Raw genomic sequence first — 57,671 nt, forward strand, 5'->3', positions numbered from 1 at the left:
CCATTGATTCAAACGATCTTCAACCATAGCCCACTCTTCTTCATCTTCAATTTGATCTAAAGTTCCTTCAGCAGTCACTTCTGTATCAGCAATATCAGAACTAAATGCTTGGATATCAACTTCATCCTCATCTTCAGTTCCAGCTGAAATCACATAAATATAACGCTTATTGTACTTTTCAGTTTCATCAAAGGCAAAAAGAATATCAAATAATTCTTCATTACCGTTTTCATCAATTAAAGTAATCACATCTTGTTCTTCGTTCATTATCTTTCCTCCATTTATATAGAAGCTTAAGCTGCTAATCAAAAGTCATTTTAGTCCCACTCACATTTACAAGCGGTCCTTTTCGGTCAAGGTAATTTTGCAAAATTAAAGATGCAGCAAGTTTATCAATAACTTGTTTTCGCTTAACTCGTGATGTATCGGCTTCTTCAATTAACATCCGTTCTGCCTCGACAGTTGTTAAACGTTCATCTTGAAAATCAATTGGTAAATGAAAAGTATCTTCCAATAACTTTCCATATGCTTGAGCTGCTTCTGCCCGTGGCCCTATACTGTTATTCATATTTTTAGGCAAACCCAATAAAAATCCAGTTGGCTTATGCTTTAAAACTAATTCCTTCATCCGCTCAATTCCGAATTCTTCTTCATCTTCATTAATTCGAATAATTTCAAGTCCTTGCGCCGTCCAACCCATTGGATCGGAAACTGCAACTCCAACTGTTTTAGAACCAACATCTAATCCAAATATACTCATTTATTTAAATATTCCTTCACCAAAACTTCAATAATTTCATCCCGTTCATAGCGACGAATTAAATTACGAGCGTCATGATTACGGGGAATATAAGCCGGATCACCCGAAGTGATATATCCCACGATCTGATTAATTGGATTATAACCCTTTTCTTCCAACGCTGAATATACAATCTCCAACGTTTGTTGAATATCTAATTTCTTAGGTTCATTAAATTCAAATACTGTTGTTTTATCATTTACAACCATCGAGGGCCTCCCTTCTAAAAACAATCACTAACCATTAATATCATTTAATGTAATTGTACACTAAATTATTTATTTGTCAGCCAGTTTTCTGCTTCAGTAAACGCATCAGGAATTCCAGCTGGATTCTTACCACCAGCCTGAGCCATGTCAGGACGTCCGCCACCGCCACCACCAATAGATGGGGCAATTGCCTTAATCAAATCACCGGCTTTAATTCCTTGCTTAACTGCATCAGGTGCGACTGCAACTAACAAATTAACTTTCTCTCCAAGATTAGCTGCCAAAATCAAGACATCAGACGGTGTGCTTTGTTTCCAACTATCCGCCGTCTCACGCAACACATCCATAGATTCAACTTCCATTTCAGTTGTAATAATTGTCCATTTACCAATGTTTTTAACTGCACTAAAAGCATTTTCAGCCGCTTGATTAGCTAAACGTTTCTCCAATGAATTAACTTGACGTTGTGCTTCCTTCAAACCATTTTGTAAGGCCGAAATCTTATCATTTAGCTCATTGAAAGTTGGTGCCTTAACTTGAGCTGCAGCTTGTTGCAAAATAGCATCATGTTCTTTCACGTAATTCATTACACCTTGACCAGTTACAGCTACAATCCGTCGAATTCCAGCACCTGTTCCAGATTCACTGATAATCTTAAACATACCTAACTCTGCCGTTGAATTTGCATGAGTTCCTCCATCAAATTCAGCATTAAAATCACCAATTGAAACAACTCGGACCAAATCACCATACTTTTCAGTAAATACAGCTACAGCACCTAACTTTTTAGCTGACTCTATATCAGTTTCAACCCAAGAAATAGGCAAATTTTCCAAAATCTTTTGGTTAATTAGATCTTCAATTTCCTGTAACTTTTCATTTGAAACAGCCCCATTATAAGTGAAATCATAACGTAATTCATCAGCCGTTACCAATGATCCAGCCTGAGTTGCATGTTCACCTAGCAAATTACGTAATGCTTGGTCCAACATATGTGTAGCAGTATGATTCTTTGAAACGGCTACATGATAAGCATGATCTACTTGTAACTGATATTTAGCACCAGTTTGCAATGGTCCAGTAACTTCTAAAGTATGCAGATGTTGTCCATTTGGAGCAGTTTGTACGTCTGAAACAGTCGCTACAACTTCACCAGCCATATTAGTGATAGTTCCACGATCAGCAACTTGACCTCCCATTTCAGCATAGAAAGGGGTTAAATCAAAGATTGCTTGAACTTGACCTTGATCAATTGCTTCAACTAAGTGATCGTCTTGAATCAAGTCTTCCAAGACTGCTTGGTCAACTTGTTCTTCTGACCAACCAACATATTTTGAAGTAGTTTTTAAATTAGTCAAAAGTTCATTTTGAACACCCATTGAAGCTTGATTGCTTCGCGCAGCACGTGCTCGATCTTTTTGAGCTTGCATCGCTTGATCAAATCCGTCTCGATCAACTTTCAAACCAGCATCTAGCGCTGATTCTTCTGTTAGTTCGAATGGGAATCCATAAGTATCATACAACTTAAAGGCTACAGCACCGCTTATAATCCCATTATCTGCTTTAGATGATTCAATGACTTCATCCAACAAAGATAATCCATCGGCTAAGGTCTTACCAAAACGTACCTCTTCTGCATCAACAATAGAAGCAATATATTCTGAGTTAGATAATACTTCTGGGTAGTAAGACTTCATAATCTCACCCACAACTGGTACTAATTGACTTAAGAAATTAGTGTTAATCCCTAACTTACGTCCATGTAAAACAGCACGTCTCAACAAACGACGAATAATGTAGCCACGACCCTCATTAGATGGCAAAGCGCCATCTCCAATCGCAAAGGTTACGGCTCTAGCATGGTCAGCAATCACCTTGAACGAAATGTCTTTTTCTGCATCATTTCCATATTTATATTGTGGTGCTAATTTTTCAGTCATTTGAATCAATGGTAAGAACAAATCAGTTTCAAAATTAGTCTCTGCATGTTGGAAAATTGAAACAACTCGTTCAAGTCCCATACCAGTATCAATATTTTTATGTGGCAACTCTGGATAATCGGCATTATTAGTTAAGCCTGGCAAATGATTATATTGCGAAAAGACGATATTCCAAATTTCTAAATAACGTTCATTTTCACCACCAGGATAATTTTCAGCAGGCTCTGCTGCATCAAATTCTGCACCACGGTCATAGAAAATCTCAGTATCCGGACCAGAAGGTCCTTCACCAATGTCCCAGAAATTATCTGGTTCTTCATAAAGATGATCTGATGCAATACCAACTTTTTCAAGCCAAATATTTTTAGCTTCGGTATCATTAGGATAAACGGTTACGTATAATTTTTCAGCATCAAAATCAAACCATTCCGGACTAGTTAACAACTCCCATGCCCAAGGAATCACTTCTGGTTTAAAGTAATCACCAATAGAAAAATTACCCATCATTTCAAACAATGTATGGTGACGGGCTGTATGTCCAACATTTTCAATATCATTAGTTCGAATAGACTTTTGAGCATTCGTAATTCGGTGGTTATCTGGAATAACTGATCCATCAAAATATTTTTTAAGTGTTGCAACCCCTGAATTAATCCATAGAAGCGTAGGATCATCCTTTGGGATTAACGGTTGTGATGGTTCAATACTGTGTCCTTTACTTTCAAAAAAACGTAAGAACATTGATCGAACTTCTGCTGATGATAATTCTTTCATGTTTACTCTTTCCTCACCTATAATTTAATAATTAATGTTATGTAAACCTAACTAGATTTTAAAAGGCAGACCGCCTCACTACAAACTAAGGACGACTAACACGCGGTACCACCTTAGTTGCAATGAGACAATCTGCCTACATTACCACTCTAATCCTTTTAACGAAGGGATCCGGTTTATTTTCATAAACATTAATTAGGTAGCAACTTCTATCAGACTGTGTTATTTTCACCAAACATAACATCTCTACTTGCTCAAATCTACATAGAATTATTCCTGACTAAATTATATCATATTGTTTCTAGATTGCTCATTGCAAAGTGATTACATTTTTAACCGAGGGACCCGTAAATATAAAATAAACGCCCCCCACTGAACTAAGCAAATCAAAATAGCTAACGCCACATATGAGTCTGTTCCGAAAACCCCGACTAGAGGTGACATTAATCCCCCAATAGCATAGCGAGCCATCCCCAAGAGTGCAGAGGCACTACCTGCTTGGGCTTGTTTGCCACGCATAGCCAAAGCCGTTGCCATTCCTTGCACCCCGCCAATTGCCGATGTGATGATAAAGAAAGCAATTAAAATTAACCATAAATCATTAGCAAAAAATAAACTACCAGCTAATAATAAACCACCAAAAATACCATAAATAATAAATCCACCAAGAATTAAATGTTCCCCATATTTTCGTGCAAAAAAGCCTGCAAAGGAAGTGGCAATGGTAATTCCTATCCCATTAATTGCATAAACTACTCCAAACATCGGAATGCTTAGCTGAAAAATATTTTCTAACACAAATGATGAACCCGCAATATATGCAAACAAAGACGCCATCATTAAAGCTTGTATCAATAAGTACAGTGTAAAATTTTTATCATGTATTAATTCTTTATAGTTAACTGTATTACCACCTACTTGACTAATATTTTCTTTTGGTTTTCTAGTTTCAGGCAATCCCCATTTAACCCCAATCCATAAACAAAAGCCCATAACTGCCATAATTACAAAGGTCATCTGCCAATCAGCAGCCATTACAACTAATCCACCTATAATCGGTGCTAAAACTGGAAAAACCCCATTAATCGCTTGATTAATGGCAATATTTTTGGTTAATTCTTTTCCATCAAAACAATCTGTAATAATGGCTAAAGATAAGACAATTCCTACCGATCCAGATAATCCTTGAAAAAATCGTAGAACAATCATAAACCAAATATTATTAATATCGATCATTAATAGTGAAGTAATCCCAAATACTAAAGTTCCTACGAGTAATGGTACTCGACGTCCAATTCGATCAGACCAAGGCCCAATAAATAATTGACCCACTCCTAACCCCACTAACGAGGTAGTAATCGTCATTTGTGCTAATGATGCGGTCGTATGTAAATCTTTTTGCAAAGCTGGTAATCCTGGCAGATAAAAATCCATTGAAAACACAGCAAACGCACTTAAAACTCCCAAAAGGATAATTTGAAATTTATTTAATCTATCTAAACCATGCATGCTCTCTTTTGACCTCTCTTCATCCTTTTTTATCGATCAGTTATTTTCAAACCCAAACATTCAAAATCCAACTTGCAATATTAAAATAAATAATAACTGAGGTTAGGTCACTCAAAGTAGAAATAAATGGTCCTGAAGCTACCGCAGGGTCAATTTTTAAACTTTCCATCAACAAAGGTACAAAGGCTCCAGCTAAATTTGCCACCGTAATCGCCCCAGCCATAGCCAAACCAACGGCTAGACCTAATAAAAAATTAGCCTTCCAAATCCAAACCACTAATAAAATCGTACCGCCGGTAATCAGACCGATCGATAATCCAATTAATAATTCAGTTAAAAACATGATCAAAGTACCCTTTTTTTCTTTTAGGGTAATTCGACGAATTGAAACAGCCAAGGCTTGTGTTCCTGCATTTCCTGCAGTTCCAGTAATTAAACTAATAAAAACGGCTAAGACTGACATTTGTTGCACTAATTGGTCATAGTGATTAATAATAGAGGCTGTCCCAAGTCCCAAAAACACCAAAACAATTAACCATGGTAATCGTTTAAAAATGGATTGAAAAGGTGATTCCTCTAGATCTAAATTATGAACTCCCGCAAAGCGCTCATAATCCTCTGCACTTTCAGCTTCAATAACATCCAAAATATCATCGATCATAATGATCCCCAACATCTTGTTTTGTTCATTAACTACGGGAATCGCCACTAAGTCATAATCTGCCATTAAACGAGCCACAATTTCTTGATCATCACCTGGTTGAACTGTCACCAATGATTGAGTCATAACATCTTGGACTTTTTCGTGATCTGGATGAACAATCAGACTTCGTAAAGAAATTACTCCGATCAATTTTTCTTGCTCAACAACATAAATATAAGAAATTTGTTCTGATTCTTCAGCAAATTGCTTCACTAAGCTTAACGCTTCACCAATCGATGCTTGAGAACTGATGCCAACGTATTCAGGAGTCATCAAAGACCCTGCCGTTTGGTCCGCATATCCTAACAAATTTCGAATTTCTTTTGCATCTGTATCAGATAGCTGCTTCAAATAATGCTCCTGTTGTGCTTCAGGCATTTCATCCAAAACATCCACCGCATTATCGACATACATTTCGTTCAAGACATCCGCAGCATACCGTGGCGTCATTTCTGACAATAATTGATCCTCTTCGACCACTTCTGGTTCGATCAGGTCAAAAACATCTGCCAATTCCATTGGATCAATCCATTCGATTAATTGATGCCGCAATTGAGGTGGTAAAGCTTGATAGATTTGAGCTTGATCATAATTATGCAAATCAAAAAAACACAATTTAAAATCATCTTGTGCTCCATGTTTAAGATCCCTTACAATCCGTTTATAAATTGGGATAATTTCACTTCGTAATTCATCATTAACCATTGATTAATCCCCTCACATTAATTAATCATCAATGAGTTCTGGTAAAAAACCATCCATGACTTTTTTCATATCTTCTGGTACTGGGGCCGTAAAATGGCGATCAATTTGGGCAAAAGGATCAAACCATTGAATCCAATAAGCATGTAACATTTGACGAGTTGCCCCTCGATCTAATGGGCCTCCGTAAATTTCATCTCCTACAAGAGGATGACCAATCGATTTAAAATGAACACGAATTTGATGGGTTCTTCCAGTATGTAATTGAACACGGACTAAGGTTTGATTACCAAATCGCTTTAAGACCCAATATTCTGTTTGAGATGCTCTACCATCTGATCGAACCTCACGTCGTATAAAATCATCATCCATTCGACCAATTGGTGCATCAATCATACCGTAGTCCTGATCCAAGTCACCATCCACCAATGCTAAGTAACGTTTATCAACCGAATGACTTTTTAAATCCTTATCTAATAATCCATGTGCGAAACGATGTTTTGCCAATAAGGCCACACCAGACGTGAATCGATCTAATCTAGTAACCACATGTGGTACTAAGTCGGCCGCATTTTCACGTTGTAAATGTCCTTTAACACGATTAACCATCGTATTCTCACGATCAGCCTTGCCTGGTACAGATGTAACGCCCGCTTCTTTATTTACAACTAAATAATTATCATCTTCAAATAATATTTCAATTGATTGATTTGAAAAAGGCAATAAATCATTACTAACTTCCGGCGGCATAATAACCGTCACCCTTTGATCCATTTTAACTAAGTCCACCGTTTTAACTGGTCGACCATTTAAAAGAATGCGACCGCCACCACGTTTAATAATACTAAACATTCGATGAGAAACTCCGCGTTCAGCCAAAAAATTCTTAATTTTGATACTGCCTTCATCTAATTTAACCCAGCTAAACGTTGCCATTAATCTACTACCTCATCCCCAATAAAACTATTTCTTACTCTACGCCAAAAAGGTGTATGTCTATAACTAGCAAATGAAACTTGTTCATGGGCAACTCTAAATTCAACCCATGCAATTTGGTCAGTTGTTTCGTTTAAATGATCATGACTTAAAATTATTTCATTATCAGCTTTCAACGGTACAACTCGAATTACTTCTTTTGGCCCCACGACCAAAGGAGAACCAAGTGTCCTAAATACCTGATTATTAATTGAAGCAATTTCGGATAATTGAATACTAGCTAAACTAGGATTCATAACAGCTCCACCAATTGCTTTATTATAAGCTGTTGATCCCGTTGGTGTGGCAGCCGTTAAACCATCACCACGAAAACGTTCAAACAATTCACCATCAATTAAAACATCGGCCGCTAAAGTACCCGAAATCTGTTTTAAGGCCGCTTCATTCATTGAAAGAACTCGTTTTTGCGAACCATCTGAATATTGAACAATCGATTCTAATAATGGATATTTAATGGTTTGCGGTTGTAATTGCAGTAAAGAATCAACTAATTCGTCCAATTCAAATTCTTGCCAATCTGCATAAAATCCAAGATGACCCGTATGAACACCCACAAAACGAACTTGATCAATTTGATCTAAATATTTTTGAAATGCTGATAATAAAGTTCCATCGCCCCCGATACTAATCACTACTTCAGGATTAATCTCATCAAATGTAAAACGATGCTTATGTTCTGACAATAAGATTTTAAGATTATCACTTACCTTTTGCGAGCGAGCACTTTTATTCTGATAGATCGAAATTCTCATCGCTTAATGTTTCTCTTTTCGTATGATTTCTTAATGCCTGTTGTGAATCACTAATTTCTTGGTGCATCTCTTGGAACAATTCATCAACCTTGAAAGTTAATTCTGCGACTTCACGTAACTTACCCTCCATATCTTCAGGGTATTCACCTTCATATTTATAATTAATTGCATGTTCAATTGTTGCCCAAACATTCATTTGCATCGTTCGAATCTGAATTTCAACTAAAATTTTACGTTCACCATCAATGGTTTCTAGTGGATACTCCACCACAATATGATATGAGCGATAACCTGAAGGCTTAGAATTAGTGACATAGTCACGTTCTTCCAATACCACCATATCATTTCTATCACGAATTAAATCAACCACCGTATAAATATCATTGGTAAATTGAGTCATGATTCGAATTCCGGCTAGGTCCTGCATATCTTGTTCAAGACGTTCCTCGTCGACATGCCGACGAACTAGTTTTTCTTGGATTGCATCAACACTTTTTACCCGACCTGTCACAAATTCAATCGGTGTTTCTGCGCCCTTAATAATATATTCTTCCCGTAATGCTTTAAATTTAACTTTAAGTTCCGCTACGGCTTGTTCATATGGCCGTAAAAACTTTTCCCAATTATTAATCATCTTCTAACCTTTCTTCGACCATCATGGACACTAAGCCTGACCCTTGCCAGCACTGCATTGCCTACACGTTTTTTCATGGACGCTGGTTTCATTATACTAAAAATTAACGATTTATCCCATCAATTACGACAAAATAACCTCTCATTTACTTTCTTTTTCAAAATCACAATTAATTTAACCTTTATATAAATTAATCCCTAATTCAAATGATCAATCAAATTTCTTTTATAAAATTAAAAATAAAAGTCCTGAATTAATTTTAAAATTCAGGACTTTAAAAAATGAAACAAAACTCATAATTTTAGGTTTAAATAGTTTCAGTTCATTTATATTTAATTGTTATTTAGTCTCATCATGAGCAAAATTAAACTCAGCTTCAAGCTTAAATTCACGACGCAAATCATTGAAAGCTGCATTAATAACTTGATCCATATCGAAATAACGATATTGACCTAAACGACCACCAAAGAGAACTTTAGCTTCGTGTTCACGTGCTTCTTTCGCATATTGTTTATACATGTTAGTATTTTTTTCATCATTAACGGGATAATAGGCTTCTTTACTACGATCCCATGCTTGAGGATATTCGCGTGTAATAACCGTCTTACCTTCATCAGCCAAGCCATCAAAATGACGCCACTCCATAACTCGCGTGTATGGAGTTTCAGCATCTGTATAATTAATAACAGCATTTCCTTGATAGTTATCACTATCAAGTGTTTCACTTTCAAAACGTAGGGACCTATATTCCAATTCTCCATACTTATAATCGAAGAATTGATCAATCATTCCAGTGTAGACGATGCGAGGAAATTCAGCTATATATTCATCACGATGTGCAAAGAAATCAGTATCAACCTGTACATCGATTAAATCATTATCCATAATTAATCGGTCAAAGATTTGAGTGTAACCACCAACTGGGATTCCTTGGTAACGATGATTAAAGTAATTATTATCGTAAATGAAGCGAACTGGCAAGCGCTTAATAATGAAAGCAGGCAATTCCGTCGCTTTGCGGCCCCATTGCTTTTCCGTATAACCCTTGATCAACTTCTCATAAATTTCAGTTCCAATTAATGAAATAGCTTGTTCTTCTAAGTTGCGAGGCGCTTTTCCGTTCATAGCTGCAACAGCTTCTGCCTTTTGTGCATCAATTTTAGCTTTGGCTTCAGCAGGAGTTTTGGTTCCCCACATTTCATAAAATGTATTCATATTAAAAGGAAGGTTGTATAGTGATCCATTATAATTAGCTACAACTTGATTTTGAAAACCATTAAATTCTGCAAATTGACGAATATAATCCCAAACTTCTTTATTATCTGTATGGAAAATATGTGCTCCAAAGTCGTGAACCGTAATTCCGTGCTCACTGTGAGTATACATATTTCCACCAATATGCGAACGCTTTTCAATAATGAGCGAACGCTTACCGCGCTTAGCTGCTTCATGAGCAAAGATTGAACCATAAGGCCCTGCTCCAACAATTAAATAATCATAATTTTTATCGTTAAAAGTCATTCTTCTAATTCCTCTCAATTACACAATCTTCATATAAAGTTAATTAAGTTTACCATAATTAATCTTTTGGTTCAGCAAATTCAATTTCAGGTTTAAATTTATGTCCTGCTACAATCCCACTCCAAACCACTTGAAGGCGTTCTTTTCGATGATCAACTCCGGGTTTAAAAAGCACTCTTAAAAATTCTAGCGTAATTCTAAGATTGGATCTAATATGGCCCATTAACGAACGTTTAGCCCCATAATAAATTTTATTTCGATACGAATAAAAATATCGTGGTAACCGATCAAGCGAATCAGTCAAGACATCAGATCCAACATTACTCTTCATTTTATGGATAACGCGTGCTTGAGGGACAAAATATCCTGATGCTAAACGTCCTGCCCGTTCCGTATATTCAATATCATCACCCCAAATAAAGAATTCCGTAATTGGTAACCCCATTTGAGCAATAATTTCACGTGGCATTAATAAACTCACAAAAGTAGCGTTTTTTAACTTTTCAGGTGTAGTACTATCCTCTGGAATTTTACGTGCTCGATTCACGGGCGAAGGGTTATTCATCTTGGCTCGATGTCCATCTACCCAGCGTACATCCGAAGCCAAGAATCCAAACTGATCTTTTTCATCAGCAAATTTCAACAAATTCGTCAGCGTATCCGCCAGCGGAACAGTATCGTCATCCATTAACCAAACAAATTCGTCATTAGTTTTTTCCATGAAATAACGAACTCCACGGTTAAATCCTCCTGCGCCACCTAAATTTTCGCCTAATCGTACATACTCAATTTGTGATCCTAGGCTCGTTAAGTAAGCTACAGTATCATCTCTTGAATTATTATCAATCACAATAATATGATCCACTTTTGTTGTGGAATTTTGCAATGCTGCAATAACTTCCTTCAACATCGGCAACCGATTAAAGGTCACAACTACTGCACTCGTTGTCATGCTAGATCTCCTTTAAAAATGTGTTTTAGCCTGGTGCTTTAATCCAAAATGGCGTAATAAGAAATGCCAACCTTTAGTAATCCAATTTATTTTTTCAATTGATACCATTGGAAACTCTTGATATGTCGAATTGGTTTTTATTAACCAAACGTCTAGCATGCGTTCTCCTAAGAAGCCCAATGCACGTTGATCTTGGTCATGTAATTTAGTAAAATCAAGCTCTTTTTCAACGGCTGATAATACATCAAATAAAAAATCAGTATAAGCTTGAAATTCAGTTTGTTTCATTATGCTCATATTAAATAAATGCGCTTTTTTAGAAGCACTGACTTGCTTAAAAGCTTGTTGATAATCAGAAAATTGCTCAGCAATTACTTTTTGTAAAATTTGCCAAGGCTCATGGGAATGCGCGTTCAAATAATGTTGTTCTTGATTTTCAATCCAATAATTTCTAGCCTTGGGTACTAATACATCAAAATTTTCTAAAGCTTGATTAACTTCATATTCAGTTAATATATCTTGATATTGATGACTTGCTTTATGCCCCAGAAAACGCCGATAATGAGCTAACCCAATAATCTTTTGATCCTGTAAATTGTACTTTGCCCAATAAAGCGCCGTTAATTCATTATAATAAGGATTTTTAATCGAAATATTATCTCCAGTTGCATCACTTAAAAAATTATTAATCTTTTTTTTATGTAGAGCTGATCCAACATAAATCGGTTGATAAAATTTATCACTAGGCATCGCATAATCTTTATGGGTTGCTACTAAAATAGGCATGATTTTAGTCATCCTTTCAAAAAACATTTATTAAATAAAAAAGATGAGATTAAAACCCCATCCCCTGTTAAATTTATTAAGCTTTAACTAGCTTAATTAAAGATTAATCGAAGTGCTTCTCGTCTGGATCAACGATAATATTTCCAGCTTCAATTTCTTCCAAAGCTTGTCCTACTGGTTTAACAGAATCAAAGTGTGAAAGTGTTGGTAAACTACCTTGTTCTAATTCATGTGCCCGCTTTGAGCTCAATGCAATCAACTTATAACGTGAATTAACTTTTTCTAACAATTTATCTACTGATGGATATAAGATCATTTTTCTAACTCCTCAATCATGGCTATATATTCTGGTAAAATACGATTAACTCTTAAACGTTCGACCTTAACAATATCTTTAATTCGTTGTACTGCTAACTGAACTTCATCATTGACCACAGCGTAGTCATATTTTGACATCATCCGAATTTCAGATGATGCCGCCGCCACTCGTCGGTCAATAATTTCTGGATCATCAGTTCCACGACCAACTAAACGTTCTTTTAAGGCCTGTAAATCTGGTGGGGTCAAAAAGATGTATGCCCCTTCAGGCATTTTTTCTTTAACTTGCAAAGCCCCTTGAACATCAATTTCCAAGAAAACATCATGTCCCGACGCAAGAGTATTGTCAATAAAACTTTTTGGTGTTCCATAATAATTGCCAACATACTCGGCATACTCTAGCATATTCCCAGCGGTAATATTTTCTTCAAATTCATTACGGTTCACAAAGAAGTAATCTTCCCCATCTACTTCACCATTGCGTGGTTGACGAGTAGTCATTGAAATAGAATATGTAAAATCAATATCTGGTTCTTCAAATAAGGCTTTACGAACTGTTCCCTTACCTACTCCTGATGGTCCTGATAATACAATTAAAACCCCACGTTTCATGGTCAATGCTCCCCTTTAATCCTTCTAATTAATAACCTTAATCTTACCTTTTTTATTAAATTTATTCAAGCAAAATAAATATCGTCCTATCTACTTTATAGAAATAAGGACTCATGAATTTGCTTTAGTCAACAGATCCCGTGCATTAGCACGTGCCGCATCCGTCAATTGATCACCGGATAACATACGAGCTAATTCATCAATCCGCTCATTTTCATTCAAATGTTTAACCGTTGTAACAGTGCGCTGCTTAATGATATTTTTCTCAATATAAAGATGATGATCTGCTACCGCAGCCACTTGTGGCAAATGCGTAATAGTAAGCACTTGTGAATAACTAGCAATTTTAGCAATTTTATTTGCAATTGACTGTGCTACCCGTCCTGATACACCAGTATCAACTTCATCAAAAATAATTGATGTTACCCCTTGATCTCGTGCAAAAATAGTTTTCATCGCTAACATCATTCGACTCAATTCACCACCTGAAGCAATTTTAGCTAATGGTTTAGCAGATTCACCTGGATTAGTTTGAATATAAAATTCAATTTGGTCTTGCCCTCTGACCTGCAAATTTTTCGTAGCCGTCAGATGCACAGAAAATACCGCCTTTTCCATGTACAAATCGGCCAATTGTTGATGAATAGCTGTGGCTAATTTAACCGATGCCGCCTGACGCAAATTGGTTAATTGATCGGCTAACTGCTGAGCATTTTTTTTAGCAGCTATAGCCTGTTCCTTTAAATCACTTAACTGTAAGCCATTACCAGTCATTTCTGCTAATTCCGCTTCAATCGTTGCTTGATACTTCAATATTTCCGAAATATCAGTACCGTATTTATTTTCCAAGGTATTAATTAAATTCAAACGATCCGTAACTTCAGTTAATCGTTCAGCATCAAATTCAAGATTATCCCTAATTGATAGCGCCTCAGATGTTGCTTCTTGCAGCTCAAAATATGCTCCTCTAACGGTCTCTGTTAACTTTTGATACCGAGGACTTAATTCCTCGATTCTTTCTAAAGTATCAACGGACCGACTAACAACATCTAATCCATTACCTTCCCAATCACCTGCCAATACTTCATAAGCGGTCGAAAGCGCCTCTAGAACATCCTGAAAATTAGATAGTTCTTGATATTCATGATTTAATTGTTCTTCTTCACCCACGATTAAATGTGCTTCCTGCAGCTCATTTACTTGAAAGTTTAACATGTCTAATCTCTGAGCAAAGGCTTGTTCATCTGCTCGACGTTGTTGATACAATTTGAAATATTTTCTGTATTCAGAATAAGCGGATTGATACTTTTTCAATACAGGACCAACTTCCTTTTGCGCAAATTGATCTAATAAATATTCATGCCGATCAACCTTCATAAGTTCCTGATGCTCATTTTGGCCATGAATATCTACTAGGTACTGTCCTATTTTACGCAGACCAGCACCATTGACCATTACCCCATTAATTCGAATAACGTTCCGACCGCTTCTATGAATTTCTCGACTAATCAGTACCTGATTATCATCTAATTCAATCCCGTATTCTTCCAAAGCCGGCAAAACGTTTGCATTAGTTTCAACAGAAAAAAGGCCCTGTAAGGTCGCTTTTTTAGTTCCTTCTCTAATATAATCTACAGAACTACGACCACCCGCTAACAGACCAACGGCATCAATAATAATTGACTTCCCTGCTCCCGTCTCACCCGTTAAAACCGTCATTCCATTTTCAAAACTCAAATCCAGAGTTGGGATAATTGCAAAATCTTTAATTGAAAGTTCTTGTAACAAAATTTTGCCTCCTATCGCTAAGATAATTGTAATAATTGATATAACAACTGTTTACCTGTATACCCTTCTTTGACAATCACCAATACAGTGGAATCATCCCCTAATACCCCAAAAACTTCTGGTAAATCCATGGTTTCTAACGAAATTTTCAACACAGGACCCGTTCCAGGACGAACTTGAATTAAAACCATATTATTTTGCGCTTTTATCTTTGTCTGATCTTCATTTAAAATTGCCCGTACTTGCACTAGATAGTCCGCTCCATGCATGATGTCATATGCAAAGCCACCACGTGCTAACGGAACTTTGACCAGCTGCATACTAGCTATATCTCGTGAAACCGTTGCTTGTGTAACGTTCCAACCACGTTCATTCAAAATTTGCACCAATTCATCTTGCTTTTGTACTTTTTGTTGCGTAATAATTTTTTTTATTTCAGCCTGTCGTTCTTTTTTATTACTAACCATCTCTGTTACTCCCGGTGAGCATTTAATTGTTCATGCGCCGCTGTGACTACGGATTGGCGTTGCGTTTCATCTAATGTTTCATCCCCACCATCTAACTTCAAATGTGCAATAAATTCAATATTACCAGACCCACCTTTAATAGGGGAAAAATCAAGATTAACAATACTAAATCCAGCTAATTTAGCATATTCGCTAACTTTATTAATAACAGACAAGTGTGTCTTAGCATCCTTGACAATTCCATGCTTTCCAACTGCTTCACGTCCTGCTTCAAACTGTGGCTTAATCAAAGTTGCTACTGACCCACCTTCAACTAAAATTTTAGATAAGGGTCCTAAAATTAAATTTAATGATATAAATGAGACATCAATGGTCGCCATTTGAGGTTGACCTGCATCAAAATCAGCTAGTTCACTGTACCTAAAATTAGTATTTTCCATAACGATGACTCGTTCATCTGAACGTAATTTCCAGGCAAGTTGATTAGTTCCAACATCCAACGCATAAACTTGTTTCGCCCCACTTTGCAATGAAACATCCGTAAACCCACCCGTCGATGAACCAATATCTAAAACAATTTTATCCTTAAAATCTAAATTAAAAACATCTCGCATTTTTTCTAGTTTAAATCCGCCACGAGAAACATATGGCATTGGTGTCCCTTTTAAATGCAATTCAGTGGTAACCGGAATTTTTTCGCCTGCTTTATCCATTCGTTGCTCATTAATACCTAAAATTTCACCAGCCATAATGGCACGTTTTGCTTGCTCCCTTGACGTAAATAGTCCTTGTTGGACCGCCAATACGTCCACTCGTTCTTTTATTATTCCTGTCATTTAATTTTCCACCATATCATCAAAATAATGCAAACAATCATTTAAAAGTTCTGTTTCATGATTAGTTGCTACTTGTATTTTTTTTAAACTATCTTGGGCTTGTTTTAATTGTTTAATTAATTTATTTTTTGCACCATCAATTCCTAACAAATAAGGATATGACTGTTTATTTTCTGTATCATCCTGTTTTAAATCTAATAAATCGTCTTTAATCTGAAAAGCTAATCCAAATGCAAGACCAAATTCAGCCAACTCCGTCTGTACTTCAGACGATAAATCAGTAATAATCCCTCCAGCTACAAATGAATAAGCTAATAATGCCCCTGTTTTACCACGATGAACTTTTGCTAATTCATTGACTGAAATATCTGGTTTATTAGTCGCTTCCACATCAGCAAATTGACCGCCAACCATACCATAAGCTCCAGCAGCCTGCGCTAAATTATGTACCAATTTAACTTGTTGCAAACTTGTTAACACTGGATTAATCAACCATTCAAAGGCAGTTGCTTGAAGGGCATCACCTGCTAAAATGGCAACATCCTCTCCATATTGACGATGTACTGTTGGCTGTCCCCGCCTCAAATCATCATCATCCATAGCTGGTAAATCATCATGAATTAGACTATATGTATGAATTAATTCAACAGCATTGGCTACCTTCAAATATTGTTTAGGATCTTTTCCAAAGGTTTCAATGACTGCTAAAGTTAGAAGGGGTCTTAAACGCTTTCCGCCATTTAAAGCTGCATAGCGCATAGATTGTATTAACGTATTATTATCCGTTGAAGTTCCCAAATTATGCTCTATATTTTGTTCAACTAATGCCTGATATTGCTTTATAAATTCATTAAAAGACATTACTTACCCTCAACATCAAAAGGTACTTCTGACCCATCATCTTGAACCATCTTAGTTAAGTTTTGCTCAGCTGACTGTAATTCAGCCTGTAATTCTTTTACTAATTTTGTCCCATCTGTAAAAGATTCCATGGCTGTCCCTAGAGGAACCTCACCTTGTTCTAATTGGGCCACAATCTTTTCTAAAGTATTTAATTTTTCTTCAAATGTTGTTTCACTCATCTTACTTCTCCACTCCTTGTACTTCTGTCAAAATCGTCCCATCACTAACCTTAATCTTTAATTTAGCACCTTGTTCAACTTGATCAACCCGTTTAATAACTGTTTCTTCTTTCGTTGTTACACTGTACCCTCGAGCTAACACTGCTAATGGGCTAACCAAATTCAAACCATTAACAAGTTGCTGGTAACGATTTTGCTTTTGTTGAAATTGTCGTTGCATTGCTGGGGTTAAGCGTTGTTCTAGCAAATTAAATTGATGTTGTTTTTGTTGAAGCAAATTTTCAAAATTATTCTGTAAATTTTGAGTTGCATGGTCTAAGCGCTGATTGACACCCTCATATAAACGTGTGGGTTCGTTTAGAACTCGACTTTGCCGTACCCGATCAAACCGTTCTCTTAAATATTGAAGTTTTTGTTCTAAAGCATGATTCATTTGAACCTGAATATTTAGAAGACCATTTAACACATCCGTTAATAAAATTGGTGTTGCAATTTCCGCAGCAGCAGTCGGCGTGGCTGCTCGTTGATCTGCAACGTAATCTGCAATAGTTGTATCTGTTTCATGTCCGACAGAACTAATGACTGGGATAGAGCTCTGTACTAACTGTAATGCCAAACGTTCATCATTAAAGGCCCATAGATCTTCCATGGATCCTCCACCACGACCAATAATCAAAACATCAAAATCATTTTTATTATCAACAGCTTGCAACTGTTTTAATAAACTCGGCACTGCATTTTCACCTTGGACCACAGCCGGATAAAGCGTAATTTGCGCAATAGGATAACGTCGTTGCACTGTCGTCATAATATCTCTGATGACTGCCCCACTAGGCGAAGTTATCACTGCAATTTTTTTAGGAAACCTGGGGATCATTCTTTTATTTCTATCAAAGAGGCCTGCTTGTTGTAATTTCTTTTTTAATTGTTCAAATTGAACCGCCAGCGCACCAATTCCATCCGGTTCAATTTTTTCCACAATAATAGAATAGCTTCCGCTTGGTGCATATAAATCTAAGTGTCCAACTATATTAACTTTCATCCCACTTTCTAGTTCAAAAGGCAATTTATTATAAACCCCTTGAAACATAGTGGCATTAATCACCGACTTTTCATCTTTAATCGAAAAATATTGGTGTTTCGGCCGAGGTCGAAAATTAGAAATTTCGCCCGTTAAATATACTTTTTGCAAGTAAGGATCAGCCGTAAATTTCCGCTTTAAATACTGCGTTAAAGCACTAACGGTTAAGTAATCATCCATTTTTATAACTCCATTTGATGGTGCTGTACTGCTAATTCAACAGTAGTTTGTAGCAAAGTAGCGATCGTCATAGGCCCGACTCCCCCTGGGACCGGTGTAATTGCTGATGCTACCTCCTGAGCTGTTGTAAAATCAACATCCCCCGTTAAATGTCCATCGGGCAAACGTGTTATTCCAACATCAATCACAACAGCACCAGCTTTTAAATCTACTCCCTGAACTAAACCTGGTACTCCTGTTGCTGCAATTACAACATCAGCCTGTTGTAAAAGGTTATGTCGTAATTCATCTGGCGTATAACGATGTAATAGTGCTACCGTCGCATTCTGCGCTTCCAATAAAGCAAACAATGGACGACCCACTAAAATAGAGCGTCCTAAAATTACGATGAATTTACCGGACAATTCAACTTGTGTTTCTGCTAGTAGCCTCATTATTCCCTTCGGTGTATTAGCAATAGGATAATATCCAGCTCGGTTAGCAAATAATTTTCCAATATTTAATGGATTAAAACCATCCACATCCTTACTAGGATCAATGGCCGACTGCATTTTTTGTTCATCAATTTGTTTTGGTACTGGGCTTTGTAATAAAATTGCGTCAATTGTATCATCTTGATTTAATTCTTGAATTTTATTCAACACATCTTCTTCAACTACATCAGCAGGAAATGAAATCGTTTGGCCGTTAATGCCAGCCTTAGCCGCTGCCTTTTCTTTATTTCGAACATAAATTTGACTTGCTGGATCATCACCCACAATAATCACTGCAAGTCCTGGAATAATTCCTTGATCGGCTAATTGTTGAACTTGATTCGTTACTTCGTTACGAACTTGTTGTGCAATTTCTTTTCCATTAATAATATTTGCCATTGATGCCTCGCCTTCCTTCACTACGTCCCATGAATTTATGCATTCTTTTGCATATTTTACCACAAATCACACAATTTAACTGATGATTCAACTTGTAAATTTTTACAAAAAAAGCTAATGATCGTTTTTTAATCGATCATTAGCTTTGAAATTTTAATTAGTTTCTTTTATCTTTTGCTTATGTTTCGGCTTACCCTTATCTTTTTGGTTACGCCGTTTAGACTTCTTTGCTTTTTCAAAACGTTCCGTTCGACTCACAACTTCTGTTTCAGCAGAACGCGTTGATTCCACAAATTCTGACTTTTTAGTAGAATTAACATCCGTTATTATTTTATCAGCCTTGACTTTAGGTTTTGCGACTTTAACCGTTTGTTTCTTTTTTAAATCATGCCGCTTTTTATTAGCATCTTTAGATGCAACTGGTTTCGTCACTTTCGCACTACCTGATTTAATCCCTAAGTGGCTAACAAAACTGGTCCAAGGTAAAATTTCAAATTCAACTTGAACTAATCGTTTCAAATCACGTGCATCATGATCATTACCCAAAGTAATCACAAGTCCTGATTTACCCATTCGACCAGTTCGACCAGCTCGATGTGTATAGGTTTCCCCATCCCGTGGTAAATCAAAATTAATGATAGCTGGTAAATCAATGATATCCAAACCACGAGCTGCCACATCTGTTGTTAACAAAAATTTAGCTTTACCTTTTCGGAAATTTTCCAATGCAGTAGCCCGAGTATTACTAGAATCACCTCGAACTAAAGTAGACATTGCTACGTGTTCATGGGATAAAAAGCTAGCCGTTGTTTTCAATGCCTTGGTTGTGTTGAAAAAAATCATTGCTTGAAAATGATTTTGACTAGCAAATTGGCGAATCCGTTTTTGCTTTTGATCATTCGCCGTTGGAATCATTATATGTTGCAAGCTTGTGGGCATTGGAACATCACGTTGATCAATCCGTTGAAATGAACGTTCAAAGAGTTTAGCTGGAATAGTTGGATCAACCGCAGTAGCTCCAAATAAGGCAACTTGAATTGTTTCGTCTCCATAAACATCCCAAATGTTTTTCAATTGTTCAGCCGTTTCTTCTTGAAGCAAAATATCAGCTTCATCTAAAATTAAAGTCCGCAACCGTTGAAGTTTTAATTTTTTATTGTTAACTAATTCGGCCACTCGACCTGGCGTTCCAACTAAAATTTCAGGATGTTTCTTCAAACGATCTAATTGATGTTTCACATTCGCTCCACCAGTCAATGCAAGTGTTTTTAATCCAAAAATATTAGCCCACTCTCGCATCACCCGTGTTGTTTGCATTGCTAATTCTTGCGAAGGAGCCATCACCAATAATTGTTCTCCATCACCCACTTGAATCTTTGGTAATAGGGGCCAAGTAAAGGCTAACGTCTTACCTGTTCCCGTTGGTGCTAATCCATCAATCGACTCACCAGCTGCCAAAGATGTTTCTACTGCTTCTTGAATTGGTGTCATAGCTAAGAATCCAGCCTGTTGTAACTGCTCTTTAATTTTTACGTCCATACTTTCCCCGTTCTAGTATTCCTGATCACTTGGGAATTTAATTCCCGCTGATTGTCGCAACTTAGTCAAAACTAAATTAACTTTTTGACTTAATATAGCTGCCTCTTCGTATTCATTAGTTGTTAAATTATCTTGTAATCCATTAGCAAAGAACATTGCCTCTTGTACCATTGGATTTTTCGGTGCTGGTTGACTAATGACCGTTAGATTTCCTTGACCATCATCATATTTAACCTCACCTAACTCTGCAATATTATCAATCACAATCGTATCTCGACGACCATGGACTTCAGATAATTCATAAGAATTAGTACTCTTCCCAAAGATTAATGTTACATCAAAGTTTGGATAGCGTAAGATAGCGGTCCCCCGACCATCTGCCCCATTATCTAATAATGTTGCAAAATAGTATTGATTTTCAGGTAATCCAAACAATTTAATCGCCGCATAAAGTGGATAAACGCCCAAATCAGCTAGTGCTCCAGCTGAAAATTCACGTGACAATACATTGGGATTTTTACCTGCTAAATAATCGTCAAATCGTGATGAATATTTTTCATAAACAAAAGTAGCACCTGAAATATGGTCCATTTGCTTAATTTTTTCTTCAATCACTTTAAAATTATCCTGATAAATGTGACGGGCTGCTTCAAATAATTTAACAGATGGGTTTTCTTGCAATAATGAATGTATCTTTTCATATTGCTCCGGATTATCAAATGCAGATTTTTCAACAATTACATTGACTCCGGATTTAATCGCTGATGCCGCTTGCTCAAAATGAAGACTATTTGGTGAGGCAATATAAACAACATCAATACCACTTTGTAAGAAGGCGTCCAAATCCGTCCATACGGCTTGATCCCCCGCAAAATTAGTGGCAAATTCTTGCCCTTTTTCCTCAGTTCGTGAATAAATCGCAACCAACTCATATTGATCAGTAGCTATCGCGGCCTCAATGAACATTTTTGTAATCCAATTCGTTCCAATAATTCCCAACTTAAGTGTCATCAACTCACCCTCCCTTGTATCAATTTCTATAACCCAATTATATCATTGATTACGTAAGATTAGTTTTATTCCGATGAATGATTAGTTACCAATTTAACATTGATTTTTAAATAAAAAACATCAGAGCATGTCGACTACGCCGATTGGTGCTTCTGATGTCATCATAGTTTTAAATTTAAACTCAAATATCTACGGACTTAGGCCTTAATAAAGACCGTTACCGTTTCAATATGTGTTGTTTGTGGGAACTGGTCAATTGGTTGTACTGATCCATCAATTTGATAACCATTTGCTAACAAATGCTCAGCATCTCGAGCTAATGTTGCAGGATTACATGAAATGTAAACAATCTTAGTTGGTTGCATTCCTGTTGCTGCATCAATTAATTCTGGAGTTAATCCCTTACGTGGAGGATCAACAAAGATCACATCCGGTTGAAGTTCAGCAGCTTGCCATTCAACCATCTTATCTTCAGCCTTACCCAATTCAAATTCAACGTTTTCAATTCCGTTAATTTTGGCATTACGTTTGGCATCTTCAACCGCATCTTGTACGATTTCAACCCCAACTACTCGACGAGCTTTAGCAGCAACTGATAATGAAATTGTTCCAATTCCAGAATAAGCATCAATTACTAGTTCTTCTCCTGTCAAGCCAGCTTTTTCAACGGCCATACTATATAACTTTTCCGTTGTTTGTGGGTTAACTTGGTAAAATGACATTGGTCCGATTTCAAAGGTCTTACCCCAGAGAGTGTCGGTAATATAATCAGCTCCCCAAAGAGTTTTATTCTTTGATCCCATGATCAAATTAGTCTTTTCAGAGTTAACATTTTGAATAATTGAAGTAACTTCTGGCAAAGCCTTTTTAATTCCTTCAACCAACATTTCAGCAACAGGTAACTTATTACGACGAGTCACAATGACAACCATCATTTCATGACTATAATACCCACGACGAACCATAATTGTTCGAATATCACCAGTATGCGTTTCCTCATCATATGCATCAAGTTGATAATGGCGCATTAAATCACGGACTACAATAATAGCTGCATCAATTGCTGGATCTTGAATATAATAATCTTCAATTGGTACCAATTGATGTGAATTACGTCGGTAGAAACCAGTCGTTAATTGACCACGGACCTTACGAACTGGCACTTGTGCCTTATTTCGATAACCAATTGGGTTTTCCATTCCAATTGTAGGCTCGATTGTTGCTGTTATATGCATCTTTTTAAATAATTCTTGAATTTGATTTTGCTTAAACTTTAATTGAGCATCATATGTTAAGTTTGCTAATGGTGCGATTCCAGTTGTTAAGGCTGCTTGGTTAACTTCGTGATTTCGTTCGTCAGACTCACGAATTCGCTTAATTACTCGGCCAAAGGCAAAGTTCTTTTGAACTTTAGTAACCCCTAATTTAACAACTTCACCCGGTACAGCATCGACTACGAAAATCGGATAATCTTCGACTTTTACCACACCCATTCCTTGGTATGTTAAGTCAATAACTTCACCTTCCAGTTCTTGATTTTTATAAACTGGTGCATTAATTTTTGCCATTAATTTTTTCTCCTCAAATGGTATTTGCGACAACTCATTTGTAAAACTGTCTCAAAAGACGGGACCGACCTTGCTCCTATCTAGAAACAAGGTAATAACAACTATAACATATTTCAAGTGTCAAATGTGAGCAACTTTTAATAACTAATTTACATTTATCCAATTAAATCAAAGCTTCCATTAACTTTCAGATACATCTAAAAGTTTAATTTTATCTGATTTAAATAATATGTTTTTGCGACCAAATTTGACGAACTTCTGCAACAAAATAAAGCGACCCACTAATGATAATTTTAGCTACCGGATCTTGTAACAATTCTTTATTTAATGCTATTTCCCAATCATCTTCAGCTTTGATATTTGCAATTGACAATTCATCTACTACAGTTTGTGGGTCAATTGCTGCCCTTTGATTGGGAGCAGTAAAGCTAACTACTATAACTCTAATTTGAGGTTTCTTAGCTAATTCATTCAACATTTTTAGATAATTTTTATCTGATAATACTCCAATAATAACTACCACCGGCTGTTCAAAATATCTTTGTTGAATTGTTTGAATTAAAGCTTGAATCCCCGCTAAATTATGGGCACCATCCAAGACTATTTCCGGATTTTGATTGATTTTTTCAAACCGAGCTGGCCATTCAACTTTCATCAATGCCTTTTGGATTAGTTCAAGTTGCATTGTGACATTTAGTGCTTGTAACGCTAAAGCTGCGGTTTCTAGAGCTACAGATACATTATCCAATTGATAATTACCTAACAACGCTAATTTTAAATTTTCGAACCGTCGCCCTTGTTGATCATACCAATCAAAAATCCAATCTCCGTCATCATTTTGCGTAATTTTTTTTAATTTAAATTGCATCTCCAGCTGGTATAAATGCTCAGTTTGATTCGAAATCACCGGTATAGTTAATTCAGGTAATCGTCCAACCACTGTAATTTGATTTTGGTTCTTGATGATTCCAGCTTTTTGTTTTGCAATTTCAGTAACTGTATTCCCTAGAACCTTTTGGTGATCCAAGCCAATCGTGGTAATAACTGCTACTAATTTATTTTTTATTACATTGGTTGTGTCCCAAGTACCACCAATTCCAACTTCCAACACAACCACATCCAAATTTTGTTGGGCGAAATATACAAACATTAAAGCTGTTAAAGTTTCAAATTCCGTGGGTCCTCCATCTGGTAATGTTTGATCCAATTTAATCAAAATTGGCTCCATTCTTTGCATAATACGCGTCAAATCTTGATCACTGATCGGCTTATTATTTATCTGAATTCGTTCATTAAAACGCATAATAAATGGCGAAGTAAATAAACCAACTTTTAATCCATGCTCTAATAGCAGCTGCTCCGTCATACGTGCAACTGAACCTTTACCGTTGGTTCCCGTAATATGAACATACTTTAACTGATCTTGTGGATTACCCAGAGCCTCAAGTAAATCATCAATTCGTGCAAAAGTATTTTTCTTTGCCCATTTATTACGCCCATGAATATAATTTATTGCATCATCGTAATTTTGAATCATTTTAGTATTCCTTAATTTTCTTAATCGTCTTGAACAATTCGATTAATTTTTAATGTAGCGACTAAAAAAGGTTGAGACAAAATTGTCCCAACCTCTATTATAAACATCTTCTAAAATTTATCCGTAATCAGTTTTAATAAAAACTATTTAGCAGCCTTCAATTCCATTAAACGTTCATTTGTAGTTGCAAATTTACTTTCCCAATCAGCTAGCTTTTCGCGTTCTGCCAAAACTACTTTTTCGGGTGCGGAATTTACAAATTTTTCATTTTTTAACTTACCTTGAGCTCTTTTAACTTCACCTTGGAACTTTTTAGCTTCATTTTCTAGGCGTATAATTTCGTCATCCAAATTGATTAATTCAGCCAATGGCACAATAACTTCAGCCCCAGTGATAACCTTCGTCATTGCTAACTGCGGAGCCTTTACTTCAGCAGAAACTACCAATTGCTTAGGCTTAACAAAGCGGTTAATATAATCAGAATTCGTTTTAATAATTTGCATCAATTCTTCATCAGAAGTTTGAACCATCACGTCAATCAAAGTTGACATTGGAGCATTGGCCTCTGTTCTAATATTACGAACTGCTGTAATTAAATCAACTAAGCGCTTAAAATCAGCTTCTGCTTTTTGATCATCTAATTGGTCATTAGCAGTTGGGAATTCAGCACTAGTCAATGAGTCCCCCACGTGCGGCATCGTTAACCAAATTTCTTCGGTTACAAATGGCATAATTGGGTGCAATAAACGTAGGGTTTGGTCCAAAACATACGCCAAAACTTGTTGAACATTTTGCTTGGCCTGATCATCATCCCCATTCAACGTTTCTTTCGTCATTTCAATATACCAATCGGCAAAATCATTCCAAATGAAGTTATAAAGGGTACGACCAGCTTCGCCAAATTCAAATTTATCAAAATTCTGATTAACTGTGGCAATTGTTTGGTTCAAGCGTGACAAAATCCACTTATCTGCTAAAGTTAAGTCAGTTTTAGCAGGTATTTTCACTTCTGTATCATCATCCAAATTCATGATGACATAACGTGACGCATTCCAGATCTTATTAATGAAGTTCCAAGCCGCGTCCATCTTAGTATATGAAAAGCGAACATCTAATCCAGGAGTAGATCCGTTAGCCAAGAACCAACGTAATGCATCAGCCCCATACTTTTCAATAACATCCATTGGGTCAATTCCATTTCCCAATGACTTTGACATTTTACGACCTTGTTCATCACGAATCAAACCATGAATTAAGACATTTTGGAATGGACGTCGACCTGTGAATTCCTTTGATTGGAACATCATCCGCGCAACCCAGAAGAAGATAATATCATATCCTGTAACTAAAGTATTAGTTGGGAAGTAGCGCTTGAAATCAGGTGCTTCTGTATCCGGCCAACCCATCGTTGAAAATGGCCATAAAGCAGATGAGAACCAAGTATCTAAGACGTCTGTCTCTTGTTCCCAATTTTCCAGATCACTTGGTGCATCTTCACCAACATAGATTTCACCGGTTTCTTTATGATACCAAGCTGGAATTTGATGTCCCCACCATAATTGACGTGAGATCACCCAATCATGAATATTTTCCATCCAATTAGTAAAGGTATTTTCAAACCGTGGTGGATAAAAGTCGACTCGATCTTCAGTCTTTTGCATAGCCAATGATTGTTCAGCCAATGGCTTCATTTTAACAAACCATTGAGTTGAAAGACGAGCTTCAACTGGCATACCAGTTCGTTCTGAATGTCCAACTGAATGGGTATATGGTTCTACTTTCAACATCCAACCAGCATCCGTCAAATCATTGACGATCGCCTTACGTGCATCATCACGATCCATTCCGGCATACTTGCCAGCTCGATTATTCATTGATCCATCTTCGTTCATGGTATTGATTCGTTCCAAATCATGTCGATTTCCGACTTCAAAATCATTAGGATCATGGGCTGGTGTAATTTTAACCATTCCCGTTCCAAAATCCATTTCAACATATTCATCCGCAATAACGGGAATTTCTCGATCAACTAATGGCACTTTAATCGTCTTACCAATAATATCTTGATAACGTTCATCCTTAGGATTAACCGCTACCGCAACGTCTCCAAACATAGTTTCCGGACGGGTTGTGGCAATTTCAATATAATCTTTACCATCTAAAGTTGTTCCATCCGTAAATGGATATTTAACATGATAAAAAGCCCCTTCAATATCTTTATAAATAACTTCGATATCTGATAATGCGGTCCGTGCCTTTGGATCCCAGTTAATAATATACTCACCACGATAAATTAAATCTTTTTCATACAATGTAACAAATACTTTTTTAACGGCCGCTGAAAGTCCATCATCTAAAGTAAAACGTTCACGATCATAGTCTAGGGAAAGACCAAGCTTACTCCATTGTGACTTAATGGTATCAGCATATTCATTCTTCCAGTCCCAAACTTGGTCCACAAACTTATCCCGTCCCAAATCATATCGTGAAATATTCTGTTCGGCTAAACGTTGTTCTACTTTTGCTTGTGTAGCAATTCCGGCATGATCCATCCCAGGAATCCAAACTGTATCAAATCCTTGCATCCGCTTTTGACGAATAATAATATCTTGTAAAGTAGTATCCCATGCATGGCCTAGATGCAACTTTCCAGTTACGTTAGGAGGTGGAATAACAATCGAATAAGGTCGAGCCTTTTTATTTTCGGATGGTGCAAACCGCTTGTCTTGCAGCCACTTATCATATCGCCCCGCCTCAACAGCAGTTGGATCGTACTTACCTGGCATTTCAATTTCTCGCATTGTATACTCCTTATTCTTTTTGATCGATTTAAAAAACTTTTTAAATAAAAAAAGCCCCAATGAATCAATACTGATTCATCAGGGCGAAATTAATCACGGTACCACCTGATTTAGAATAAAAGTTTTATCCTATCTCATCTGTCCTTAACGCGGAAAACGGAATTAACTACTTAAAAAGTTTCACTAATCCAGCGCCCCGACTACCTTCGTTTAAACAATATGATGGTTTCCCAGCAAATTACCACTCTCTAAGCATATCGTTTTAAACTAATCCTTCAGAACTTAACTATTCCATAATTGTACTTTGCCTTGCCAATTTTTACAAGGCTAATCTACAATTTAAACAATGCTTTCTTGAAGTAATCATATAACAATTATTTACAAAACTACGATAATAATAGTGCTTACTTCAAATCATGATTGATATGATTAAAACCTACAGCTCCATGCTTTTTCAAAAGGAAACAAATTAATTAATAAATGCTTGATATGAGATTTTAAGATTAGTTTTTGATACAATTGTATATAAATAAAATTTATGGAGGAATTTATGCGTAAACACGGGAAAAGAATTGTTATTTCAATAAGTGCCTTAGTATTGGTCATCGCAATCCTAGCCTTTACTTCATTAGCAATTAAACATCAAAATGATGTTAAACACCAGAATCAAATCACTGCCGAAGCCAAGAAAAAATCATCGATTAAAGTTAAAAAGGAGAAACAAGAAAAGCAAAAAAAGCAAGAAGATCGCGCTATCTCTGAAGCCGTAAAAGACCCTGATGCTAGCTCCATTGCTACTTCAACGTCGAAACAAACGATTCAAAAGAATAATTTTAGTAATATTTTCATCAAGCAATTAACTTCAGAAAAGTTGCCGGTTAAGGTACAAACAATCCTAATAAAGGATCAAACGGCCACTATTATTTTACAAGACAATATAAAGCAAAAAGACATCAAAACTTATTTAGATAACTATGCTAAAACTGTAGCAATCGCGCTCCAGGTAGCTGATCAAAATTCAGATAATGAAATTACAACCATTAAAATTGCTCGTCAAATCAGTCTTAAAAATGGTTCACAATTCGGAATTGCCACCCTTTGGGACGGCGACCAATTAAAAAATAACAGCAATCTAAAAGTTGAAGACACCACAGCTGACAACTTGATTCCAAATGCGTCTCGCTATGAATTCAGTGGCTCAATTTGGTCAAACTTTGACCAGAAGCAAAAAAACGTCTATACCAACCACATAACTAGTGGTAAAGCTGAAGACAATAATGAATTCAATACTTGGTTCGATAATTCAACTCACAAGCAAGATTAATGGAATTTATAAATATAAATCAAAAGACAAGCTTAAAAATTATGATTTACCAACTTTTGATATTCAATAAATTTAAAAGGTTAGAGTATTTTGCTCTGACCTTTTTTATTAATTGCAATCGTATAATTTTTAAAGACACAAAAAATAAGCAACTTTGAATCAAGATCTAAGCGATTCATAGCTACTTATCATTTTTTATTTTGAATTACTTTTGTCGAAAGAAAAGCCGTTTTAGGAATGCAATTAAGCCACCCTTTTTTTGCTTTTCCTGACTTCGTTTTGTTCGAGAATAATTAAGTTCATCACCATCAGTCTCTTGATTATTAGGAACTATAGTCTCTTTTGGCCGCGGTTCTGGAATCTTAAGATCACGTTGATAATCACCATCTCGCATGACTTCAGCGACCCCTGTAGCTGTAGCAATTTGTTCATCACCATCTACGACATTCGGATCACCGATATTTGAATTTCTATCTTCAAAATCTTCAAAATCCTCAAACTCGATATCACTTTCTGATTCAACTATTGTATCTTCATCTTCAAACTCGATATCTTCTTCTGAGTCAACTACCAATTCTTCGTCTTCGAACTTAGCATCTTGTTCTGGTTCAGGTACCAATTCTTCATCTTCGAATTTAGCATCTTTTTCTGGTTCAGGTACCGATTCTTCGTCTTCGAACTTAGCATCTTGTTCTGGTTCAGGTACCAATTCTTCATCTTCAAATTTAGCATCTTTTTCTGGTTCTACTGTCGTATCTTTAACTGAGTCGATAAAATGAGGTTGTAATACTTCAACCTGTATAGTTTGAATGGTAGTAATTAATTTATCATCAAACATTGTTGAATCTTCCATTTTAGATGACTCAAAATCAGTAGCTAGAATTGGTTCTGATTGAATCTCTTGATTCATATCAGGTTCCACTGGACTATTTATTTCTGTGGCTTGAATTTCTTCCAACTCTGCTCGAGATTGTGTATTTTCATCCGGAGAAATTGATTCTACGATTGAATTTACAAAAGATTCTGATGCAGCAGCTTTTTCCATCAAACTGTGATCATAAGCCGCTGAAGCAGCCCGACGGCCTTCAGCGGCATCAGCATAACTGTTAATCATATCATCCGTTAAAATTGGAATCGTCATTGTCTTGGTAGTAACCCCAATTTCAACGGGCACTTCCATTTGTTCACCTGTTACTGGGTTTAAAGCTGTTACCCGCAAATCTTCTGGACGAAGTGCGATTGGAATTTGTAATTCAAATTCTAATTTATCATCAATCAACACTTCAATTGGATGGGTATTTTCAGGAGTATGAACTTCAATGAATAACCCAGGCTGATTAACTGATCCCGTTAATTTTCGCGTAATCCCTTGTGTAGACAAAACTGCCGTCACAATTGGTTCAGGAGCCTGAACATGAAGAACTGTTTCATTAGTAACTTCTGGATGCTCTGGTAGCATTGCTTTAACCAAAATATCACCATGAGCTTTTTTCCAGTCAATATCGATTAAAAATGAACCATTTTCATCGACTTCTGGTCGAACGATTGATTGATCAGCCAAAGTTAATTCAATTTGAGCACGATAATCTCCGACTGATCCAATAATAGTAATACTACTGCGTTTATTTAAAACTGTTGCTGTTAATGGTAATTTCATAGTTTTCCCTCGTAGCTTGCTCAGCCTTTTCATCAAACTTTATATAAGTATATCATATGATAAATTTGGAATTTTTGCACATATATTAATGATAAATTGATACTTATTTAAACATTTCCTGCTTCATTTAATCAATACCACTAAAAAACACAGTGACAAAGCCATTTAAATCGCTAACTTATTTCTAAATATGTTTAAATTTTCATCTTATTAAATAAGTATTAATGTAAAAAAAAGGTTGAGACAAAATCATCTCAACCTCTATAAGAATGTTTCAAAATCTGCTTTTCAGCACTAATTTATATTAACAATCTTTCAGTAATATTTATTCAAACCAAGCATCAACTTCTTTTTGGTGGGCTTTAATCCACTTTTTAGCAGCTGATTGCGGTGTTGACCCACCACTAATATCCAACATTACACTTTCCATATCATCAGGTTGCCATTTGAATTTTTTCATTACTTTATAAACATCTGGCTTGCTTTCCTTCAAATCTTTACGAGTCATGGTATTCAAGCTCTCACTCTTACCCATTACACCCTTTGGATCAGCTAAATACTTAAGATCATATTTTTGCCACATCCAATGTGGTGACCAACCAGTAATTACGATTGGTTGATGTTGCTTGATAGCTTTATCTAAAGTAACTGCCATTGATCCAGTTGAAGAAGTTTGGACTTGCCAACCACTCAAATTTGGATACTCTTTTACAGCCTTTTGAGCAGCTGCAACAACACCAGCACCAGGTTCAATTCCAGTAATCGTTTGATCAGCCTCTTGTTGCAAATCATCAATACTGTCTACATCCATATAAGAAGGAACAACTAATCCTACTCGAGCGCCCTTCAAATTTGGGCCTAAAATATCTAATTGATCATGATATTTTTGATATTGAGCTTTTTGAGTATTGGGTAACCAAGCAGATACAGATGCATCAGCTTGACCATTAGCTAAAGTTTGCCACATAACTGCATTATCAAGCGGTGTTAAATTAACTTGATAACCATGTTGACGCATTGCTTCAGCTAAAACATTATTTGAAGCTACTTCAGAATCCCATTGTACATAAACTAGATCAACTGACTTCTTTGATTGCTGTTGTGTATGGAATAATCCTACTACCATGCTACCCAACAAAATAACGGCTGTAATTGCCCCAATCCATTTTTTCATAGGGCTCTTAGGTTCTTGCTTGGCAGGCTCAACATTTGTGAATTGAACAAATCGATCAATCACAATAGCTAAGATAACCAAAGCAAATCCGCTAACGAATCCACTACCAACATCCGCTTTTTGAACGGCTGCTAAAACTCCTTGACCAAGGCCAGGCGCCCCAACCATTGAGGCCATAACAACCATTGAAAGAGCTAACATAATCGATTGGTTAACTCCCGCTAAAATAGTTGATTTAGCTAATGGCAATTCAACCTTAAATAATTTTTGCCAAGCAGTTGATCCAAATGAATCAGCTGCTTCTTCCATTTCTGTTGGCACTTGTCGAATTCCCAAACTAGTAAAGCGTACTGTTGGGGGCAAAGCGAAAATCAATGAGGCGAAAATTCCTGGTACTGCCCCAATTCCAAAGAAAGCAACTGCTGGAATCAAATAAACGAAACCAGGCATAGTTTGCATCAAATCAAGTAGCGGTTGAACAATTTTATCAACAGTGTTAGATTTTGACATCCAAATTCCTAGAGGAACTCCAATAATAATAGCCAAGATACTTGATAATAATACCAAAGTCGTTGTTTGAATTAAGTCTGACCATAATCCTTGGTTCCAAACTAGAAGTAGTCCTAAAGCTGTAAAGAGTGGGAAAGTCCATTTTTTACCACTAATTAAGAGTGCAAAAATCGTTAATGCAATAATCAAAATAATTGGTTGAATCGCACCTAAGGCTGCATTAGACCAGTCCATCAAGGCTTGCCCACCGGTTTGGATAGCTCCAAAGAAACCAGTCCAGTTATCAGTCAACCAATTTACAATCTTCTCAACATATTCAGCTAATGGAATTTTAGAGGTTAGTAATAATAAATTAAGCATTTTGTCCCTCCTTATCCGCATTATTCGTTGCCGGTGCTAAAGCTTCAAGCACTCGTCCACGAATGATTACCCCTAGTAACTTACCATCTTCAACAACAGCTAAGGGGGTTGGAGCGTCATAAATAATAGGCACAATATCTGAAACTAACATGTCTTTTGATACAGTTGGCATTTCAGTCAAAACATCTGTTACTGGCAAATGATCATGTCGTGCTCGTAGAGCATTCTCTGTTGATAGGAAACCACGGAATTGACGTTTACGATCTACCGCCACCAAACCACTGACTTCTTCGGTTACCATCTTCTTAAGCGCCACATTCGGTCCATCGACATCAACATTTGTTGTGAATGGTTTAGCCATAATCTTTTCAGCAGTCAAAACCTTTGAACGATCTAAGTCTTCCGTAAACTGACGGACATAGTCATTAGCAGGATTAGTTAGAATTTCTTCTCCCGTTCCAATTTGAACAACTTCTCCATCTTTCATAATCGCAATTCGATCCCCAATTCTAAGGGCCTCATTCAAATCATGGGAAATAAAAATAATCGTTTTCTTGAAACGTTCTTGTAAATCAAGTAACTCGTCTTGCATATCCCGACGGATTAATGGGTCTAACGCTGAAAAAGCCTCATCCATTAGAAGAATTTCTGGGTCATTAGTCAATGCTCGAGCTAACCCCACTCGTTGTTGCATCCCCCCAGATAATTGACTAGGATATTGATCTTTAAATGGCATAAGATTAACATCTTCCAAGGCTTTTTCAGCTCTTTTAATTTGCTCATCTTTTTTAATGCCTTGTACTTCAAGACCATACATTGTATTTTCTAAAACTGTACGTTGTGGGAAAAGTCCAAAACTTTGAAAGACCATACTCATCTTGGTACGTCTAACCTCTAACAGTTCTTTCTTATCCATTTTTGAAACATCTCTACCATCTAAATAAATTGAACCAGACGTAGGTTCAATCAGACGATTCAACAATCGAATTAATGTTGACTTTCCTGAACCAGAAAGTCCCATAATAACGAAAATCTCACCTTCTTCAATGGTTAAGTTGGCATCGTAAACACCAACTGTAGATCCAGTTTTTGCTAAAATGTCATTCTTATCCGCATGTTTTTCAACTAACTCTAATGCGGGTTTTATTCGTTTTCCAAATATTTTCGTAAGGTGTTCAATTTTTACCTTAGGCATGCATTACCTCCTGCATTTTTTTCAATTTACGGATTAATAATTTAATCGCTTGTCTTAAATTCTAACTTAATAAAAAGAGCTATGTCAAAAGTACGCATTACAAAGTAACCGCTTTCACTCTAATTTTTTTGTTATTAAACTTTAATAAAAAACTCTTAGATGCTTTTTCTAATGAAATTCATCCTTGTCGTTTTCGACCATTAATCCGTTGTAATTCTAATGTAATATTCATTCAGTATCTTTGTAATAATTTATAATAAATTATTTAATCTAAAATATCATATGATTTTTTCATAAAAAAAACTGAGACATAAAACGTAAGGTTTCTTACTTTAACGTCATTTTCATCTTAATCCTTGGTTGGATAAGTATGGAAAAACTTTAAATCGTAACCCTTCAACGAATGTGTCTCACTTTCTTTAAAAATCTATTATTAATTAGCTCGTACAATCAAAGTGTCGACCTTGGCTGATCGAGTTACATACTCGGTAACAGATCCAATTAAGAAACGTTCAATTGTATTTAAACCAGTTGCACCCATAATCACTAAATCAATGCCATATTTTTCAACAGCTTGATGTCCAATGATATTTTTTGGAGAACCATACTCAATCGTATATTCAACCTGTTCAACTCCAGCATCCTGAGCTTGCTTCAAATAAACATCCATTGTCTTCTTTGCTGTATCAGCAATTTCTTCGACCATCGCTGTCTTAAAGTCAGCAACATTTTGAAAAGCTCGGGTATCAATAACATGCAAAATATGCAAGTCAGCATGGTTACGCTTAGCAATTTCGATCGCTTGATCTAACGCAGCCTCTGCCTCTTTTGATCCGTCAACCGGTACCAAAATATTTGTATAGTTCATCTCAAGTGCCATAATTCAACCCCCTTTTGATTAAATCGCAAATTAATTTATATTCTTATTATACCATGATTGTAACCCTTTTCATTAAATTATAATAACATTTAATGAAACATTTTTTGACTGATAATAATCCCTAATAGCATCGTAGAAAACATTGCTACAATTAAGATTCCTGTGACAGGCCAAGGTGCACTACCCCAAACAAGAATACTAATTAACACAGCTACTGCTAAAATGATCAACCAGACCCCGAATCCAACTGCCGTTTTTTTAATTGATTTCCCTTTAATACCTAATAAGTCATCCTTATTTTTCAATAAAAGGAATCCAATTCCACCAATTAATAAGGAAAATAAAATTTCAACAAAAATTACCATTATTTCTCTCCATTATTATAAAATAAAAGCCTGCCAGGCATGAGCCGTAGCAGGCGGTAAACACTTGATTGGCGCCGTTAGTTGATCCGTCATTGTTGGCTCCTAAGATAAGAAAGTGGGTACTAAGACAGCATTTGGAGCTACCTCGTGTTAAGGTATGCTCCGCCGGCTTTCCGCCATTCCCGTTTAGAAAAAGGTTGTAAAGCAACATAATGAATATAGGATCACGCGTACGTCCAAGAAATTTACTATAAATTAATTATACACCATTATTTATTTTTTTTTGAGTTAAAAAACATTTTTTAAAATTAAAGTCATTTAATATTTATATCACTACACTGTCAAAACATTATATGTGTATCCATAAGACTTAATAAACTTCATTAAATCTTCCGCTTCTAAGAAAATTGTATGTGTATTTTCATTGGGGTGAAAAGTTAATAAAGTTTCTTGATCTAGCATATCTTTATCAAAATAAATATCAACATCATGGCCTTCGCTATACATGACGCCAAACGGAGAAATAATACCAGGTTCTAAATTAAGAAGTTCTTCAACCTCATTTTCTTTAGCCAGAGAGAGACGTTTTTTACCAGATACTTCTTGAAAATGTTTAAAGTCCAAACGTTTTGAATCATCCATGATAACTAAATAAAAATTATTTTTCTTATCCCGTAAAAGCATAGATTTTGTTCGAACGCCTTTTAAATTTGCTATAAATTGATCCGCCTGTTGAATAGTTTCAGCAGGTGCGTGATGGACTAGCTTATAATCTATATTTAGGCTTGTTAATTTGACAATTAAATCCTCGTACTTCTGATGATTATCTTTAGTAACTTGATTTGAATTTTCCATAATATCTAGACCCTTTCAATTTATAATATTTAAAAAATTTCAGATACATTAAACCCACAATATTTCACTTTCATGACTTTTAAATTATTTTAAAAATCCCTTTGAATAGGATAATTAATTCATTCTTTTAGCTTCTTTCTTTCGTTCGATCTGACCACCATCGAGTCGGATAAAAAATGATTTGTAATGGTCGATATCTCAAACTAATCCAGGCGACCCACCGAGAAAGCTCCCAAGTAAAAATTAAGATTAAAAAGGTCAATAAATAAAAATTATTAATTCCTAATTTTAATAACAAAATTCTCAAAATAGAAGCTAACGGTGCATGAACTAAATAAATAATTAGTGAATTTTTACCAGCATTTAACCAATACATTTTAGTTCTTTTCAAATGTAAAACTTGAAAAAATTTAAATGCAACTATCACACTAGCTAACTTTCCTAACATGATTAATGGTGTTGGCCCATTTGTGTCATACCATTCTGTAGGAATTTGACTTTGAGCATACAAAGTCATTAATAATACTATTAAAGAACCAATTACAACACCTGATTGTAGCATTATTTTAGAATTATTTTTAATTAAATACCCCAGAAAAAAGAAGATACTCCAAACACATACATCTTGTAAAATTAACGGTCCTTGAACATGCCAACCGACAAACACTAATCCTACATATATCAATGCCTGGAACCAAATATTTATTTTAAGTGAAAATAATGCACTCATTAGCAACCAAGTTAAAAATAAAGTTTCTAAGAACCACAAATACCCGATTGGAGTAATCCCCATAGTTAATAATGATGACCATTGATGTCCTTCATGCACATCCCCACCCGCACATTGTTGTAATCCAACATAAATAACAGAGAAGATGATAGAAGGCCAAAGTAAATTCCACGCTTTTTTCTTAAATTGATCTATAAAATATTTTCGATTTTGTGGAACTTTATAAAGGTAACCTGATAATGCCAAAAAAATTGGCATAATGATCAAAAAAATTCCACTCATGGAGCATTCTAAGCCTAATTTAGCTTCAGGAAATAAGTTAGTTTTATAAATTCCTTCTAAAACATGGACCAAAACTACCAAAAAAATGGTTTGCCCTTTTGCAATGTCAATCCATTCAATTCTTTTCATCACATACTACCCTTATTTTATTTTAAGCCATTTTTTTGTGCTTGTCGTAATTGCTGATACTGTTGCTGATATGCAACTTCAACCTTGGAATTACCTTTTGGTTCCCAATACTGCTTACCTTTCAAACGATTTGGCAAATATTGTTGTGCAATCCAATCTCCTGAATAATTATGAGGATACAGGTAGTCTACCCCGTGACCTAGTTTCTCGGCTCCTGCATAATGTGAATCCTTTAAATGAGGTGGAATTTCACCAGCATTACCACTCGTTACATCCGACAAGGCCGCATCAATTGCCATCATGGCAGAGTTAGATTTTGGTGACAATGCTAGCTCAATAATAGCATTCGCCAATGGAATTCGGGCTTCAGGAAAACCTAATTTTTCCGCCGTTTCAATAGCCATAATGGCTCGTTCAACCCCTGCTGGATTAGCTATTCCAACATCCTCATAGGCAATCACTCTCAGGCGACGGGCCAAAATAACTAAATCACCAGCTTCAATTAACCGCGCAGCATAGTGCAAAGCAGCATCAGCATCACTACCACGGATTGACTTTTGTAAGGCTGAAATCACATTATAGTGAGCATCTCCATCTTTATCTGCCGTTAATGCCTTCTTTTGAACACTTTCTTCCACAACTGCTAGATTAATTTCAATCACTCCGTCAGAATTTGGATCGGTTGATTTAACCGCCAACTCCAGTCCATTTAAAGCCGATCTTAAATCACCATTAGTCGCTTGTACTAAATGTTCCTTGGCCGCTTGATCAATTTTAATCTGGTACTGTCCTAGTCCCCGACTATCATCATGAATCGCCCGTTCAATTGCAACCATCATATCAGACTGGGTTAAAGGCTTAACTTCAAAAATTTGTGTCCGAGAACGAATAGCTGGATTAATAGACAGGTATGGATTCTCCGTTGTGGCTCCAATTAAAACAATTCGTCCACTTTCAAGGTGTGGTAATAAAAAGTCTTGCTTGGTCTTATCTAGACGATGAATTTCATCTAGCAACAAAATCACAGTCCCTGACATTTTAGCCTCTTCAGCCACAATTTGAAGATCTTTTTTACTGTCAGTTGCAGCATTCAACATTCGAAAAGCATATTGTGTTGACCCCGCAATAGCGCTGGCAATACTAGTCTTTCCTGTTCCAGGTGGTCCGTATAAAATCATCGATGATAGCATTTTTGCCTTAACCATTCGCTCAATGATTTTACCAGGACCAATTAAATGTTGTTGACCGACAACTTCTGCAATTGTTTTTGGTCGCATCCGAAATGCTAATGGTTCCTGTGCCATTCCAAGCTCCTTTATGATCATTTTTAATTAAGATAAATGACCCCCTGATTAATTTTCAAACCTATTTATTTAATAATATACCATTTTCCTGCTAAGTTGTTGATTAATCGTTTCTTTAAAAAGGTCCATTCAATTTAAATAAAAAGGTTAATTATCAATGAATTTCTGATAACTAACCTCTTAAATATAATTTTTATTTTATAACTTTTGCTCCAACTTAACGTCAGGATACTTATCAGTAAACCAACGTTCAGCAAACATGTTTTCAAACAAGAAGACCGGATTTTCTGATCGATCACGTACCAACAAATTACGTGATGATGCCATCTTAGGATCCAATTCATCTTCGTTAACCCATCGAGCAATTTTAGAACCCATCGGCTCCAAAATAACTTCACTATTATATTCATTGGCCATTCGGAATTGGAAAACTTCAAACTGCAATTGACCCACAGCCCCTAAAATATAATCACCTGAATCCCATGCCGTATACATTTGAATCGTTCCTTCTTGAACCAATTGTGTCACTCCTTTATGGAATGATTTCTGCTTCAAAACATTTTTAGCTCGTACATGCATAAACAGTTCTGGTGTGAAAGTTGGCAATTCTTTAAATTCAATTGCCTTCTTTCCCTTATAAATTGTATCGCCAATTTGGAAATTACCAGTATCGTAAACCCCAATGATATCTCCAGGAACCGCATTTTCTACGTTTTCTCGTGAATCCGCCATAAATTGAGTAACATTTGATAATCGGATTTTCTTACCGGTTCTTTGAAGAACGACATCCATTCCACGTTCAAATTCACCTGATACGATCCGAACAAAGGCGATTCGATCACGATGATTTGGATTCATATTAGCTTGAATTTTAAACACAAAGCCTGAGAATTCATCTTGATCCGGTTCAACTAGTTGATCATTACTTGTTCTTTTCGCTGCTGGTGCTGGTGCGAATTTAAGATAAGTTTGTAAGAAGGTTTCCAACCCAAATCCGGCTAAAGCTGATCCAAAGAAAACTGGTGTTAATTCTCCATCCAAAACAGCATTTTCATCAAATTTATTTCCTGCATCCTTCAATAATTCAACTTCTTCTCGTGCTTCATCCCAAACAGGTGTCTGTTGGATTGGATTATCAGTAGCTAAATCTGTTCCGGCTTCATTCAATGGCAAGAAACGTTCAGCTTCATTCCCTGGTCGATAAACTTCAACTTGTTGATGATAAATATCGAATAAGCCCGACAAAACTTGTCCTGAACCAATTGGCCAGTTCATTGGATAAGTTGCAACACCTAAAGTATCCTCTAATTCATCCAACAAATCCATCGCCGGTCGACCATCACGATCTAACTTGTTAAAGAACGTAAAAATGGGGATATGTCTTTCTTTAACAATTTCAAACAACTTCCGAGTTTGAGGCTCAATTCCCTTTGCTGAATCCACAACCATAATAACCGAGTCAACGGCCATCAAGGTCCGATAAGTATCTTCTGAAAAGTCCTCGTGGCCTGGTGTATCCAAAATATTGATTCGTTTACCATCATAATCAAATTGTAATACTGATGAAGTTACCGAAATTCCACGCTTTTGTTCAATTTCCATCCAATCGGACTTAGCGAAATTACCCTTGCGTCCTTTAACGGTTCCTGCTGAACGAACTACTCCACCCAATAATAACATTTGTTCGGTAATAGTTGTTTTACCCGCATCCGGATGGGAAATGATCGCAAAAGTTCGACGTGTATCGATCTGCTCTTTTAAATTAGCCATAAAGTTATATTTTCTCTTTTTCTATATATATTTGTCTTAATTTTAGGTGCGAAACGTTTATCTTTTACTTCAAATAATTATTCATACCTAGATATCGAAAATTCTATTTAAGCATTCAAGATTAATTTTACCAAAAATAGCTTAACTTTGGATCACAAAATGATAACAAAGATTAATTATTCCAGCCTCCTGTTTGATAAGCAACCTCTAATGAAGTTTTATTTAACAAACTCACTGCCATAACCTTTTTAATATTAGTATCATCATATACATCAACATTATTGAATTTTTGTTTTAATTGATTACGAGCCGCTTTAACATCACTATCAGAAAAATCGTAGGTATTTGCTAAATCAGTATGACTTGTTCCATTAGAGCTGGCATTTTGCCAATCTGTATCAGTGGAAGATTTGGAACTAGAACTTGAATTAGTTTTTCTTTTTGAACTACTTGAACCACTAATTTGATCGTTTGACTCATCTTCAGAATTTGATTCAGATGCTAGGACAGCTTTAATTTGTTTATTAATCCTAGGCATACTTCCATCAACATGCAAAGCATCTTGATAATTTTGCTTCATTTTGTCCTTATGTCCAGCAGTTAAATCCGTATCACCTAGCACTAAATATTCCAACTGCTGTAAAGATGTCCGACTTTCTACGGAGGGCTTGGTATCTTGAATTTTTTGATAATGTTTCTGAGCTTTGACCCACTCCCGATTATCAACGGCCGATCGCGCATCTTTTAAATTACTGGATACAATAATTCCTTTATAAATTGATTTTCCGCCGAAAACAATGATAATTATTCCTAAAATAATTCCTAAAATTTTTATTTTTTGTTTCATAATTTTATAACTCCTAAATATTTTTTAAATCGGCTTTAATCTGTACTAACCAGGCTGGTAAAGTCTCTTTTAATTCTCGATATGTGACATCAAAACGTCTGGTATACCAAGGATCTTGAATTTCCTTATCGGCTTGCGATGGCAAAATTGAATAGGCTAATTTAATTTTAGCTGACGCATCATCACTAGGAGCTAATCGTTTCAAATTGCGCATATTCTGTTGATCCATTGTGATAATATAATCTGCCCATTCAAAATCTTCAGGTCGAATTTGACGAGCACGAATCCAATCAAACGGAATTTGATGTTCTTTCAAAATCTTTTGTGTTCCAGGATGTGGTGGATTACCCATTTCCTCATTGGAAGTTCCAGCTGAATCAATTTTAATTTGGTCAGTCAAACCTTCTTCAGCTACCATTTGTGTGAACAGCGCTTCAGCCATTGTTGAACGCGCAATATTACCTAAACAGACAAATAAAACATTTTTCATCACCTGAACTCCTCTCAATCCATTCCAGCTTATTATATCATTCATCAGATTTTTATTAATCTTATTACACTTAATCTTTCCATCAAAAAAGCCCGCTTATACTCAGTAGTATCTACTGCTAAACATAGGCGGACATTATAAGCCTGTCCAATAATCATTAATTTTTACTAAATCTAAGCTTTGCTCCACCATAATTTGATCAAGGCCTGACTTCCTTCATCCCCTAGTTGCTTTTCGTCCACTAACTTTTCATAAAGTGTTTCCGCCAAAGCAGTCATTGGTAAGGCCAATTTTAACTTTTCTGCTTCATCTAGAGCAATTCTTAAATCCTTTAGGAGATGCTTAGCATAAAATCCAGGCTTAAAGTCTCCAGACAAAATTCGTGGTCCATAATTTTCAAGAGACCAATTTTGAGCACTTCCGCCATTTAATGTCGTTAAGATATCTGACAAATTCAAGCCCACTCGTTTAGCATAAACTAAGGTCTCTGACATTCCAAGCATCGTACCCGCAATCATAATTTGATTAGCCATCTTAGCATGTTGACCTAATCCAGCATTACCAAAAAGATTTACTCGTCCCGCAATTGCTTCAAAGACGGGTGCTAAAGTATTAAAGGCTTGTTCGTCGCCACCTACCATTACTGTCAATGTTCCTTCTCGAGCACCAACATCCCCGCCTGAGACAGGTGCATCAAGGACAGCCACACCATGTTTAACTCCATCTTCTGCCAAAGTTTCTGCCAAAGTTGGAGTTGAAGTAGTCATATCCATGAAAATTTTACCTTCACTAGCACCAGCAAAAAGTCCATTTTCTCCGTAATATTGAGCTTTTACATCATCAGGATACCCAACCATCGTAATTACTAGATCATTTTGCATCGCCAAAGCTTTTGGCGTTCCAACCCATTGAGCACCTGAATCCAAAACTTTTTTGGCATGAGCTTTCGTTCGATTGAAAACTTCCACCTCAAAACCGGCTTTTAATAAGTTCTCAATTACTCCTGTTCCCATCACTCCCGTTCCAATAAATCCAATTTTCATTTTCCACACCCTTTCCACCATATAATATGGTCAGTCATATTACGATAAAACACTAATTTTAAACCAAAATTTAATTATGCGGATATTGGGCTCCACGTTCATATACTAATTCTGGTTCCTGGCTAATTCGTTTAAATTTATTCAAATCATCCAAGGTTTGCATATCCTCATTAGTAATTTCAAAATCAAAAACATTTATATTATCTTGTACTCGGTCTAAATGACTTGATTTTGGAATGAGCGCTGTCTGATTTTGCAAATGCCAACGAATAACAATTTGAGCTGGACTTTTATGATATTTTTCCGCTAAAGTCTGTACAACCGAATCGCTTAACTCTCCACCACGACCTAATGGAGCCCACGCTTGAGTTACAATTTGATGTTCTTTTGAAAAAATTTGTAGCGGTTTTTGCGTTAAATATGGATGTACTTCGACTTGATTCACAACTGGCATTTCCTTAGCCTTCGTGGCTAAATATTCCAAATGAATTTGACCATAATTTGAAGTCCCAATAGAACGTACAAGCCCTTCTTCCTTAGCTCGTTCAAAAGCACGCCAAGTTTCAAAAAAATGTTGGTGCAATGGCCAATGCACCAATAAAAGGTCAACATAATCTAATTGTAAAGCTTTCAATGAATTTTCTAATGAGCGCAAGGTTGCATCATATCCTTGATTCTCTTCCGCAATTTTAGTAGTAATAAATAATTCTTCGCGGCTTGCCTGACTATTTTTCAAGGATCGCCCGATCATTTCTTCATTTTTATACATTTGTGCTGTATCAAAAAGACGATATCCAGATGCATATGCTCCATCTAATAATTGATCCATGATTTTTTCATCAGTAACTTTATATAATCCCAATCCCAATTTAGGCATCTGATTTCCATCTGCTAGTTGATAGCGATCCTGGCTTGTTAATTCCATCAAATTTCACCTCATTATTATCTCAATTTTATTAGATTCATTATAACATTATCTAGCTTAGGATAAAAAAACAACTACTTAGAATAAAATTCCAAATAGCTGTTTAACTATAGATATTAAATTGTAACTAATTTATTAACGATTTGATCCTTCAGATTCAATCTCTTCCAATGTTCGACCGAATGTCTCAGGCACACGGAATTTAACGAACAATACGGCGATAATTGAAATGATTCCGAAGACTGCGAAAACCATTTCTTGTGGCATTGTAGCAGTCATAATTGGGAAAAGTAATCCAACTAAGAATGAACCAATCCAGTTAAATGATGATGCTAGACCTGAAGCTCGGCCACGGATAGCGAGTGGGAATAATTCCCCAACCAACACCCATGTCAACGGAGCCCAAGTAAATGAATAGAAAGCAACGAAGATTGATAAGAAAACAACGATCAACATTGGTGGGAAACTATCAGCACCAAAGATTAAGTTCAATACTGCAGGCATCAAAAATGATAGAGCCATCATCGATCCACCCAAGATAAGTAAGGTCTTTCGTTGGAACTTTTCAGCGATCACCATGTACAAGATGGCACCCAGTACTAAGATCACACCTTGAACAATTGGCCAAAGCAATGCTTCTGAAGCTGCTTGTCCAGTCGCCTTTTCAACAATCAAAGGAATGTAGTAGAAGATCGCATTAGCGCCCATAAATTGTTGGAACGCAGCCACACCAATTCCAGCTGTTACTAAGTAACGATATTTTCCAGAGAACAAAGTACCCAAATTAACATTTTGTGCAGCAGATGCTTCTTTTGAAACCGTAGCTTGAATTTCGTTTAATTCGGGCTGAATTTCTGCATCACTTCGAATGTATGACAAAACTTGACGTGCTTCATCCGGCTTACCCAATTTAACCAAGAATCGAGGTGATTCAGGCAACCGAAGGACACCTAAGAATAGGATAATTGCTGGAACGGCTGCTAAGCCAAGCATTAAGCGCCATGCTAATCCATGAGCTAATCCTTTCAAGATGAAGTCCATAATATATGACAACAACATTCCTGAAACAATCATCAGTTGATTCAACCCAGATAAACGTCCACGTGAACGAGCAGGGGCCATTTCTGACATATATGAAGGTACTAGTGCTGAAGCCGCTCCGACAGCTAACCCTAACAAAACTCGGGCAAACAACAGCCAAGCGACAGCATTATGAGGTGAAAGTCCCGCCATAATTGCCCCAAATGCAAAGACAAACGATGCTACCAAAATCATTTTACGTCGGCCAAATTTATCAGAGAGTTGACCCGCTAAGGCCCCTCCAAAAATCGCACCTAACATCAATGATGATGTAATCCATCCAATCACGGATGCGTTCGTTAAATTCCAGTCATGTTGCAAAAATGGTAACGCTCCCGTCATCACCCCAATATCATAACCGAATAGAATCCCACCAAACGCTCCAAAGAAGTAAATGAATCCGCTTGGAATCTTTTTTGTTTCTTTACTCATATCTCCGTACTCACAACTTTCTATTTTTTAAATATTAATTACTTAATATTGACAAATGTTAAATCAAACATGTTTGCAAGATCTGTCAATTGTTCCGTATCAACATTGAAACTCAAAGTCGTGTGGTGTCCTCCACCAACTGTTAACCAACCTTCAGCTCCAGCCTTCAATCCAGCCTTTGGTGTCCACAATTGCTTAGCAACTGGTAAGAATGGTGTTTCTGCTTCAGGCTTGTTTCCTGCTACTTCATAGCTAATTAACTTAAATTCATCACCGAAGTCGGCCATCGTAACATCAACTGCATCGCCAGCTTTTCCAGTAAAGACCAAACGTGCTGGATCATCTTTACCACCAATATCCAATGGATGTACTTCAACACGTGGCTTATCAGAAGCAATTGTTGGGTCAACTTCAAGCATATGTGATCCCAAGATAGCTTCATGACCTTTACGAAGATCCAATGTGTAATCTTCCATGAAGGCTGTTCCTTCGTTGTGAGCAACAATCTTAAGCAAACGAGTCAAGGCAGAAGTCTTCCAATCACCTTCACCGGCGAATCCATAACCATCAGCCATCAACATTTGAGCAGCCAATCCAGGCAATTGTTCCAAACCTTCAAGGTCTTCAAAGTTGGTTGTAAATCCAGAGTAACCCTTGTCATCCATGAATTGCTTAATAGCTAAGTATTCACGCAATTGATACTTAACGTTGTGTTCGTACTTTTCAGCAGAATTATCACCTTGAACAAATTCATACTTATTTTGAAGTTCTTTGTAAAGAGCATCAACATCAGCTTCGTCAATTGCGTTGACGTATGCTACCAAGTCAGCAACTCCCCAGTAATCAACGGTCCAACCCAATTTGATTTGAGCTTCAATCTTATCACCATCGGTAACGGCAACATTACGCATCTTGTCACCAAAGGTCACAATCTTAATTTTGTATGATTCGTTGTAAGCAACAGCTACATCCATCCACTTACCAATTTGAGTTTGAACTTCTTCATCTTCGTAGTGTCCAAAGACAATTTTATTCTTAATTCCCAAACGAGCATTGATGAAGGCATATTCACGGTCACCATGGGCTGATTGGTTCAAATTCATATAATCAAAGTCAATTGAATCATATGGAATCTTGTTCAACATTTGCGTTGCCAAGTGCATCAATGGCTTATTGAGCAATTGTGTCCCACGGATCCAGTTCTTTGCAGGTGAGAAAGTGTGAGCCCAAGTAATAACTCCAGCTACTTCATCATCAGCATTAGCTTCCTTCATTGTTTGAGTAATATTTTCAGCGGTTACTCCAACTGCCTTAAATTCAACAGGGTAAGCTAACTTACCTGATGCATTCAAAGATGCAACTAATTTCTTAGAATCTTCTTCAACTTGCTTCAAAACTTCAGGTCCATAAAGGAATTGTGAACCTGTAACGAACCAGAATTTGTAATTTGCAGTTTCTAACATGATATTTTCTCCTATAAAGTAATACTTAGTTTAATTAAACAACGGTAAGCAATTATTTATTTTGCCCATAATATGCATTAGCACCATGCTTGCGGTAATAATGCTTGTCGAGCAAGTATTGAGGAATACTCAAATCCGCATGTGGGTTAAGTTGCATTGCATGGTAGTCCATTTCGGCAACCACTTCTAGCACCTTAGCGTTATGCACGGCATCGTGAGCATCTTTTCCCCAAGTAAATGGTCCATGCTGACGAACCAAAACGGCAGGAACAGCCATAGGATCTAAGTTGCGCTTCTTAAACTCACGTTCAATCACAACTCCAGTATTCAATTCATATGCTGACTCTACTTCTTCTTGAGTTAAAGCTGAAGCTGCTGGTACATCACCATAGAAAGTATCAGCATGTGTTGTTCCCATTGCTGGCACATCCATTCCTGCTTGCGCATATGAAACAGCCCAAGGTGAATGTGTATGTACAACTCCACCAATTTCAGGGAAAGCATTGTACAAGTGCATATGAGTCGCAGTATCACTACTTGGATTCAACTCACCCTCGACAACGTTTCCTTTCAAGTCAACTACGACCATGTCTTCAGGACTTAATTCTTCATACTCAACTCCTGAAGGCTTAATCACGAATAATCCCTTTTCACGATCAATTTCACTAACATTTCCCCAAGTAAATGTAACTAAATCATATTTAGGTAATAACATATTAGCGTCATAAACGCGTTTCTTCATATCTTCTAACATTTTTTACCCCTCGTTTTGGTCCTTTAATGTAGCAACGGCGTGGGCTTCAATTGGCAAACCAGCCTTATAACGTTCCATAAAGCGATTAAATCCATTGACATCCTTAGCGTCCGGCTCAATCGTTGAACGTTCTTGGTCAAAGAAAACTTCTTCTTCAAGATAGCTAGCTAAGTCTTTATTAGTATCAGCGGCAGCATAAGCAGCCAAAATTGCCATACCCCATGGACCACCTTCGCCTGCTGTTTTCATTACCGTGACTGGAGCTTCCATTGCTGCAGCTAACATTTTTTGTCCAACAATCGGTGTCTTAAAGATTCCACCTTGTGCCACGATTGAATCAGTTTCAACTTCTTCATCATGCAAAATGTCCATTCCAATCTTCATCGCCCCAAAGGCTGAATACAAATTGGTACGCATCAAGTTTCCAATATTAAATTTACTATTTGGCATACGAGCTAAGACCGGACGTCCTTCACTCATTCCAGTGATATTTTCACCAGAGTAATATCCATATGACAAAATTCCAGATGTATCAGGGTCGGCATTCAAAATACTATTGAAGAGGTGACCATATAATTCGTCTGGTGCCAAATCAACACCAATCATTTGTGCGAATTCATTAAACAAACCTGCCCAAGCATTAATATCTGAACTGGAATTATTCGCGTGCACCATGGCGACCGCTGAACCATCAGGTGTGGTCACCATATCAATACTTGTATGCAACTTCTTCAATGACTTTTCTAACACGATCATGGCAAAAGCAGATGTTCCAGCAGAAACATTTCCAGTTCGTTGTTTAACAGAATTTGTTGAAACCATTCCAGTTCCAGCATCTCCTTCCGGCGGTGCCATCACAGTTCCTGGTTGTAACTTTCCAGAAACATCTAATAGTTTTGCCCCTTCGGCTGTCAAAGTTCCAGCTTGTTCTCCTGCCACCTTCACAGCTGGAAGAATTTCTGGTAATGACCAATGATATTGCTTAATAGCTTTCAAACCATTAAATTTATCCATCATGTCTTGATTATAATCATGGCTTAATTCATCAATTGGGAAGACCCCTGAAGCATCTCCAACACCTAAGACCTTTTCACCAGAAAGCTTCCAATGAACATATCCTGCAAGAGTTGTAATAAAATCAACATCTTTAACATGTGTTTCTTGATTCAAAACAGCTTGATAAAGGTGTGCAATACTCCAACGTTCTGGAATATTAAAGTTAAACAAATGTGTTAATTGCAAAGCTGCATCTTCAGTCATCGCATTTCGCCAAGTTCTAAATGGCACTAGCAAATCACCTTGTGCATTAAACGACATGTATCCATGCATCATGGCTGCGATTCCCATCGAACGGAGTTTAGTCAACTCTACTCCATACTCGTTTTTAATTTGTCCAGACAATTTGCTATATGCATCTTGAAGACCTGACCAAATATCTTCCAAAGAGTAAGTCCAAACTCCATTTTCTAATTTATTCTCCCAACCATGCGATCCTGTTGCGACAACACTGTAATCGCTAGCAATTAAAACCGCTTTAATATTTGTTGAGCCAAATTCTATTCCTAATGAAGTATTACCTGCTTGAATTTCTTCAATAATTTGTCCCTTTTCCATTTAACAGACTTCCTTTGTTTTTTATGTTTTTTTATTTTATGAAATCGTTTACATGTATTATTGTAAAATATTGTTACGTATAAATCAATAACAAATTTAAATATTTATTTGCATATGTTATTGATATCGCATGACAGCAACAAAAAAACGCCTAATTTTTTTAATTAGGCGTTAAATATTTGTCTGTAATTCTGAATATAATTACATTCGTGGAATAGTTGTTGGGTCTTTATGTTCTTTGTCCAAAAAGATAGTTGCAATGATGGTAATAACCAAAACTACAGAACCCATAATCAAATATGTGTGTTGGAATCCAATATTATCATACATTGTTCCAGCCAATGCTGAGAAAATAAAGACCGAGACTTGTTTCATAAAATTAGCCGCCAAAGCATAAACTGTCGCATATAAGCGATTATCAAATGTCAGTCCAATATATTTCATAATTGAAACTAGGACTAATGGCATTTCAAATCCAGCTAACAAACGCAAAACCACGATAAAAATCCAGTTTGGAGCTAAGGCAGTTCCGATAATACGTAGTGCCGTAATAAATCCATAAATCAACAAACCATTTCGTGCACCAATCTTATTAATGATATATGGCATTGGAATCATCAAAATCATTTCAATAAACATTTGTACAGTTACCATGTTTGAATAAACTTTCGTTGCTTGTGATACATGGTGGAAGAAAGTTTGAAAGAAAATAACAAATTGTTGATCAAAAACGTCATATAAGGCTGAAGCTCCCATATAGAAAATTCCAAGTATCCAGAAATTACGAACCTTAAAGAGGGCCATAACGTCTTTCATGTTGACTTTTTCGTTGTCAGCAGTAGTTACATCTACATTATTATCTGCAACTTTATCAAAGAATAAAAACATAATAAATGCTAACAATGCAGAAACGCTGGCTGCCCAGAAAATCGCACTTGGTTGCCACAAGAACAAACGTCCTCCTAGGAATGAAGCAACAGCTCCAGCAATTGATCCACCTATTCGTGAATGTCCAAATTCAAATTTATTAATAACTGATGCTCGTTGGATATATTGTTCAATAACAGAAACTCCACCATTCAAGACAAATGATAAATAAATTCCAGTTACAATTGCAACGACCATTGCGTTAGTTGATGCTAGCAATGGCAAGAAAACCCATTGGAAGAATGGTCCAATTAACGCTCCAGCCAATAAGATAATAAAGACTAATGTCTTTTTCATCACTAACCTGTCTGAAAAATATCCAAACATCGGTTGAAAAATCAATGACATAACCGCCATCATTGAGAAAATAATTCCAGCCTGGCTACCATTTAAATGAGCAACTTGTTCAAGCCAAAGAGTTAAATAACCGTTAACGATGGCCCAAATGAAAAAATAAGAAAAATGTGAGACCGGAAATGACCAAAACATTCCTTTCTCTTCTGTCTTCGTGTTCATAATACTTTCCATCCTTTAATTTTATAATTCTGTAAATTTAACGGGATTTCCAAAAACAGGGAATCCATTTTCATCATAATCAAATGCTTGAATCATCGTATGCCGATTAGGATCATACAATGGGTCACCTTTGATGTCAGCGTAGTTGCGGATATGATAGACAAGCAAATCAGTTTCACCATCTTCTGAAACTGTAAATGAGTTATGTCCCGGTCCCAAAAGATCATGCTTAACATCCGATGTAAAGACGGGATGATCTAACTTAGTCCAACTAGCTGGATCCAAAAGATCTGAATTTTCATCTGCGTAAAGCATCCCCATACAATAATTTTCATCAGTGGCACTTCCGGAGAAGGTCAAGAAGAATTTTCCATTTCGATGTAAGACGGCTGGCCCTTCATTTACCGCGAATATCTGAGTTTCCCAATCATATTCTGGTTTAGTCAACATAACGGGTGCCGTTTTAAGTGTCCAAGGATTTTCCATTTCAGAAATATATATATTAGTATTTCCAAAAATTTCTGGATCCTTTTGAGCCCAAACATAATACAACTTGTTTTGGTGTTCAAAAGTTGTGGCATCTAAGGCAAATGAATCGATTGGAGTTTGAACACGGCCTTTCTCGACCCAGTTATCTTCTGTTTCCATTGGATCGGGTGCCTCACACTCAATCACATACATCCGGTGTTGAAACATACCATTTTCGTCAAAATCAGTTGTATGGGATGCAGCATAATAGACATACCATTTACCATTGATGAAATGAATCTCAGGTGCCCAGATCAACTCACTTTCCTCGCCTGTTCCAGTGTCATGTTTACGCCAAATCGTTCGTGGCATCGCATGAGCCAGCCCAGCAATAGTCTTTGATCGTCGTAACTCAATCAAATTATATGCTGGAACAGAGGCACTAAAATAATAATATCCATCAGTATGCTTGTAGATATATGGGTCTGCTCTTTGAATAATTAGTGGACTATAGTTTTCCATCAGAATACCCCTCAATAAATAATTTACAATTAAAATAAGTTCAATAAACTTTGCAACCGTTTACATTTAAGTATATTAAAATATTGTTACGTATAAATCAAGAGTTTTATTTTTAATAACCATACAAATAATGAATTGAGCCTTCTTGAAATGGCTTACATAAGCGATTAATCGAAAATATATATATTAATAAAAAATTCACAATTTTTATGTTTGTTTTCTATATTTTTGTAAAAATAACTAGTTTGATAATTTATTAACATATTTTAAAAAACACATTTTTTAAATATTTATATATAAAAAGACCAGGATCAACTTTATCCTAGTCTTTTTTATAATTAAAATTTATAAATCGCATTATCACTTAATTGAATTAAGATCCCTGACACTTTCTCGTTCAATAAATTCAGGTTCATAGTTTAATGATTCAACTGATTCGCCGTTTATCGCTTGAATTAACAAACTCGCAGCATCACTACCCATCCGTTCTTTTTCGTGAGTCATAGTCGTTAACTTAGGATTTACATACTCATCCAAATGATAATCATCAAATCCCACAATTGAAATGTCTTCAGGCATTTTAAGTCCCATTTCATGAATTAAATCATAAATTTGAATGGCAATTTGATCATTGTAAGCTACAATCGCCGTAATTTCTGAATTAACTTTCAAATATTGTTCAACCTTTTCTAAAACCATATTAATTGGGTCTGAAGACCGATACATAATCGTTGATGAATTTAATGCTAGCTCTGGCTGCTGTTGATAAGCACCAATAAACCCATTCATCCGTCGAACCCCTTGTAAGTCATCAACTTGGAAAACGCCTAAAATTTTATTATGCCCTTTTTCAAATAAATATTCGACTAAATGCTTTTCTGCTATTTCATCATATTGTTTCACTACAGGATAATTCAATCCTTCATAGATAGCATTAATAAATACAATCGGTATTTTTAATTCATCAATATGTCGATAAATATCAAGATTCTCTTTATTAAATGCACTTTGTGTTGGTTCAATAATTAAACCTGCGACATTATTATCTAACATCGAAAGTAATGCTTGTCGCTCACGAATAGGATCATTATGAGTATTGGCTACCAGCATCGTATAACCTTGTTTAGACGCTGCTCGGTCGACTCCACTGATTATATTTGGGAAAATATAATGAGCAATATGGGTAGTAATCATTCCAATCAATTTGGTAGGTCCAGCCGTAGCAGTTGCATGCCAATTATCAACAAACATCCCCCCACCTTGCACTTTATAAACATAATTTTCATTTTCTAAATCAGTGATCGCCCGCCGTACCGTAAATCTAGAAACCGAAAAACGAGCCATTAATTCAGACTCAGTTGGTAATTTTTCTCCTATATGATAATCACCAGCTTCAATCTCATCTTTGATTTTATTTTTAATTAACTCGTACTTGGCCGCCATATTCTTCCTCTTTCTCATCCATCTCTTAATGCAATTATTATACCATCAACAAGAAAATAAGGCGGTCAAATTCAGATATTCCTCAATTTCTTAAATTTCTCATAAAATACCAACATATCCAGCTCTAGGCTAGATAACTCACTGAATTTTAATGTAATCCACCACCAATAGGTGTAAAATAAGTTAAATGAATTTATATTTTTTTACTCGTTTGGAGGAATATGATGCTTAATATTTTACACAACTCCATAGACATTATCAGCTTTATGCTGATGACCCTTTTAATTTCAAGTTTTTTTACAACTGGGTATGTTGGATATTTCAATCGACTCTGGAATGAAATTTTTGTCCAAAATAATGGAGGAGCCTTTCTGTGGAAACGGGCTCAAATTTTTATATTTGGTTGTGGAATTGGTTTATATATCCATTTAGCCACAATGTTTTACTTTAGCGGCCAAATTGCCATGGTTTTCCATAATATCGCGCTCTTTTTACTCGTACTGCCTTTCTTATATTTAGGTGGTTACAATCGCATAGAACGTTTTCTACAGTTACTGGCTGCTGGTTACGTATGGGTTGGGCATCATATGGGGTCTATGACGATTAATGATAATATGAACCAACCCACTGTAATCATTGCTTTAATAATTACAGTTGCCCTTTTGCTCATCAGTCAGGTGCCCTTGGTTCATGACAAAATTGTTTATAACTGGCAATGCAGTCTACTATACTTTAGCTTAATTGGAATCCTATTTTGGGGGACATTACCTTCAGTTTCGATGGGAATTACCATGGGACCTGTGATAGTAGTTGAAGCAATCGTTATCTTTGTTACCATGAATATGGTCGTAATGTATTTATGGTTTAACGGATTTAAAAATACCAATCCTGGTCAATTTGAAAAAGCTGCAGACTTAGATGCCTTAACTAAAGTGCATTCCTTCGCATTTTTCCAAAACGAATCAGAAAAACTTTTTCAAAACGCACGACATAATAATAAACCGCTTAGTATTATTGAATGGGATATCGATCGTTTCAAACAAGTTAATGATACCTTTGGTCATTCAGCCGGAAATAAAATTTTAATTGAAACATCTGGTATAGTTCAAAAAACTTTAGACGAAGAAATGCCATCCGCACAGCTCTTTAGAACTGGTGGTGAAGAGTTTACAATTATGTTCCCTAATAGTTCTATCGATGATGTCCTACCTATTGTTAAAAAAGCATGGGATAACGTGCGTACAACTAATTTCTTTTATCAAGATACACCTATTGAAGTTACGATTTCTATGGGTGGAACCAATTTAGAACCAAATGACACAAAATTCAAAACTCTTTATGATCGAGTCGACGAATATCTTTATATGAGTAAAAGAAACGGAAGAAACCAGATCACAATTGACGGTGAAAAAATTTATTCAGGTGAGCATCGTCAACAAGTAGTTGCTATGTATGCTTATTTCACCCAAAATTTGATGCAATTCACGCAACGGCGCTTTAAACAAGTTTCGGCTGAATTATTATTGCGTTCTTTCGATTATCAAACCAGTGAATGGAAAGTTCCAGAAGACCTCAATATTAACATTGAAGCCCAATTAATGTTAGTGAAAAAGCTGATTGATTCTAACAAGTTGAATCAAATTAGCATCAATCTTGAATTAGAACAATTTGCAGACCCACATGCAACTGACGCTCTTTTAAATTTTATGAATAATCAAAATGAATTAGAACAATTGAACATTTAAGTCTCAGATATTGATAAGATTCAAGATTGGGATTTCTTTGCACCAACAATCAAAAAATTGAATTCAGCTCATATTCGTGTTGTCTTTAATGACATTAATATGATTGAATTGACGCCTGATTTGAAGCAGCATCTCGTAACTATGAATGGAATCAAATTGAATTTGCGTTCAAAGCCAGTTGAGCAAGCTGATACTCTCCAAATGATGAAACCTTGGCTTAAATTCTGCCAAGACAATAATATTAGATTTACAATTGACGGAATTGAAAATAATGCTGATCTACAAATGGCTCGTTCATTTGGAGTTACATATATTCAAGGATTCTACTTTGGAATTCCAGAATTACCTGTCTTGAGTTAAAATATTATACTCTCTAAAGCCTCGAAAGTTAACATAACTTTTGAGGCTTTTTTAATACAAAAAAAGCATCTAGCTTAAACTAGATGCTTCCTTATTAGTGGACAGCCAGGGGTTCGAACCCTGGACCTACGGATTAAGAGTCCGTTGCTCTACCAGCTGAGCTAGCTGTCCATTTCTTAACAACATATAATATTATATATCTTTGCGATATATAATACAAGGGTTAATTTTTCAAAATCACATTTTTTATTCTAAAATATCAATGTTCCATATTTTAAATATTAATAACTATGTTTAAAAAAGTCCACACAATCATTTAATCAATTGTGTAGACTTATCTTAAAAATATAAATATTTTATTGTTATTTAATAACCACTAACCGCGTCGTAAGATGGTCTTTATTAATTTCAAGACCCGATATTTAACTGGTTGGATGGGCAAAACAAACTCTCCTATCAATTGAGTTGCATAACCCTCAAATTCTGTTTTGAATGCTAAGACCCCATCAGATCCATCAAATTCACCATCAATTCCTAGGAAATTATAGATTGGGAAACCTTGTTCCAAAGCCATTTTAATCATTTCATATTGAATCAAATAAGGACCATAAAAATCTTTGTATTTATCATACATCCCTGAGAAGTAATAGTCCATTTCATTTCCTTGCCCTAAGAACATGGCTCCAGAAATTAACACTGGTTCAGTAGGAACTTCTTCCATAGATCCATACATTTGAATGATTTTATCAATTCGCTTCAAATGTTGATTTTTTTGATCATTAAATTCATTAAATTGACCACGATTTCGCTTAGTTTCTTTAGCAGCCAAACGTTCTCCAAGCACTGATAATCGTTCATCTAATTTATCAATCGCCTCTTGTTCAGCGTTCAAATAGTCCATAAAGTTGATCTCAGCTATAATAAAATGAGCCTTGTCTTTATAAACATCAAAAACGGTTTGATAATATTCAATATCCTTATCATGAAAACCACGACGCTTAGCCGTATCTTCTAACATCTTTTTGAAATCACCCAATTCATCCCGTTTTAAGAAACGATATGTTACTCCAAATTGTTTATTCTTCTTTAGATAATATTTAACATCTTTATCCACATGATCTAAAAGATTGTCAGCCGTTATACCTTCCAATGATTTCTCATACTTCCAACCCATTGATCCATGATCAGTCATTCCCATTCGAACTGGTTGATGAATAGCACCAGTGGCAGTTATATTATTAACTAGATCATCACGCTTGTCAGTAATTGGCTCTCCATGATCATTAAAGTTTTGATAACTAAGATATGGTGAAAATTCAAGTTGCACTACCCCTTGTTCTTGTTCTTGGTAGTATTTTTTAATTTCCTCAAAAAATATTTTTACTAATTTTGGATCTTCATAATCAAGAATTGGTCCTTGTTCCATAAGGGCATTGTAACCACCATGAATTTTATTAATTGTCACAACCGCACCAGCCACCACTTGACCAGACTGTTTCATCCCAACAATTTTCACGTCTCGACCACGTTTTTGTAATAATTGATACTGTTCAGCCGATTGCATCACGAATCCATTTTTATGTTTTTCTTCAAATTCATTCCATTCTAATGGATCGATCTCAACAATTTGTGTCATATTCCCCTCCGACAATTACCTTTTAAATTATTGTTACATTAATTATTATTATATTACAATTATTTTCTTAAAAATACCTTTCAATCTTGCTACACATGATTTTGTGATAAAAAAAGTCAGGACATAATAGTCCCAACTTTTTTTACTTATTAAACGTATTTCAAAGATTAAAAAACTTATTTAATGTCTATTTTCTCTTTATGATTAAAACAGAAAAATAACGCTCATTAAATTAATTATCATGGAACCATTCATTGAAATAATTTGCTAAAACGCAAAGTTACATAATTCCTTGCTTTTGAGCCTCTTCAATTAAATCTAATTCTTTGGCAGCCTGGACGGGAACAATTGTTCCACCAACTGTTATGTTATCAATACCTTTTTTCATTAACAGCTTCTTTAAACGGTTTTTCTGTGACATCTTTGACACCTCCACGACTATATTGCGTCGGGTGATTGGCCCAGCGTGACGTCCTATCCTCACTATACCACTTTAAATTAAAATTGTTTAGCTAAACAAATTGGCAAAAAAGTTTTTGACTTTATTCCAAAATCCATCCGCACTTGCTCGTAGATTGGTTGCATCTTCAGAATTCAAGAAATCATTAGCTTTTGCCATCATATTTCCTGTAGATTTTTTCAAATTATCTGCTTGATTTTTTGCATTCTTAATAAAGGCTTTATTAGAAGCAATTGGCGTTTCTTGGAAATCCTGTAGAGCAGTTACAATTGGCTGACGTGCAGTAACTGAAATATTAATATTATTATTACTCAAATTATTGTTTAATGCATTTGAGATTTCAGTGCTACTCATTTCGTTTCCTTTTTGCTTAGCACTCGCAATGTCTGATGCTGTTTCTGTTACTGCTCCCGAAAGTTTACCAGCTTTATCATCACCTACC

The 57,671-nt window shown here is 36.1% G+C and carries 52 protein-coding genes, 1 tRNA gene and 1 other annotated feature (2 of these 54 cut by a window edge); of the genes, 3 read left to right on the forward strand and 50 right to left on the reverse strand.

Annotated features, from left to right (window positions below; all coding sequences use genetic code 11):
- The 26 genes from JC2156_RS06010 to JC2156_RS06135 all read right to left on the reverse strand — a co-directional run.
- Nucleotides 1-267 carry the 5' portion of a DUF1292 domain-containing protein gene (locus tag JC2156_RS06010; RefSeq protein ID WP_006845742.1) on the reverse strand. The gene continues 27 nt to the left of window position 1, outside the view, so 267 of the gene's 294 nt are visible here — the first part of the coding sequence; its start codon is at nt 265-267; its stop codon lies off the left edge, out of view.
- A gap of 34 nt (nt 268-301) precedes the next feature.
- The gene (ruvX, locus tag JC2156_RS06015; protein ID WP_006845743.1) at nt 302-760 is read right to left on the reverse strand and encodes a Holliday junction resolvase RuvX; all 459 of its coding nucleotides are present in this window, start codon (nt 758-760) and stop codon (nt 302-304) included.
- Nucleotides 757-1,008 (reverse strand): IreB family regulatory phosphoprotein, encoded by a 252-nt coding sequence (locus JC2156_RS06020; RefSeq protein WP_006845744.1) that lies wholly within the window; start codon nt 1,006-1,008, stop codon nt 757-759. The genes ruvX and JC2156_RS06020 overlap by 4 nt, the downstream gene beginning before the upstream one ends.
- A 65-nt stretch (nt 1,009-1,073) precedes the next feature.
- Nucleotides 1,074-3,722 carry an alanine--tRNA ligase gene (alaS, locus tag JC2156_RS06025; protein ID WP_006845745.1) on the reverse strand — a complete coding sequence of 883 codons (2,649 nt, stop codon included), beginning with the start codon at nt 3,720-3,722 and terminating at the stop codon, nt 1,074-1,076.
- Nucleotides 3,723-4,046: 324 nt separating this feature from the next.
- Nucleotides 4,047-5,231 (reverse strand): multidrug effflux MFS transporter, encoded by a 1,185-nt coding sequence (locus tag JC2156_RS06030; RefSeq protein ID WP_006845746.1) that lies wholly within the window; start codon nt 5,229-5,231, stop codon nt 4,047-4,049.
- 46 nt (nt 5,232-5,277) lie between these two features.
- Nucleotides 5,278-6,639, reverse strand: coding sequence for a magnesium transporter (mgtE, locus tag JC2156_RS06035; protein ID WP_006845747.1), 1,362 nt, complete (start codon nt 6,637-6,639; stop codon nt 5,278-5,280).
- 21 nt (nt 6,640-6,660) lie between these two features.
- Nucleotides 6,661-7,572, reverse strand: coding sequence for an RluA family pseudouridine synthase (locus JC2156_RS06040; RefSeq protein ID WP_006845748.1), 912 nt, complete (start codon nt 7,570-7,572; stop codon nt 6,661-6,663).
- Nucleotides 7,572-8,384 carry an NAD kinase gene (locus tag JC2156_RS06045; RefSeq protein WP_006845749.1) on the reverse strand — a complete coding sequence of 271 codons (813 nt, stop codon included), beginning with the start codon at nt 8,382-8,384 and terminating at the stop codon, nt 7,572-7,574. Before JC2156_RS06045 ends, JC2156_RS06040 begins: the two co-directional genes overlap by 1 nt.
- Nucleotides 8,359-9,018: a GTP pyrophosphokinase gene (locus tag JC2156_RS06050; RefSeq protein WP_006845750.1), complete on the reverse strand. Its 660-nt coding sequence runs from the start codon at nt 9,016-9,018 to the stop codon at nt 8,359-8,361. Before JC2156_RS06050 ends, JC2156_RS06045 begins: the two co-directional genes overlap by 26 nt.
- A gap of 339 nt (nt 9,019-9,357) precedes the next feature.
- On the reverse strand, nt 9,358-10,539 hold the full coding sequence (glf, locus tag JC2156_RS06055) for a UDP-galactopyranose mutase (protein ID WP_006845751.1): 1,182 nt from the start codon (nt 10,537-10,539) through the stop codon (nt 9,358-9,360).
- Nucleotides 10,540-10,597: 58 nt separating this feature from the next.
- Nucleotides 10,598-11,491, reverse strand: a complete 894-nt coding sequence (locus JC2156_RS06060; RefSeq protein WP_006845752.1) for a glycosyltransferase family 2 protein — start codon at nt 11,489-11,491, stop codon at nt 10,598-10,600.
- A 12-nt stretch (nt 11,492-11,503) separates the two neighbouring features.
- Nucleotides 11,504-12,277, reverse strand: a complete 774-nt coding sequence (locus JC2156_RS06065) for a DUF4422 domain-containing protein (RefSeq protein ID WP_006845753.1) — start codon at nt 12,275-12,277, stop codon at nt 11,504-11,506.
- Between the two features lie 103 nt (nt 12,278-12,380).
- Entirely contained in the window at nt 12,381-12,593 is a 213-nt protein-coding gene (rpoZ, locus tag JC2156_RS06070; protein WP_006845754.1) for a DNA-directed RNA polymerase subunit omega, read from the reverse strand.
- Nucleotides 12,590-13,207, reverse strand: coding sequence for a guanylate kinase (gene gmk, locus JC2156_RS06075; protein ID WP_006845755.1), 618 nt, complete (start codon nt 13,205-13,207; stop codon nt 12,590-12,592). The genes rpoZ and gmk overlap by 4 nt, the downstream gene beginning before the upstream one ends.
- A gap of 111 nt (nt 13,208-13,318) precedes the next feature.
- On the reverse strand, nt 13,319-14,995 hold the full coding sequence (recN, locus tag JC2156_RS06080; protein WP_006845756.1) for a DNA repair protein RecN: 1,677 nt from the start codon (nt 14,993-14,995) through the stop codon (nt 13,319-13,321).
- Nucleotides 14,996-15,012: 17 nt separating this feature from the next.
- Nucleotides 15,013-15,462, reverse strand: a complete 450-nt coding sequence (locus JC2156_RS06085; protein WP_006845757.1) for an arginine repressor — start codon at nt 15,460-15,462, stop codon at nt 15,013-15,015.
- 5 nt (nt 15,463-15,467) lie between these two features.
- Nucleotides 15,468-16,298, reverse strand: a complete 831-nt coding sequence (locus tag JC2156_RS06090; protein WP_006845758.1) for a TlyA family RNA methyltransferase — start codon at nt 16,296-16,298, stop codon at nt 15,468-15,470.
- Complete coding sequence (locus JC2156_RS06095; RefSeq protein ID WP_006845759.1) at nt 16,299-17,159, reverse strand: polyprenyl synthetase family protein; 861 nt, start codon at nt 17,157-17,159, stop codon at nt 16,299-16,301.
- On the reverse strand, nt 17,159-17,380 hold the full coding sequence (locus tag JC2156_RS06100; RefSeq protein WP_006845760.1) for an exodeoxyribonuclease VII small subunit: 222 nt from the start codon (nt 17,378-17,380) through the stop codon (nt 17,159-17,161). The genes JC2156_RS06095 and JC2156_RS06100 overlap by 1 nt, the downstream gene beginning before the upstream one ends.
- Nucleotide 17,381: 1 nt before the next feature.
- Nucleotides 17,382-18,641 (reverse strand): exodeoxyribonuclease VII large subunit, encoded by a 1,260-nt coding sequence (gene xseA / locus JC2156_RS06105; protein WP_006845761.1) that lies wholly within the window; start codon nt 18,639-18,641, stop codon nt 17,382-17,384.
- 2 nt (nt 18,642-18,643) lie between these two features.
- Nucleotides 18,644-19,513: a bifunctional 5,10-methylenetetrahydrofolate dehydrogenase/5,10-methenyltetrahydrofolate cyclohydrolase gene (locus JC2156_RS06110; RefSeq protein ID WP_006845762.1), complete on the reverse strand. Its 870-nt coding sequence runs from the start codon at nt 19,511-19,513 to the stop codon at nt 18,644-18,646.
- Nucleotides 19,514-19,666: 153 nt separating this feature from the next.
- The gene (locus JC2156_RS06115; protein WP_006845763.1) at nt 19,667-21,052 is read right to left on the reverse strand and encodes a DEAD/DEAH box helicase; all 1,386 of its coding nucleotides are present in this window, start codon (nt 21,050-21,052) and stop codon (nt 19,667-19,669) included.
- A 12-nt stretch (nt 21,053-21,064) separates the two neighbouring features.
- Complete coding sequence (locus JC2156_RS06120) at nt 21,065-22,063, reverse strand: Gfo/Idh/MocA family protein (protein WP_006845764.1); 999 nt, start codon at nt 22,061-22,063, stop codon at nt 21,065-21,067.
- Between the two features lie 197 nt (nt 22,064-22,260).
- The gene (gene rlmD / locus JC2156_RS06125; RefSeq protein WP_006845765.1) at nt 22,261-23,631 is read right to left on the reverse strand and encodes a 23S rRNA (uracil(1939)-C(5))-methyltransferase RlmD; all 1,371 of its coding nucleotides are present in this window, start codon (nt 23,629-23,631) and stop codon (nt 22,261-22,263) included.
- 220 nt (nt 23,632-23,851) lie between these two features.
- Complete coding sequence (locus JC2156_RS06130; protein ID WP_006845766.1) at nt 23,852-25,168, reverse strand: bifunctional folylpolyglutamate synthase/dihydrofolate synthase; 1,317 nt, start codon at nt 25,166-25,168, stop codon at nt 23,852-23,854.
- A gap of 143 nt (nt 25,169-25,311) precedes the next feature.
- Nucleotides 25,312-27,969, reverse strand: a complete 2,658-nt coding sequence (locus JC2156_RS06135) for a valine--tRNA ligase (RefSeq protein WP_006845767.1) — start codon at nt 27,967-27,969, stop codon at nt 25,312-25,314.
- 76 nt (nt 27,970-28,045) lie between these two features.
- Nucleotides 28,046-28,262, reverse strand: a binding site (T-box leader).
- 257 nt (nt 28,263-28,519) lie between these two features.
- Between JC2156_RS06135 and JC2156_RS06140 the strand changes: the two genes are divergently transcribed.
- On the forward strand, nt 28,520-29,293 hold the full coding sequence (locus tag JC2156_RS06140; RefSeq protein WP_006845768.1) for a hypothetical protein: 774 nt from the start codon (nt 28,520-28,522) through the stop codon (nt 29,291-29,293).
- A 205-nt stretch (nt 29,294-29,498) separates the two neighbouring features.
- Here the strand turns inward: JC2156_RS06140 and JC2156_RS06145 are convergent, their stop codons facing one another.
- From JC2156_RS06145 to JC2156_RS06240, 20 genes are all read right to left on the reverse strand, one after another.
- Complete coding sequence (locus tag JC2156_RS06145) at nt 29,499-30,950, reverse strand: hypothetical protein (protein ID WP_006845770.1); 1,452 nt, start codon at nt 30,948-30,950, stop codon at nt 29,499-29,501.
- Between the two features lie 325 nt (nt 30,951-31,275).
- Entirely contained in the window at nt 31,276-32,994 is a 1,719-nt protein-coding gene (locus JC2156_RS06150) for an ABC transporter permease/substrate binding protein (RefSeq protein WP_006845771.1), read from the reverse strand.
- Nucleotides 32,987-34,189, reverse strand: a complete 1,203-nt coding sequence (locus JC2156_RS06155) for a quaternary amine ABC transporter ATP-binding protein (protein WP_006845772.1) — start codon at nt 34,187-34,189, stop codon at nt 32,987-32,989. The genes JC2156_RS06150 and JC2156_RS06155 overlap by 8 nt, the downstream gene beginning before the upstream one ends.
- 433 nt (nt 34,190-34,622) lie before the next feature.
- A complete protein-coding gene (locus JC2156_RS06160; protein ID WP_006845773.1) occupies nt 34,623-35,069 on the reverse strand; it encodes a universal stress protein in 447 nt (148 codons plus the stop codon).
- Nucleotides 35,070-35,158: 89 nt separating this feature from the next.
- Nucleotides 35,159-35,434 carry a hypothetical protein gene (locus JC2156_RS06165; protein ID WP_006845774.1) on the reverse strand — a complete coding sequence of 92 codons (276 nt, stop codon included), beginning with the start codon at nt 35,432-35,434 and terminating at the stop codon, nt 35,159-35,161.
- A gap of 333 nt (nt 35,435-35,767) precedes the next feature.
- Complete coding sequence (locus JC2156_RS06170; RefSeq protein ID WP_006845775.1) at nt 35,768-36,289, reverse strand: prolyl-tRNA synthetase associated domain-containing protein; 522 nt, start codon at nt 36,287-36,289, stop codon at nt 35,768-35,770.
- Nucleotides 36,290-36,416: 127 nt separating this feature from the next.
- Nucleotides 36,417-37,430 carry an acyltransferase family protein gene (locus tag JC2156_RS06175; RefSeq protein ID WP_006845776.1) on the reverse strand — a complete coding sequence of 338 codons (1,014 nt, stop codon included), beginning with the start codon at nt 37,428-37,430 and terminating at the stop codon, nt 36,417-36,419.
- Between the two features lie 17 nt (nt 37,431-37,447).
- Nucleotides 37,448-38,734, reverse strand: a complete 1,287-nt coding sequence (locus tag JC2156_RS06180) for a replication-associated recombination protein A (RefSeq protein WP_006845777.1) — start codon at nt 38,732-38,734, stop codon at nt 37,448-37,450.
- Nucleotides 38,735-38,932: 198 nt separating this feature from the next.
- Nucleotides 38,933-40,504: a peptide chain release factor 3 gene (locus JC2156_RS06185; protein ID WP_006845778.1), complete on the reverse strand. Its 1,572-nt coding sequence runs from the start codon at nt 40,502-40,504 to the stop codon at nt 38,933-38,935.
- A gap of 172 nt (nt 40,505-40,676) precedes the next feature.
- Nucleotides 40,677-41,351 carry a hypothetical protein gene (locus tag JC2156_RS06190; RefSeq protein WP_006845779.1) on the reverse strand — a complete coding sequence of 225 codons (675 nt, stop codon included), beginning with the start codon at nt 41,349-41,351 and terminating at the stop codon, nt 40,677-40,679.
- A 13-nt stretch (nt 41,352-41,364) separates the two neighbouring features.
- Complete coding sequence (locus tag JC2156_RS06195) at nt 41,365-41,841, reverse strand: low molecular weight protein-tyrosine-phosphatase (RefSeq protein ID WP_006845780.1); 477 nt, start codon at nt 41,839-41,841, stop codon at nt 41,365-41,367.
- A gap of 173 nt (nt 41,842-42,014) precedes the next feature.
- Nucleotides 42,015-42,884: an NAD(P)-dependent oxidoreductase gene (locus JC2156_RS06200; protein ID WP_006845781.1), complete on the reverse strand. Its 870-nt coding sequence runs from the start codon at nt 42,882-42,884 to the stop codon at nt 42,015-42,017.
- A 70-nt stretch (nt 42,885-42,954) separates the two neighbouring features.
- Nucleotides 42,955-43,809: an aldo/keto reductase gene (locus JC2156_RS06205; RefSeq protein WP_006845782.1), complete on the reverse strand. Its 855-nt coding sequence runs from the start codon at nt 43,807-43,809 to the stop codon at nt 42,955-42,957.
- Between the two features lie 135 nt (nt 43,810-43,944).
- Nucleotides 43,945-45,321: a sugar porter family MFS transporter gene (locus JC2156_RS06210; protein WP_006845783.1), complete on the reverse strand. Its 1,377-nt coding sequence runs from the start codon at nt 45,319-45,321 to the stop codon at nt 43,945-43,947.
- A 38-nt stretch (nt 45,322-45,359) separates the two neighbouring features.
- Complete coding sequence (gene araA, locus JC2156_RS06215; RefSeq protein WP_006845784.1) at nt 45,360-46,784, reverse strand: L-arabinose isomerase; 1,425 nt, start codon at nt 46,782-46,784, stop codon at nt 45,360-45,362.
- Nucleotides 46,785-46,836: 52 nt separating this feature from the next.
- A complete protein-coding gene (locus tag JC2156_RS06220) occupies nt 46,837-47,538 on the reverse strand; it encodes an L-ribulose-5-phosphate 4-epimerase (RefSeq protein WP_006845785.1) in 702 nt (233 codons plus the stop codon).
- Between the two features lie 3 nt (nt 47,539-47,541).
- On the reverse strand, nt 47,542-49,152 hold the full coding sequence (locus tag JC2156_RS06225; protein WP_006845786.1) for a xylulokinase: 1,611 nt from the start codon (nt 49,150-49,152) through the stop codon (nt 47,542-47,544).
- Nucleotides 49,153-49,353: 201 nt separating this feature from the next.
- Nucleotides 49,354-50,595, reverse strand: a complete 1,242-nt coding sequence (locus tag JC2156_RS06230; RefSeq protein WP_006845787.1) for an oligosaccharide MFS transporter — start codon at nt 50,593-50,595, stop codon at nt 49,354-49,356.
- Between the two features lie 21 nt (nt 50,596-50,616).
- On the reverse strand, nt 50,617-51,585 hold the full coding sequence (locus JC2156_RS06235) for a glycoside hydrolase family 43 protein (protein WP_006845788.1): 969 nt from the start codon (nt 51,583-51,585) through the stop codon (nt 50,617-50,619).
- Nucleotides 51,586-51,945: 360 nt separating this feature from the next.
- The gene (locus JC2156_RS06240) at nt 51,946-53,028 is read right to left on the reverse strand and encodes a GntR family transcriptional regulator (protein ID WP_006845789.1); all 1,083 of its coding nucleotides are present in this window, start codon (nt 53,026-53,028) and stop codon (nt 51,946-51,948) included.
- Between the two features lie 272 nt (nt 53,029-53,300).
- On the opposite strand from JC2156_RS06240, the gene JC2156_RS06245 reads away from it, so the two are divergent.
- Nucleotides 53,301-54,773, forward strand: coding sequence for a GGDEF domain-containing protein (locus tag JC2156_RS06245; RefSeq protein ID WP_162097974.1), 1,473 nt, complete (start codon nt 53,301-53,303; stop codon nt 54,771-54,773).
- A 48-nt stretch (nt 54,774-54,821) separates the two neighbouring features.
- A complete protein-coding gene (locus JC2156_RS06250) occupies nt 54,822-55,133 on the forward strand; it encodes an EAL domain-containing protein (protein WP_274507365.1) in 312 nt (103 codons plus the stop codon).
- A gap of 98 nt (nt 55,134-55,231) precedes the next feature.
- Here JC2156_RS06250 and JC2156_RS06255 read toward each other — a convergent pair.
- The 4 genes from JC2156_RS06255 to JC2156_RS06265 form a co-directional block, all read right to left on the reverse strand.
- Nucleotides 55,232-55,304 (reverse strand) — tRNA-Lys (locus JC2156_RS06255).
- 205 nt (nt 55,305-55,509) lie between these two features.
- Nucleotides 55,510-56,769: a peptidoglycan bridge formation glycyltransferase FemA/FemB family protein gene (locus JC2156_RS06260; RefSeq protein ID WP_006845792.1), complete on the reverse strand. Its 1,260-nt coding sequence runs from the start codon at nt 56,767-56,769 to the stop codon at nt 55,510-55,512.
- A 280-nt stretch (nt 56,770-57,049) separates the two neighbouring features.
- The gene (locus JC2156_RS09010; RefSeq protein ID WP_006845793.1) at nt 57,050-57,190 is read right to left on the reverse strand and encodes a hypothetical protein; all 141 of its coding nucleotides are present in this window, start codon (nt 57,188-57,190) and stop codon (nt 57,050-57,052) included.
- 87 nt (nt 57,191-57,277) lie between these two features.
- A protein-coding gene (locus JC2156_RS06265) for a DUF1002 domain-containing protein (protein ID WP_006845794.1) crosses the window boundary here: on the reverse strand, nt 57,278-57,671 show its end. 554 nt of this gene lie beyond the right edge of the window; 394 of the gene's 948 nt are visible here — the last part of the coding sequence; its start codon lies beyond the right edge, outside the window; its stop codon occupies nt 57,278-57,280.

The organism is Weissella koreensis KCTC 3621 (assembly GCF_000277645.1).

Coding starts and splice junctions, on each gene's coding strand:
- ruvX (WP_006845743.1), bottom strand. CDS start 760: ATGAGTATATTTGGATTAGATGTTGGTTCTAAAACAGTTGGAGTTGCA.
- JC2156_RS06020 (WP_006845744.1), bottom strand. CDS start 1,008: ATGGTTGTAAATGATAAAACAACAGTATTTGAATTTAATGAACCTAAG.
- alaS (WP_006845745.1), bottom strand. CDS start 3,722: ATGAAAGAATTATCATCAGCAGAAGTTCGATCAATGTTCTTACGTTTT.
- JC2156_RS06030 (WP_006845746.1), bottom strand. CDS start 5,231: ATGCATGGTTTAGATAGATTAAATAAATTTCAAATTATCCTTTTGGGA.
- mgtE (WP_006845747.1), bottom strand. CDS start 6,639: ATGGTTAATGATGAATTACGAAGTGAAATTATCCCAATTTATAAACGG.
- JC2156_RS06040 (WP_006845748.1), bottom strand. CDS start 7,572: ATGGCAACGTTTAGCTGGGTTAAATTAGATGAAGGCAGTATCAAAATT.
- JC2156_RS06045 (WP_006845749.1), bottom strand. CDS start 8,384: ATGAGAATTTCGATCTATCAGAATAAAAGTGCTCGCTCGCAAAAGGTA.
- JC2156_RS06050 (WP_006845750.1), bottom strand. CDS start 9,018: ATGATTAATAATTGGGAAAAGTTTTTACGGCCATATGAACAAGCCGTA.
- glf (WP_006845751.1), bottom strand. CDS start 10,539: ATGACTTTTAACGATAAAAATTATGATTATTTAATTGTTGGAGCAGGG.
- JC2156_RS06060 (WP_006845752.1), bottom strand. CDS start 11,491: ATGACAACGAGTGCAGTAGTTGTGACCTTTAATCGGTTGCCGATGTTG.
- JC2156_RS06065 (WP_006845753.1), bottom strand. CDS start 12,277: ATGCCTATTTTAGTAGCAACCCATAAAGATTATGCGATGCCTAGTGAT.
- rpoZ (WP_006845754.1), bottom strand. CDS start 12,593: ATGATCTTATATCCATCAGTAGATAAATTGTTAGAAAAAGTTAATTCA.
- gmk (WP_006845755.1), bottom strand. CDS start 13,207: ATGAAACGTGGGGTTTTAATTGTATTATCAGGACCATCAGGAGTAGGT.
- JC2156_RS06085 (WP_006845757.1), bottom strand. CDS start 15,462: ATGGTTAGTAATAAAAAAGAACGACAGGCTGAAATAAAAAAAATTATT.
- JC2156_RS06090 (WP_006845758.1), bottom strand. CDS start 16,298: ATGACAGGAATAATAAAAGAACGAGTGGACGTATTGGCGGTCCAACAA.
- JC2156_RS06095 (WP_006845759.1), bottom strand. CDS start 17,159: ATGTCTTTTAATGAATTTATAAAGCAATATCAGGCATTAGTTGAACAA.
- JC2156_RS06100 (WP_006845760.1), bottom strand. CDS start 17,380: ATGAGTGAAACAACATTTGAAGAAAAATTAAATACTTTAGAAAAGATT.
- xseA (WP_006845761.1), bottom strand. CDS start 18,641: ATGGATGATTACTTAACCGTTAGTGCTTTAACGCAGTATTTAAAGCGG.
- JC2156_RS06110 (WP_006845762.1), bottom strand. CDS start 19,513: ATGGCAAATATTATTAATGGAAAAGAAATTGCACAACAAGTTCGTAAC.
- JC2156_RS06115 (WP_006845763.1), bottom strand. CDS start 21,052: ATGGACGTAAAAATTAAAGAGCAGTTACAACAGGCTGGATTCTTAGCT.
- JC2156_RS06120 (WP_006845764.1), bottom strand. CDS start 22,063: ATGACACTTAAGTTGGGAATTATTGGAACGAATTGGATTACAAAAATG.
- rlmD (WP_006845765.1), bottom strand. CDS start 23,631: ATGGCAAAAATTAATGCACCAGTTTATAAAAATCAAGAACTGGAAGGT.
- JC2156_RS06130 (WP_006845766.1), bottom strand. CDS start 25,168: ATGATTCAAAATTACGATGATGCAATAAATTATATTCATGGGCGTAAT.
- JC2156_RS06135 (WP_006845767.1), bottom strand. CDS start 27,969: ATGCGAGAAATTGAAATGCCAGGTAAGTACGATCCAACTGCTGTTGAG.
- JC2156_RS06140 (WP_006845768.1), top strand. CDS start 28,520: ATGCGTAAACACGGGAAAAGAATTGTTATTTCAATAAGTGCCTTAGTA.
- JC2156_RS06145 (WP_006845770.1), bottom strand. CDS start 30,950: ATGAAATTACCATTAACAGCAACAGTTTTAAATAAACGCAGTAGTATT.
- JC2156_RS06150 (WP_006845771.1), bottom strand. CDS start 32,994: ATGCTTAATTTATTATTACTAACCTCTAAAATTCCATTAGCTGAATAT.
- JC2156_RS06155 (WP_006845772.1), bottom strand. CDS start 34,189: ATGCCTAAGGTAAAAATTGAACACCTTACGAAAATATTTGGAAAACGA.
- JC2156_RS06160 (WP_006845773.1), bottom strand. CDS start 35,069: ATGGCACTTGAGATGAACTATACAAATATTTTGGTACCGGTTGACGGA.
- JC2156_RS06165 (WP_006845774.1), bottom strand. CDS start 35,434: ATGGTAATTTTTGTTGAAATTTTATTTTCCTTATTAATTGGTGGAATT.
- JC2156_RS06170 (WP_006845775.1), bottom strand. CDS start 36,289: ATGGAAAATTCAAATCAAGTTACTAAAGATAATCATCAGAAGTACGAG.
- JC2156_RS06175 (WP_006845776.1), bottom strand. CDS start 37,430: ATGAAAAGAATTGAATGGATTGACATTGCAAAAGGGCAAACCATTTTT.
- JC2156_RS06180 (WP_006845777.1), bottom strand. CDS start 38,734: ATGGCACAGGAACCATTAGCATTTCGGATGCGACCAAAAACAATTGCA.
- JC2156_RS06185 (WP_006845778.1), bottom strand. CDS start 40,504: ATGGCTAATTTAAAAGAGCAGATCGATACACGTCGAACTTTTGCGATC.
- JC2156_RS06190 (WP_006845779.1), bottom strand. CDS start 41,351: ATGAAACAAAAAATAAAAATTTTAGGAATTATTTTAGGAATAATTATC.
- JC2156_RS06195 (WP_006845780.1), bottom strand. CDS start 41,841: ATGAAAAATGTTTTATTTGTCTGTTTAGGTAATATTGCGCGTTCAACA.
- JC2156_RS06200 (WP_006845781.1), bottom strand. CDS start 42,884: ATGAAAATTGGATTTATTGGAACGGGAGTGATGGGAACAGGAGTAATT.
- JC2156_RS06205 (WP_006845782.1), bottom strand. CDS start 43,809: ATGGAATTAACAAGCCAGGATCGCTATCAACTAGCAGATGGAAATCAG.
- JC2156_RS06210 (WP_006845783.1), bottom strand. CDS start 45,321: ATGAGTAAAGAAACAAAAAAGATTCCAAGCGGATTCATTTACTTCTTT.
- araA (WP_006845784.1), bottom strand. CDS start 46,784: ATGTTAGAAACTGCAAATTACAAATTCTGGTTCGTTACAGGTTCACAA.
- JC2156_RS06220 (WP_006845785.1), bottom strand. CDS start 47,538: ATGTTAGAAGATATGAAGAAACGCGTTTATGACGCTAATATGTTATTA.
- JC2156_RS06225 (WP_006845786.1), bottom strand. CDS start 49,152: ATGGAAAAGGGACAAATTATTGAAGAAATTCAAGCAGGTAATACTTCA.
- JC2156_RS06230 (WP_006845787.1), bottom strand. CDS start 50,595: ATGAACACGAAGACAGAAGAGAAAGGAATGTTTTGGTCATTTCCGGTC.
- JC2156_RS06235 (WP_006845788.1), bottom strand. CDS start 51,585: ATGGAAAACTATAGTCCACTAATTATTCAAAGAGCAGACCCATATATC.
- JC2156_RS06240 (WP_006845789.1), bottom strand. CDS start 53,028: ATGGCGGCCAAGTACGAGTTAATTAAAAATAAAATCAAAGATGAGATT.
- JC2156_RS06245 (WP_162097974.1), top strand. CDS start 53,301: ATGACCCTTTTAATTTCAAGTTTTTTTACAACTGGGTATGTTGGATAT.
- JC2156_RS06260 (WP_006845792.1), bottom strand. CDS start 56,769: ATGACACAAATTGTTGAGATCGATCCATTAGAATGGAATGAATTTGAA.
- JC2156_RS09010 (WP_006845793.1), bottom strand. CDS start 57,190: ATGTCACAGAAAAACCGTTTAAAGAAGCTGTTAATGAAAAAAGGTATT.